Origin of the sequence: Jonquetella sp. BV3C21 (assembly GCF_000468895.1) — a bacterium.
GTDB lineage: Bacteria > Synergistota > Synergistia > Synergistales > Dethiosulfovibrionaceae > Jonquetella > Jonquetella anthropi.
In genome coordinates this window covers 111,007-154,634 of the sequence record NZ_AWWC01000018.1, presented here as the reverse complement: position 1 = coordinate 154,634, position 43,628 = coordinate 111,007, and the positions used below count along the sequence as shown (strand labels likewise).

32 protein-coding genes and 2 tRNA genes (1 of these 34 running past the window's edge) are annotated in these 43,628 nt (G+C 61.9%); 17 read left to right on the top strand and 17 right to left on the bottom strand.

The window, feature by feature from the left end:
- Positions 1–73 precede the first annotated feature (73 nt).
- The gene (locus tag HMPREF1249_RS04905; RefSeq protein WP_021775916.1) at positions 74–2,905 is read left to right on the top strand and encodes a PD-(D/E)XK nuclease family protein; all 2,832 of its coding nucleotides are present in this window, start codon (positions 74–76) and stop codon (positions 2,903–2,905) included.
- Positions 2,905–6,450, top strand: a complete 3,546-nt coding sequence (locus HMPREF1249_RS04900) for a UvrD-helicase domain-containing protein (protein WP_008522683.1) — start codon at positions 2,905–2,907, stop codon at positions 6,448–6,450. Before HMPREF1249_RS04905 ends, HMPREF1249_RS04900 begins: the two co-directional genes overlap by 1 nt.
- Before the next feature lie 61 nt (positions 6,451–6,511).
- Here HMPREF1249_RS04900 and HMPREF1249_RS04895 read toward each other — a convergent pair whose 3' ends face one another.
- The 8 genes from HMPREF1249_RS04895 to nifJ form a co-directional block, all read right to left on the bottom strand.
- Complete coding sequence (locus HMPREF1249_RS04895) at positions 6,512–7,291, bottom strand: pyrroline-5-carboxylate reductase family protein (protein ID WP_008520547.1); 780 nt, start codon at positions 7,289–7,291, stop codon at positions 6,512–6,514.
- 12 nt (positions 7,292–7,303) lie between these two features.
- Positions 7,304–8,140 (bottom strand): 23S rRNA (guanosine(2251)-2'-O)-methyltransferase RlmB, encoded by an 837-nt coding sequence (gene rlmB, locus HMPREF1249_RS04890; protein ID WP_008520545.1) that lies wholly within the window; start codon positions 8,138–8,140, stop codon positions 7,304–7,306.
- Positions 8,124–10,949, bottom strand: coding sequence for an excinuclease ABC subunit UvrA (gene uvrA, locus HMPREF1249_RS04885; RefSeq protein WP_021775882.1), 2,826 nt, complete (start codon positions 10,947–10,949; stop codon positions 8,124–8,126). The genes rlmB and uvrA overlap by 17 nt, the downstream gene beginning before the upstream one ends.
- Positions 10,918–12,963, bottom strand: a complete 2,046-nt coding sequence (uvrB, locus tag HMPREF1249_RS04880) for an excinuclease ABC subunit UvrB (protein ID WP_008522681.1) — start codon at positions 12,961–12,963, stop codon at positions 10,918–10,920. Before uvrB ends, uvrA begins: the two co-directional genes overlap by 32 nt.
- 67 nt (positions 12,964–13,030) lie before the next feature.
- The gene (gene ftsH, locus HMPREF1249_RS04875) at positions 13,031–14,968 is read right to left on the bottom strand and encodes an ATP-dependent zinc metalloprotease FtsH (RefSeq protein WP_008522680.1); all 1,938 of its coding nucleotides are present in this window, start codon (positions 14,966–14,968) and stop codon (positions 13,031–13,033) included.
- Between the two features lie 36 nt (positions 14,969–15,004).
- A complete protein-coding gene (gene hpt / locus HMPREF1249_RS04870) occupies positions 15,005–15,556 on the bottom strand; it encodes a hypoxanthine phosphoribosyltransferase (protein WP_008520537.1) in 552 nt (183 codons plus the stop codon).
- A complete protein-coding gene (gene tilS, locus HMPREF1249_RS04865) occupies positions 15,553–16,812 on the bottom strand; it encodes a tRNA lysidine(34) synthetase TilS (protein ID WP_008520535.1) in 1,260 nt (419 codons plus the stop codon). The genes hpt and tilS overlap by 4 nt, the downstream gene beginning before the upstream one ends.
- 85 nt (positions 16,813–16,897) lie before the next feature.
- On the bottom strand, positions 16,898–20,452 hold the full coding sequence (gene nifJ, locus HMPREF1249_RS04860) for a pyruvate:ferredoxin (flavodoxin) oxidoreductase (RefSeq protein ID WP_021775906.1): 3,555 nt from the start codon (positions 20,450–20,452) through the stop codon (positions 16,898–16,900).
- Between the two features lie 199 nt (positions 20,453–20,651).
- On the opposite strand from nifJ, the gene HMPREF1249_RS04855 reads away from it, so the two are divergent.
- The 5 genes from HMPREF1249_RS04855 to HMPREF1249_RS04835 all read left to right on the top strand — a co-directional run bounded on the left by HMPREF1249_RS04855 (position 20,652) and on the right by HMPREF1249_RS04835 (position 24,630).
- The gene (locus tag HMPREF1249_RS04855) at positions 20,652–22,244 is read left to right on the top strand and encodes a peptide ABC transporter substrate-binding protein (RefSeq protein ID WP_021775874.1); all 1,593 of its coding nucleotides are present in this window, start codon (positions 20,652–20,654) and stop codon (positions 22,242–22,244) included.
- Between the two features lie 198 nt (positions 22,245–22,442).
- Positions 22,443–22,901, top strand: coding sequence for an Hsp20/alpha crystallin family protein (locus HMPREF1249_RS04850; protein WP_021775891.1), 459 nt, complete (start codon positions 22,443–22,445; stop codon positions 22,899–22,901).
- Between the two features lie 102 nt (positions 22,902–23,003).
- A tRNA-Leu gene (locus HMPREF1249_RS04845) sits at positions 23,004–23,088 on the top strand.
- Positions 23,089–23,372: 284 nt separating this feature from the next.
- The gene (locus HMPREF1249_RS04840; protein WP_021775913.1) at positions 23,373–24,395 is read left to right on the top strand and encodes a YeeE/YedE family protein; all 1,023 of its coding nucleotides are present in this window, start codon (positions 23,373–23,375) and stop codon (positions 24,393–24,395) included.
- Positions 24,396–24,408: 13 nt separating this feature from the next.
- Positions 24,409–24,630: a sulfurtransferase TusA family protein gene (locus HMPREF1249_RS04835; RefSeq protein ID WP_008522671.1), complete on the top strand. Its 222-nt coding sequence runs from the start codon at positions 24,409–24,411 to the stop codon at positions 24,628–24,630.
- A gap of 83 nt (positions 24,631–24,713) precedes the next feature.
- Here HMPREF1249_RS04835 and HMPREF1249_RS04830 read toward each other — a convergent pair.
- Positions 24,714–24,787, bottom strand: a tRNA-Gln gene (locus HMPREF1249_RS04830).
- 108 nt (positions 24,788–24,895) lie between these two features.
- On the opposite strand from HMPREF1249_RS04830, the gene HMPREF1249_RS04825 reads away from it, so the two are divergent.
- Positions 24,896–25,960: an A/G-specific adenine glycosylase gene (locus HMPREF1249_RS04825; protein ID WP_008522669.1), complete on the top strand. Its 1,065-nt coding sequence runs from the start codon at positions 24,896–24,898 to the stop codon at positions 25,958–25,960.
- Between the two features lie 36 nt (positions 25,961–25,996).
- Here HMPREF1249_RS04825 and HMPREF1249_RS04820 read toward each other — a convergent pair whose 3' ends face one another.
- From HMPREF1249_RS04820 to HMPREF1249_RS04810, 3 genes are all read right to left on the bottom strand, one after another.
- Positions 25,997–26,470, bottom strand: coding sequence for a peroxiredoxin (locus HMPREF1249_RS04820; RefSeq protein ID WP_021775890.1), 474 nt, complete (start codon positions 26,468–26,470; stop codon positions 25,997–25,999).
- Complete coding sequence (locus tag HMPREF1249_RS04815; RefSeq protein WP_008520515.1) at positions 26,470–26,676, bottom strand: heavy-metal-associated domain-containing protein; 207 nt, start codon at positions 26,674–26,676, stop codon at positions 26,470–26,472. The genes HMPREF1249_RS04820 and HMPREF1249_RS04815 overlap by 1 nt, the downstream gene beginning before the upstream one ends.
- A gap of 128 nt (positions 26,677–26,804) precedes the next feature.
- Entirely contained in the window at positions 26,805–29,402 is a 2,598-nt protein-coding gene (locus HMPREF1249_RS04810) for an adenosylcobalamin-dependent ribonucleoside-diphosphate reductase (protein ID WP_021775888.1), read from the bottom strand.
- A 261-nt stretch (positions 29,403–29,663) separates the two neighbouring features.
- Between HMPREF1249_RS04810 and HMPREF1249_RS04805 the strand changes: the two genes are divergently transcribed.
- The 8 genes from HMPREF1249_RS04805 to HMPREF1249_RS04770 all read left to right on the top strand — a co-directional run bounded on the left by HMPREF1249_RS04805 (position 29,664) and on the right by HMPREF1249_RS04770 (position 37,803).
- Complete coding sequence (locus HMPREF1249_RS04805; RefSeq protein WP_008522665.1) at positions 29,664–30,200, top strand: DNA-deoxyinosine glycosylase; 537 nt, start codon at positions 29,664–29,666, stop codon at positions 30,198–30,200.
- Positions 30,197–31,504, top strand: coding sequence for a CCA tRNA nucleotidyltransferase (locus HMPREF1249_RS04800; RefSeq protein WP_008522664.1), 1,308 nt, complete (start codon positions 30,197–30,199; stop codon positions 31,502–31,504). Before HMPREF1249_RS04805 ends, HMPREF1249_RS04800 begins: the two co-directional genes overlap by 4 nt.
- A gap of 23 nt (positions 31,505–31,527) precedes the next feature.
- Positions 31,528–31,866, top strand: a complete 339-nt coding sequence (locus tag HMPREF1249_RS04795; protein ID WP_008520507.1) for a DUF3870 domain-containing protein — start codon at positions 31,528–31,530, stop codon at positions 31,864–31,866.
- A 190-nt stretch (positions 31,867–32,056) separates the two neighbouring features.
- Positions 32,057–33,253: a DUF819 family protein gene (locus tag HMPREF1249_RS04790; protein WP_008522663.1), complete on the top strand. Its 1,197-nt coding sequence runs from the start codon at positions 32,057–32,059 to the stop codon at positions 33,251–33,253.
- A gap of 1 nt (position 33,254) precedes the next feature.
- Positions 33,255–34,394 carry a dipeptide epimerase gene (locus tag HMPREF1249_RS04785; RefSeq protein ID WP_021775896.1) on the top strand — a complete coding sequence of 380 codons (1,140 nt, stop codon included), beginning with the start codon at positions 33,255–33,257 and terminating at the stop codon, positions 34,392–34,394.
- On the top strand, positions 34,391–35,674 hold the full coding sequence (locus HMPREF1249_RS04780) for a C40 family peptidase (protein WP_008520503.1): 1,284 nt from the start codon (positions 34,391–34,393) through the stop codon (positions 35,672–35,674). The genes HMPREF1249_RS04785 and HMPREF1249_RS04780 overlap by 4 nt, the downstream gene beginning before the upstream one ends.
- Position 35,675: 1 nt before the next feature.
- Positions 35,676–36,971 (top strand): GntT/GntP/DsdX family permease, encoded by a 1,296-nt coding sequence (locus tag HMPREF1249_RS04775; RefSeq protein ID WP_021775899.1) that lies wholly within the window; start codon positions 35,676–35,678, stop codon positions 36,969–36,971.
- 10 nt (positions 36,972–36,981) lie between these two features.
- Positions 36,982–37,803, top strand: a complete 822-nt coding sequence (locus tag HMPREF1249_RS04770; protein ID WP_021775898.1) for a serine hydrolase — start codon at positions 36,982–36,984, stop codon at positions 37,801–37,803.
- Positions 37,804–37,890: 87 nt separating this feature from the next.
- Here HMPREF1249_RS04770 and HMPREF1249_RS04765 read toward each other — a convergent pair whose 3' ends face one another.
- Entirely contained in the window at positions 37,891–38,418 is a 528-nt protein-coding gene (locus HMPREF1249_RS04765) for a flavin reductase family protein (protein WP_008522659.1), read from the bottom strand.
- 191 nt (positions 38,419–38,609) lie between these two features.
- Between HMPREF1249_RS04765 and HMPREF1249_RS04760 the strand changes: the two genes are divergently transcribed.
- A complete protein-coding gene (locus tag HMPREF1249_RS04760) occupies positions 38,610–39,611 on the top strand; it encodes a hypothetical protein (protein ID WP_008520499.1) in 1,002 nt (333 codons plus the stop codon).
- A 57-nt stretch (positions 39,612–39,668) separates the two neighbouring features.
- Here the strand turns inward: HMPREF1249_RS04760 and HMPREF1249_RS04755 are convergent, their stop codons facing one another.
- From HMPREF1249_RS04755 to HMPREF1249_RS04740, 4 genes are all read right to left on the bottom strand, one after another.
- On the bottom strand, positions 39,669–39,986 hold the full coding sequence (locus tag HMPREF1249_RS04755) for a hypothetical protein (protein WP_008520498.1): 318 nt from the start codon (positions 39,984–39,986) through the stop codon (positions 39,669–39,671).
- 4 nt (positions 39,987–39,990) lie between these two features.
- Complete coding sequence (locus HMPREF1249_RS04750; protein WP_008522657.1) at positions 39,991–42,096, bottom strand: heavy metal translocating P-type ATPase; 2,106 nt, start codon at positions 42,094–42,096, stop codon at positions 39,991–39,993.
- Positions 42,097–42,189: 93 nt separating this feature from the next.
- Entirely contained in the window at positions 42,190–42,420 is a 231-nt protein-coding gene (locus HMPREF1249_RS04745) for a hypothetical protein (protein ID WP_008522655.1), read from the bottom strand.
- A 194-nt stretch (positions 42,421–42,614) separates the two neighbouring features.
- Positions 42,615–43,628, bottom strand: the final stretch of a protein-coding gene (locus HMPREF1249_RS04740; protein ID WP_255348310.1) for an ATP-dependent Clp protease ATP-binding subunit. Its footprint extends 1,464 nt past the window's final position; the window shows 1,014 of its 2,478 coding nt (coding positions 1,465–2,478); its start codon lies beyond the right edge, outside the window; the stop codon is at positions 42,615–42,617.

The window sequence follows — 43,628 nt, the reverse complement described above, 5'->3', positions numbered from 1 at the left end:
AAAAGCGGTGCGGCCTTTTTTGTGCCCGGTCCCGTGGTAAGATTTCGATATACGCCTAGGGGGAGGAATCCGGATGGCCTTTTCGGCAACGCGCTATCGAAAAATCAGCGACTTGGAAGAACTCGTTCAGCGCCTGCCCGCGCGTCCTGCGGGCAAGCGGCTCGTTCTCGTCCCGTCAAGCGCTGATCGAGAGCTATTTGCCCAGCTCTGGCGGCGTCAGCGCGACGACGGCGTTCGGACGATCCTCTGGGACGACCTCTGCCGGCTTCTCGCGCTGGCGACAGGATCCGCCCAATCGGCTCAGATCGACCCGCCGGATCACTGGCTCCTGCTCCGCCAAGCGCTGACAAATTCGCCGGAGCCGTCGCCGCTGTCCGAGTGCCCCGGCATTCTCGGCCTGCTGGGCGATCAAATTCGCGAGCTCCGGGCCGAAGAGGTGCCGCCTCAGTCCGTCCCTCGAAACTCTGAGGCTTCACGCCTGCTGGCCGACTGTTTTCTCTCCTACGAAGGAACCCTTCGCGAGCTGAACCTTACCGACAGCGCCGCTCTGACAACCAAAGCCCGACTGGAAGTCGAGGCGGCCCAAAAATTCGACTGGCCGGATGAAGCTGAACTGATTCTCGCGGGCTTCTACAGCCTGACCCACTCCCAGCTGGAGCTGATTCGCCTTCTTCGCTCCAAAGGCGTGCCGATGAAGTGCTTCGTCCCAGACGACGGGACGAGCCACGCCGAGGCGTCCGACCTCATCGCCCAGCTGCTGCCCGGCGAAGCGCCCTGCCCGTCGCCGGGCGGGCCAGTCGACGTGCGGATCCTGCAGGCGGAAGACTGTCGAGGAGAATACGAGAAGATCGCCCGGTCGCTGATCTTGTGGGAAGCGACCGGCCATGACGGGCTGAAAATCGGCCATCCGTGGCCCGGCTGGGAGGCTTTGGCCCTCTGGGTTCCGGTGAACCGCGAGGGAACAGCGCTGGAAGTCATGAGGCGTTACGGCGTTCCGTGCCGCCGGGCCCGCACGCTCAAGATCACCGACACGCCGTTCTGGCGGCTATCCCAAACGGCCCGCGCGGCCGTCTCGCAGAACTGGGACGCGTTTTCAACGTCTGAACTGATGGCCCACCCAGCCATGGCGTCAGGACCGCTGCCGGACAAGTCGCCCTCGGGCCGGGACGCTTGGCGGGACGCGCTGCCCGAAAAAAGCAGAGACGCCTTTGACGACGCCTGCGCCTTTGCCCAAGAGATTCAGTCCGGCGGAACGCCCGAAACCCTGTTGGCCGCGCTGCTGCGCCTTGGGGAACGCCGCCTCCTGACGTTCTTCTCCAACGCGTCCAGCGGCACAGCTGGAACAGACGGGACGCTGGACGGCCAGATTGCCGAGTACAACGGAGCTCTTGACGAGCTGCGGCGAAAACTTCTCGCCATTCGGGAAACCCTTCGGGATCTAAAATCCGCCGGCAGCAGGAAGCTAGACGGCGGCGACGCGTGGGAGTACCTGACCGCTTGGGCTGACGGGTCGTCGATTCGCCCGCAGCAGCCGCTGGGCGACGCGCTGGAACTGTGGTCCGGCTCCCTGCCGGTGTTCTTTTCAAGGCCCTATCTGTTCGTCAGCGGCCTGAACGCCTCAGTATGGCCCGGAAGCCTCGCGGAGACGCCGCTTCTCAGCGACGCGGACCGCCAGACGATCAGTGGATCGCCGGACGCGGAAAACGCCGGACACCTGCCGCTGCTTTCGGAGCGGCGAAGCCAGCAGGAAGTCCTTTTCCGCCGCCTGATCGCCTCAGCCGGCCGACTGACGATCCTCTCTTGGACGACGACCGACGAGAAAAGCCGCCCCCTCGAGCCGACGCCGTTTCTCCCGTCCGCCTACAGCGACGGCTGGATTGCATCTGACCCGCCGACCGTGAGCCGCGGGCTTGACGAGCTTCTCGTTCCCCGTGACCAGCCGTTGATCGGCGGCGTCGAGGTCAGGTCCCCGCTCGAGTTTGCCCCTTGGCCGAAAGACCGGGTCTTCCCATCTCCGCTGCCGGGCGCCAAAGTTCCGTCTGCCCTGCCGATGAGCGCTATCGACGCCTTTGCCGACTGTCCGTACCGGTTCTACGTCCAAAACGTCCTGCGCCTAGCGCCTCAAGAGACTCGGCCGGCCTACGACCGGCTGCTCGTCGGAACGGCGACCCACAAGCTGTGGGAGATGGTTTGGAGCGCGAAAAACGCTGGAGAAAAAGAATCAATTCAGAACCTATCGGCCCGTTTTCTCGACGAGGCGCTTTTAGGCCCTAGCGGGTATCCCGAGCTGGGAACGCCTCAGCTCGCCCGACAGTTTGCCCTGCTGAAAAGTCAGATTCGCCACTGCGCCGCCCTGCAGGACAAAATCGACGAGCGGCTGGCTCCCCATCGAGTGAAGGTCATGATCGAGACGCCTTTGTCCCTGCAGCTGGACCACGCGTTCTTCCGCGGGCGGGCTGACCGAATCGACGTCTTAGACGACGGATCGTTCCTCGTCTGGGATTACAAGCTGGGCAAGAGCGAAAAGTACGCCAAGTCCTTTCAGCTTCCCCTGTACGCCCTCGCCTGCGAAAAATCGACCGGAAAGCGCCCGGCCGGCTGGGGCTTTCTAGGGCTGCGAGACGGAGGCTGTCAAGCAAGCCTCGTTCTCCCGAAGGAGCAGTCGGAGACCTGCCAAGCCGTTGCCGCCGCCTTGGCCGAACAAACGGACTGCAAGACGATCCCGCCGGCGGCAGAAGGGCCGTTGCCCGAGCTGGCCGAGCTTCTTTCAAGCCTCGACAGCTGTACGGCCGCAGGGCGCTGGAACCCCAATTGGGACAGCAAAGACGCGTGCCGAAACTGCCCGTACAAAGAGCTGTGCCGAAAAGAAGAGCTTCACGGAGAGTCAGGAAAGGAGGACGAGTGATGACCGCCGCTGTCCAGTCTGACGAGCAGGGCTTCGCCCTGCTGAAAGAGCTGCTTCAAAAAAGTGCCCTGCCCGAGCAGGCCGAAGCGGCCACCTCGTCCGAACGGCTGACCGTCGTGAGCGCCGGGGCCGGGACCGGCAAGACGTGGACTTTGGCTTGGCGTTTTCTCTGGTGCATGGCCCAAGGCGCGCCGGCCCCGTCGATTCTCACCCTCACGTTCACGGAAAAAGCCGCCGAGGAGATGAGAAGCCGCATCGCCGCGCTGACCGAGGGCGTCGCCCGTCAGGCGAAAGAGGCGGGCTGCGTCAGGCTGAGTGAGGTGCTGAACGAAGGCCGACGTTGTCTCGACAGCGCGTACATTTCCACCATTCACGGGTTCTGCCTGCGGGTCATCAAGGAGACGGGACTGAGCCTTCCTGTGTCGCCCAGCTGTCGGCTCGTTTCCGCGCCGGAGGAGGAGTTCTTCTGGCGTCAGGTCGCGGACGCGCTGGAAAAAAACGATGCCGGTTGGTTTGCGAACCGCCTGTCCTGCTCTCCGGGCCGGGCGAACTGGCCTTCCGTCCTGTCTTCGCCATGGACCGCCGACGTGCTGAACGGGCGGGAGCAGGCCAACGACATCGCCCAGTTTTCCCGGGCCGCCGAAAACCTTGAGACGGCCCGCGGAGGCGCGCCGGAAGACCTGTGGCGCTCGGAGGGGCGGGAAAAAGAAGTCATCGAAAGCCTGAGAGCCGCGTACGAGCCCGAGGCGCGGGCCCAAGTTTTCAGGCTGAGGAGGATCCTCCGCGACGCGGCGGTCAGGAACCTTTTAGAAAACGGCAAAGGCAAGTTCGCCTCCAAGATGAGGGCGCTGGCCGCGCCGTTTCCCCATCAAGAGAACGAGACCAAGCGCGGGTGCGATTTTCTCCTCGAGCTGGCGGACGCCCTGAACGAAACCGACGATAAGTCCTCCAAGTACCTGAAGGCCACCTTCGGGTGGAGCCGAAAGGACCTTAAAGAGCGGCTGAAGCACTTCCTGCCGCTCGTTCGAATCGTTCGGGACGGCTGGACCGACGACGAGTCGCAGCTGCGCGGCAGTCTCGCCAAGCTGGCGGCTCTCTGTTGGGCCGTCTGGGAAGAGCACAAGAAGGCGAACAACCTCATTTCCTACAGCGACATGATCGTGAAGGCCAAGCGGGTCATCGCCGCCGCGCCCGAATGGTCAAAACGGTTCCGCCACGTGCTGGTGGACGAATATCAGGACACGGACGTCCTGCAGGACCAGCTCGTCACGAGCTTGTCCCAGCAAAGCGGCGCGGCCCTCTTCCTCGTGGGCGACGTCAAGCAGTCCATCTATCGGTTCCGCCACGCCGACCCGTCGCTTCTGGACCGACGAAGCGAACAGGCCCGGTGGGACGGCAAGTTCATCGCGCTGAACGTCAACTTCCGAAGTTCGCCGGCGGTCATTGACGCCATCAACGGCCGGTTCTCGGTCGTCTACGAGCACGGGCTGGGACGGAACCTGACCACGCCTTACATGAATCTGCGCGCCCCTGAACGCGCCGACGGTACGCGCGAAGCGGCCGAAGCGGGGCCGGTCGGCGAACTGTTGGCCGTCGCCCCCGCCGAATGCACCGACGAGGTGCCGGCAGAACCGCAGCCTATCGCCCGCCAAAGGCTGGCCAAACGGCTGGCCGAACGGCTGGCCGAGCTGAAGGAAAACGGTCTCACGGTCCGCGACCGGGAGTCGGGCGAGCGGCGTCCCATCGACTGGAAGGACATGACGGTTCTGGTGCCGACTCGAACGCAGTACGCCCCTCTTCAGACCGGCTTCGAGCAGGCGGGCGTGCCGCTTCGGCTGGCCGGCAACGTGGACTATTACGCCAGGTACGACATCAGAGACCTGTCGGCTCTGCTTCGGTTCCTCACGTCCGGCAGCCCGTTTGACCTAGCGTCGTTCCTCTGCTCGCCCCTTTCGGGCGTTCCGCTGGCCGACGCCCAGCGGATAACTCAGCTGACCGCCTCTTCGCCGGATCCGCTCTCCCTTCTCGCCCAAGAGGCCCCCGCGCTGGCCCATGAGCTGGCAGATCTCAAAGGAGAGGCCGCGTTCTTCGGCGCTTCCCGAGTCGTCAGCTGGCTTTTAAGGCGCGATTTGTCGTCTGTGGCGCCTCACAAGCGTTGGGGCGTCGCGTCCGACCTGCGCCAAGCCTTGGGACAGTTTGAGGCCTTTGAAAGCGCGTTCGGCCCGTCCCTTCTGGCCGAGTCGCGGTTCTTCGACCAAGCGTGTCGGCAAAAGCTCCGACCGGAAGCCGAATCAGGCTTTTTCAGCGACTGCGCCGTCACGGCGACGACCGTCCACTCCGCCAAGGGGCTCGAGTTCCCTCTGGTCGCCGTCTTCGGCCTTGAGGCCGCGCCGTCCTCCCGCAGTTTTGGCCTTGACGAGTCGATTCACCTTGGCGCGGTGACGGGAAAATGGCCGGGAAACCTGACGGCCTCCCTGTCGCCGGTCCCGCCTGACGGGCCGCGCCTGAAAACGATTCACGACCTTGCCGAGGAAGAGCCGGAAGAAGACGAGTGGAAGCGGCTGTACTACGTGGCGTTGACCCGCGCCAGAGACTGGCTCATTCTCGCCGGACTGAAAACCGCCAAGGGAGACGCCAAGAAGAAATCTTGGATGGCCCTCGAAAAGTTCTGCATGCCCGAGGCGTTTGAGGCGGCTTCCGAGGCCTCGGCGACGGAAGAAAATCTGGAAGCCGCTCCACGGGAGCGTCCCAGCAGCGCGGCGCGGGTGGCTGACGGCCCAGTCGTCAGGCGCGCAGTCCACGCGCCGCACCTGACTTCCATCAGCGCGTCGTCGTTCGTCCTGTGGAACCGCTGTCCCGCCTGCTGGCGGGCCGTATTTCGCCAAGGTTTCCAGGACCGGCGGGAGAACTTTTCAGGCGAGGAGACTCCCGGAGGCCCGAGAACCGGCGAACTTCTCCACTGGGCGTTGGCCCTGTGGGACTACACGCCCCAGCAGTTGGAGCTGATTCTGCGCCCCGACGGCCCGTTGGTTCCGCCGCTTCACCTGAGAAGCCTCTGGCGGGAACCAAGGACCAAATCGTGGATTCGCCAGTTAATCGAAGGCTTCACGACCCTGCCGTCCTTCAAGATGGCCTGCCAGGCAAAACTGAGCGGGACGCTGGAGCGGGAAAAGCCACTCCGGCTCGACCGGCCTGATAACTTGGCCCTCACGGGTATCGCCGACATCACGTGGACCGATGGCGCCTGCCGGTTTATCCGGGACTACAAGACCGGAAACTTCCACGCGGCGGCCCAAGAAGACGCGGTCCAACAGCTGCGGTTCTACGGGACGATCCTGCGCCGCACGGCTCCACAGCGAACCGCCGAGCTTGACTTGGCCGTTGTCGTTTTGGACCCGAAGGGGCCGAGGGAAATTCCGGTGACGCCCCTGACCGATGAGCAGGAAAACGATCTTTTCTCCGCCGCGGCAGAACAGGCGTTCCAAGCCGTCTCCGGGCCGTGGGCCAGCCGCTGCCGAGGCGGCGTCTGCCGAAAAAAGTTCTAGCTGAGCTGAACAGAACAAGCGGGCCGGAGGGATTCCCCTCCGGCCCGCTCTTTTTGCGCCGTTAACCTGCGTTGTACGTGGCGATAAGCCCTTCGATGAGGGCGCTCTTGAACCCCTTCGCTTCCAGCGCCCGCAGCCCGGCGATCGTCGTTCCTCTGGGCGTGCAGACCGAGTCTTTCAGCGCCGCCGGGTGAAGTCCCGTCTCTCTGACGAGCTTGGCCGCGCCCTCGAACGTGGCGAGAGCCGCCTTCAGCGAGTCATCGCAGGACATTCCGACGCCCAGGCCTCCCTGAATGAACGCTTCCGCCGCCATGAGAACAAACGCGATGGCAGAGCCGGACAGGGTGCTCACCGCGTTCAAGTCCTTCTCGCCTACCCAAACAGCTTCGCCTTCGCGGCGGAACAGCCCAAGCATGGCGTTTCGTTCGTCCTCGTCCCAGTCGTCGGATGCGACGCCGGCAAAACCTGCCCCCACCGCCGCGGCGATATTAGGAATAGCCCGCCCCCACTTGGCCCCGGGGGCGCAACTTTTCAGCTCTTCCAAGCTGACGCGGGCTGCCATGGAACAGCAGACCCGGCCGGCCAACCGGTCGGCCAACGCGCGGACGACGTCCTTGACCAGCCACGGTTTGACGGCGAACAGCACAGGGCCGGCTGAGGCCTCGAGCGCCTGAACGTTGTCCCGTGTGAGCCTCAGCCCCAGCGCCTCGAGCTCCGCCAGCCGGGACTCCTTCGGATGGGACACGACCGGGCTGAGTCCCGATTTCGCCAAGCCGATGGCCACGGCGCCGCCGAGCGCTCCGCCGCCGATGATCACCGGAGAATCGTAACAGACCTTCATGGTTCTTCCTCCTTAGAAGTCTCCAGAAAAATGGAACCGCCTGGCCCACTCGTAAGCGCCCAGCGCCGCAGCCACGCCGGCGTTCAACGACTCAGCCTGCCCGCTCATGGGAATGCGGGCCAGAAAGTCGCAGCTTTTTCTCGTCAGCTCGGCCAAGCCGGTTCCTTCGGCGCCGACCGCTAAAACGGTTCTCTGGTCCCAAGCCAGTTTCCCGAGAGGCTCTGAGCTCTCGCCGGCGAGGCCGACGACCCAGAACCCCGCCTCTTTCAGGTCGTCCAGCGCCCGCTTCACGTTGACAACCGAGATGACAGGGAAACGGAGCGCCGCTCCGGCCGACGCCTTGACGACCGTCCCAGTCAGCCGTACCGAACGATCCTTGGGAACCAGCACCGCCGACGCGCCGGCCGCCTCGGCGGTCCGAATCACCGAGCCGAGGTTGTGCGGGTCTTGGCACCGATCCAGCAGAATGACAAGCGCCGGGCCGCCGGCCAGCTGGTCCAACAAATCGTCCAAGCTCACCTCGTCAGGCCGCCGCAGCGACAGGGCGATTCCCTGATGAACCGCCCCGCCGGTCATCTGATCCAACGCCAGCCGGTCGACCCGTTCCAGTGCCGTCCTGCCGGCAAGGCGAACGACCTGAGCTTCAAATTCCGCCTCGACACCCCGAGCCAGCCAAACCCGCTCGACGCTTTCGCCCGACCGTTCGAGCTGTTCAAGCGACGGGTTACGCCCCCAGCACAGCAGCAGGCCGTCGCTCTCATCGCGGCTGAGCTCGCGGCCGGGCCTTTCGTCCCGTCCTTTCCTTCCGCCGCCCGCTTTCCCGCGAAACGGCCTACGCTTTTCTTCCATTCGGCCAGCCTCCCAATTCCCGAACGTATTGAGCCATCGCCTCAGCAGTGCAGCCGACCGGATTTTCCGTCAGCTGTTTCGGCGTCCCGCAGCACACCAAACGCCCGCCGGCCGCCCCGCCGTCCGGCCCCAAGTCGATGACGTAATCGGACGAACAGATGATATCCATGTTGTGCTCGATGACCACCAAGCTGTTGCCGCCGGCCACCAGCTCGTGAAGGATTTTCAGCAGCTTAGCGACGTCGGTATAGTACAGGCCGGTCGACGGCTCGTCGAGCAGGTACAGCGTGCTGCCGGTGAACCGTTTGCTCAGCTCTTTGGAGAGCTTGACCCGCTGGGCCTCGCCGCCGGACAGTGTCAGCGCCGATTGCCCGAGCCGGATATACCCCAGCCCGGCTTTCTGCAGCAGGGCCAGCCGGCGGGCAATCGACGGAATATCCTCGAACAGCTTCGCCGCCTCGTCGACCGTCAGGTCGAGCACGTCGGCAATCGAGTGGCCCTTGAACCGAACCTCCAGCGTCTCCCTGTTGTACCGACGGCCGCCGCACACGTCGCACTGGACGTAGACGTCCGGCATGAAGAGCATTGAAACGCGCCGCTCTCCCGCGCCGCCGCAGGCCTCGCACCGGCCGCCCTTGACGTTGAAGCTGAACCGTCCCTGACCGAAACCGCGAAGCTTCGCCTCCGGCAGTTGGGCGAACAGCTCCCGAATGGCGCTGAACAGCCCGGTGTAGGTCGCCGGGTTTGACCGAGGCGTCCGGCCGATCGGGCTTTGGTCCACCAGAGCGACGTTTTTCAGGCCGTTCCAGCCCTTCATGCCCCGATGGGCGCCCGGCCGGTCCCGAAAGTCAGGGTTCATCCGGCGCTGAAGTCCCTTGTACAGCACGTCGTACATAAGAGTCGACTTGCCGCTGCCGGAAACGCCGGTCAGACAAACCAATCCGCCCAACGGGATCTTCACGTCCAAATCTTTCAGGTTGTGCTCGCTGGCCCCTTCGATCGTGAGCCAGCCGGACGGGGAAAATTTTCTGCCGGGCAAAAACAACCCGTTGGCCTGCCCCCGCAGGTACGGACCGGTCAGCCCGTCCGTGCTCCGAATGGCCTCCCGGTCGCCGGCGTGGGTTATTTGTCCGCCGAACTCGCCGCTGCCCGGGCCGACCTCCACGACGTAGTCAGCCGCCGCGATGGTGTCCCGGTCATGCTCCACCACGATAACCGTGTTGCCCAGGTCCCGAACCTTCTCGAGCGTTTTGATCAGCCGGCCGGTGTCCCGGCTGTGAAGGCCGATCGTTGGCTCGTCCAGCACGTACATGACCCCCGACAGCTTCGAGCCGATCTGAGTCGCCAGACGAATACGCTGGCTTTCGCCGCCCGAAAGGGTATCGGCCCGCCGGCTCAAGGTGAGGTAGCCGGCCCCGACGTCAACCAGAAAATCGAGCCGCTTGGACAGCTCGACCATCACCTGCCCGGCCAAAGAGGTCGAGTCGGCGGTGTGAGAGCTCACCCAGTCCCGCAGCTCCGTCAGGGGCATGGAAACGAGGTCGTCGATGTTCTTCCCGTCGTAGCGAACCGCCAAGGCCTCAGGCCTCAGCCGAGTGCCGCGACAAACGGCACATTCGTCTTCTACCCTGTACCTGGCAAGATCCTCGGTCACCTGCTCCGAGTCGGTCTGTTCCCACCGGCGCTGAAGCCAGTTCATCAGGCCTTCGTACCGACCGTTATAGCTCTCGTAGCTCCCGTTCATCCGAAACGCCAGCCGCAGCGCGACCGGCGAGCCGTTCATCAGGACGTTTCTCTGTCGCTCAGGCAGCTCGCGATACGGCGCGTCCAAGTCGAGCTTCTCCTTCGGCGCCAGCTTCTCCAACCGCTCGAGCATGTATGACTTTCCCCGGAACGGGAGAAGCGCGCCGCCCCGAACGGAGAGATCCGGGTTGACCGCCAACTCCTCGGAGAAATGGCTGTGACAACCCAGCCCAGAGCAAGCCGGGCAAGCGCCCTGAGGGCTGTTGAATGAGAACAGCGCCGGCTCAATGTCCGGCAGCGAAACGCCGCAGTCTGGGCAGGCGAATTTTTCGGTCATCAGCCGTTCGCCGTCGGGCGTCACCAAGAGGACAAAACCGTCGCTGGCCGCCAGCGCCGTCTGCACGGCTTCGGCGAGCCGCCCCCTCTTTTCCTCATCTACCCTGAGTCGGTCAACCACCACCTCGATGTCGTGCTTCTTCTGTTTGTCCAGCGGGATTTCCTCTTCAAGCCACAGCACGCTGCCGTCCACTCGGACCCGCATGAAGCCCTGCTTGCGAAGTCCCGAGAACAGGTTCTTAAACTCTCCCTTCTTCCCCCGGACGACCGGCGAGAGGATCTCGACTTTCTGCCCGTCCGACGAGCCGAGCACCGCATCGACAATTTCGTCCACCGAGTAGCGGTGAACCGGTTTGCCGCATTGAGGACAGAACGGTTCGCCGGCGCGGGCAAAAAGAAGGCGCAGGTAGTCGTACACTTCCGTCACGGTGCCCACGGTCGAACGCGGGTTGTGCGACGTCCCCTTCTGCTCAATCGAGATGGCCGGCGAAAGCCCTTCGATGTCGTCCACGTCCGGCTTTTTTTGAACGCCTAAGAACTGCCGGGCGTACGACGACAGCGAGTCCACGTAACGCCTCTGCCCTTCGGCGTACAGCGTGTCAAACGCTAGGGAACTCTTGCCGGACCCGGACGGCCCGGTGATGACGACCAGCTTCCCTCGGGGAATCGAGAGGGAAACGTTCTTTAAGTTATGTTCTTTAGCTCCTCGAATGACGATGTGATCCGTCACGGCGACTTGTTCCTCTTCCTTTCGGCGAGGCGACTCGGAGTTTTCCGGCCGCTTCGATTTCTTGATTGCGCAGTTCGGCCAGCCGGTCTCTCAGCATGGCGGCTTTTTCAAACTGCAGTTTTTTCACCGACTCCCACATGAGCTTTTCAATCGTCGCGCAGTCCATCTGCTCTTCTTCCGCCTTTGAGGCTGCCGCCTCAGGGGCCTCCTCAAATTCCAGCTCCGGTAGCAAGCGCGACACGCTCTTGGAGACCGTCCGAGGGACGATTCCATGGGCCTTGTTGAACTCCAATTGTTTCTGCCGGCGACGGGACGACTCGGCACAGGCCTGGCGAATGCTGTCGGTCTGAGTGTCGGCGTACAGTATGACCCGGCTTTCGGTGTTTCTGGCCGCCCGTCCCATGATCTGGATCAGCGACCGATATGACCGAAGGAACCCTTCCCGATCCGCGTCCAGTATCGCCACAAGGGTCACTTCCGGCATGTCGATACCCTCGCGGAGCAGGTTAATTCCAACCAGCACGTCCACCGAGCCTTCCCGAAGCTCCCTGATTAAGTCCGCCCGCTCGAACGCGTCCAGCTCGGAATGAATGTACTTGGCCTTGACGCCCAGTTTGCCGGCGTATTCGGCCAAGTCCTCGGCCATTTTTTTTGTGAGCGTGGTGACGAGGACGCGCCCGCCGGCCTCTGTGGCCCGGGCTATTTCGTCCAACAGGTCGTCCACCTGACCGCTCGCCGGACGGACAAAGACCTCGGGGTCCACCACGCCGGTGGGGCGTATCACCTGTTCGACCACCTGCGACGACCGCTGAATCTCCCAGTCGCCGGGCGTGGCAGAACAGCAGATGACCCGCTGCATGAAGTTCTCAAACTCGTTCCACTTGAGCGGCCGGTTGTCCAGACACGACGGCAGACGGAACCCGTGTTCGACCAGCACTTCTTTTCTGGCCCGGTCGCCGTTGAACATGCCGCGGACCTGCGGCAGGGTGATGTGCGACTCGTCCACCACCATCAGGAAGTCGGGCGGGAAAAAGTCCAAAAGCGTCCCCGGCTGTTCGCCGGCTTCCCGGCCGTCCAAGTACCGGGAGTAGTTTTCAATGCCCGAACAGTAGCCGGCCTCGGCCAGCATTTCCATGTCGTATTTGGTCCGGCTTTCGAGCCGCTGGGCCTCGAGAAAACTCTTCTGAGACCGAAAGAACTCGAGCCGTTCTTCCAGCTCGGCGCGAATCTTGACCATGGCCTCGGCCACCGCGTTGTCGCTGGTGACGTAGTGCTGAGCCGGGAAGACGGAAACCCGTTCCCGCCGAGCCACAGTCTTGCCGCTGATGGGCTCCACCTCGTCGATGGACTCGAGTTCCTCGTCGAAAAACGAGAAGCGAAGGCTCTTGTCGCTGTAGACCGGATAGAGCTCAACCACGTCGCCCCGGACGCGGAACTTGCCGGGCGACAGGTCCAAATCGTTCCGCTCGTAGTAGCTTTTCATCAGGCTTTCGAGGAACGCTCGGCGCTTCCACCGCTCGCCCACCGAGAAGGAGACGACCGCGTCCTCATAGTTCTCCCGCTTGCCCATGCCGTAGATGCACGACACGCTGGCCACCACGATGACGTCCCGACGCTCGATGAGCGACTTCGTCGTGGCGAGGCGCATTCGCTCGATCTGGTCGTTGATCGACGCGTCCTTTTCGATGTACACGTCTGAGCCGGGCAAGTAGGCTTCCGGCTGGTAGTAGTCGTAGTAGCTGACGAAGTAGTGAACCGCGTTGTCGGGGAAAAAACCCTTGAACTCGCTGTAGAGCTGGGCGGCCAAGGTCTTGTTGTGAGCCAGCACGAGCGTCGGCCTTTGAAAGTTCTGTATCACGCTCGCCACGGTGAACGTTTTGCCGCTTCCCGTCACGCCGAGCAGCGTCTGACACCGATCGCCCCTGAGGAGCCCTTCGGTCAGGCGAGAAATGGCCCCAGGCTGGTCGCCGGCCGGAGGCCAAGGAGCCTGAAGGCGGAACGCGTTCTCTTCCACGGCACGGCCTCCTTTCGCTCAATACGACGACAAGGGCGAGAATCCCCTCGCCCTTGTCGCGTTTTCTTCATTCGTCGCTGTCAGTTTTTCCGTCGGTTTCGGCTCCGGCTTCCTGTTCTGCCGCCGAGGGTTGGGGACGGCTTTCCGAATCCGCCGCCGGCTCGTCGGCAGAGGGCGCGGCTTCTGCTTCCTCCTTCGGAGTTTCGGGCTTTTCTCCCAGCAGAACCGCGAACTCGTCGGCGTCGATGATCTCCCGTTCCAGAAGCGTTTTGGAGACCAAGTCCAGCTGATCCCGATGTTCGGTCAGGATCTTCGTCACCTTGTCAAACGCTTCGGCCACGATTCGGCTGACGGTCCGGTCGATCTCCTGAGCCATGTGGTCGCTGTAGTTCCTGTCTTCGCCCAAGTCACGGCCTAAGAACACCTCATGTTTGGGCCGTCCGAGCACCACCAGCCCCAAGTCGCTCATGCCGTACTGGGTGACCATGTCGCGGGCTATCTTAGTGGCCCGCTGCAGGTCGTTGCTGGCGCCGGTCGTCACGTCGCCGAAGACGAGCCGTTCGGAGGCGCGGCCGGAGAGCAAAATACAGACCTCGTTCATCAGCTCGGACTGAGAGGCCAAGAAGCGGTCCTCCGTCGGCAGCTGGAGCGTGTAGCCCAGCGCGGCGGCGCCTCGCGGGATAATCGATATCTTGTGCACCGGGTCGCTTCCGGGCAGGTAATGTGCCACAAGCGCGTGGCCTGTCTCGTGGTAGGCGATGATCCGGCGCTCTTTGTCGTTGATGACCCGGCTCTTGCGCTCCGGCCCGGCGATCGACCGGTCGATGCCCTCTTCGAGCTCGGCCATGGATATCTCCGCCTTGCCTGCCCGAGCCGCCAGCAGCGCGGCCTCGTTGACCAAATTCGCCAAGTCCGCTCCGACAAATCCGGGCGTCCGCTTGGCCAGCGTCTCCAAGTTCACGTCGGCGCCCAGCTTCTTGTTCTTCACGTGGACCTTCAGGATCTCTTCCCGACCCTTCACGTCCGGCGCGTCGACGACGATATGCCGATCAAACCGCCCGGGACGAAGCAGCGCCGGATCGAGCACATCCGGCCGGTTCGTGGCGGCGATGAGAATGATGCCGCCCTTATCATCAAAGCCGTCCATCTCGACGAGCAGCTGGTTCAGCGTCTGCTCCCGCTCGTCGTGACCGCCGCCGAGACCGGCGCCGCGCTGACGTCCGACGGCGTCGATTTCGTCGATGAACACGATGCAGGGCTGGTGCTTCCGAGCCTGATCGAACAGGTCTCTGACCCGGGAGGCTCCGACGCCGACGAACATTTCGACAAAGTCAGAGCCGGTAGTACTGAAAAACGGCACGTCCGCCTCGCCGGCGCAGGCTCGGGCCAGAAGCGTTTTCCCCGTTCCCGGCTGGCCCAGAAGGAGCACGCCGCGGGGAACTTTTGCCCCCAGCGCGGTGAACCGGTCAGGCTGACGAAGGTAATCGACGACTTCCTTTAGCTCCTCTTTCGCCTCGTCGCAGCCGGCAACATCGACGAAAGAAACCTTCGGCCGGTTGTCGATGAACATCTTCGCCTTGTTCTTGGCGAAGTTCATCACCTTTCCGCCGCCCTGCATGCCCCGGAGAAAGAAAATCCACACGCCGATGAGCAGCAACGTCGGCAGCAGCGACGACGCGAGAGTCATCCACCACGGCGTCGGTTCGGGCAGCGCCACCTTCACGTCGGCGCCTTTTTCAAGCGCCCGGTTGGCTAAGTCCTTTTCCCCGACGATCGCCGAGGTGAAGGACGTCCCGTCCGACAGGGCCCCCTGCGCGGTCAGGTCTCCGACGGTCACGTTTTTCACGCGTCCCGCGTCGATGGCCGCGACCAGTTGGCTGTAGGAAAGCTCTTTAGCTTTCTGCCCGGCCAGATCGCCGGACGGCGTCATCAACGAACTGGCCAAGCTGACGACCAGAACGATGAGTATGAGATACAGGCCGAGGTTCTTAAATATCTTCCGCACAGATACGCCTCCTCAAGGAGCTTTCCCGCCGGCCGTCTATCGGCCGGGCGCCTCTTCCACCGGTTTGGCTATGTGAATCGCCGGCAGATGGCGCCACTGCTCCGCGTAGTCCAATCCGTACCCTATGACAAATTTATCGGGAATGACAAAGCCGCAGTAGTCCACGTCGACTTCCACCTGGCGCCGCTCGGGCTTGCTGAGCAGAACGCAGATCTCAAGAGACGCAGGCTCCCGCTGAAGAAGGTATTCCTTCAGCCGATGAAGCGTCCAGCCGCTGTCGAGAATATCTTCCACGACCAGAAGATTCCTGCCCTTCACCGGATTCTCGAGGTCTTGGAGAATTTTCACTTCCCCAGAGCTGTCCGTGCCGTTCCCATAGGACGACACCCGCATGAACTCCATGGCCACGTTCACCGATGGGTCAATCGCTCGGACGATATCGGACATGAAAATCGCCGCTCCACGCAGAATACCAATCACCGTGAGCCCTTTGCCACAGTACTTCCGACTAATTTCACGGCCCAGCTCGCTAACGCGCTTGCGTATCTGTTCCTCAGAAAAAAGAACCTCGCCTATCTGATACGTCATGATCGTCCTCCGACAGCCTCGTGCGGCGTAAAGTGCAACACTCTCAGATTTTTATATTCTACACCACTTGAGCGAACTTCCCACCCATATTCGGTGGATTGGGCAAAAACCGCCCCATTGACCAAGACAGCGGGCAGAAAGTCGGCCGTCCAGTCTCCGGGCTTCCGGGACAAGCAGATCCGTCCGACCGGCACGTTCAAGTCCCATGGCCCCATAGGCCCCGACACGAAGGAGACGTCCCAGCCGCCCCAATCTGCTCGCTCGCTGACCTCAACGGTCTGAATGACCCGTTCGGACGACGGCCCCCAAAAGAGATGCCCATCCCGGGCCGTCAGGTCGTGGTGCCGATCCCACTGAAAAGTCCACCGGCCGGACCGCCGGACCAGTCCTGTCAGGTCATCCATCCGTCGGCGGGATGGCGCCGCACCGCCGTTTTGGGCGGACAGATGGCGCAGCAGCCGGGCGATGAGCCCGTCGCTCAAAAGCCGGAGGCGTTTCAGCGATACCTTTTGAAACGGCTCAGGGGCCAATCGGCTCGCCCCTGCCAAAAGCGACGTCATCAGGACGTTCTCATCGCTTCGGGCTTCCCACGCCTCTTGGGCCAGGGCTGCCAAATGGACTGCCGCGCCCGCGCCGACCTGTCGCTCCAGTTCGGGCAGCAAATCGGCTCTGACCCTGTTGCGGGTATACCGACGGTCGCTGTTGCTCTCGTCCTCCACCCACGTCCACCCGGCGTCTTTCAGCAAGTCACGCAGCTCGTCACGGCGAAAGTCCAGCACAGGCCGGACCCACATGCCCCGTCGGCGGGGAATGCCCGCCAGCCCCCAAAGGCCGCAGCCCCGGCAGATGTTCATCAAGACGGTTTCAGCCTGATCGTCCGCCGTGTGAGCCAACGCGACGACGCTTGCTCCGGCCGACTGGGCGGCCTCCCTCAAAAAGGCGTACCGCTCCCGACGGCACGCCACCTCAACGCTCTCGCCCTGAAGCCGCCGGGACGCCGCGTCGATTCTCTTCCAAAAAAACGGCAGGCCAAGACGGCCGCAGGTTTCCTCAACGAACCGGCGCTCGTCCGCCGACGACGGCCTGAGCCCGTGATCGAGGTGAATGGCCGCGCACGGACGGAGCCCTGACGCGAGGCACAACCAGAGCAGCCCCATCGAGTCGCCGCCGCCGGAAACGGCAACAGCCAACGGCTGACCAAGCCAGCCGTCCCGACGGGCGGCGGCCCGAAATTTTTCGACCGCAGAGAGCGTCATATCGTATCAGTCCTTTCCGCCGACCGGCCTGGGACAGACGAAAAAAGGGAGCCGGCGCATGCCAGCTCCCTGAACGACGGTGAAACTACTCGGCTTCCGCCGGAATAGCCGGAGCTTCAGCCAGAGCCTTGTAAATCTGATAGCGGCGCTTGGCGTCCGCTTCTGCCCGGACGAAGAGCTCTTCGGCCATCGCCGGGTTGGTCTTCATCAGCGACGTGTAGCGAACTTCGCTCATCAGGAAGTCGCGGAACGACGCCTTGGGCTGCTTGGAATCGAGGATGAACGGATTCTTGCCCTGCTCCTCAAGCAGCGGGTTGTACCGGTACAGGTGCCAGTAGCCGGCCTCGACAGCCTTCTTGGTCTGGAGCTGGCTGTGGCCCATGCCGACCTTGATGCCGTGGTTGATGCAGGGGGCGTAGCAGATGATCAGGGACGGCCCGTGATATGCCTCAGCCTCGGTGACGGCCTTGATCAGCTGGTTCTTATCGGCTCCCATGGCCACCTGCGCCACGTACACGTACCCGTAGGTCATGGCGATGCGGCCCAGGTCCTTCTTGGTGATCCGCTTGCCGCCGGCGGCAAACTTTGCCACGGCCGCGGTGGGAGTCGACTTGGAGGACTGACCGCCGGTGTTGGAGTACACTTCCGTGTCGAACACCATCACGTTCACGTCGGCGCCGGACGCCAACACGTGGTCCAAACCACCGAAACCGATGTCGTATGCCCAGCCGTCGCCGCCGAAGATCCAGACGGACTTCTTGATCAAGTGCTCCTGAAGCTCAGCCACCCGGTCCATCAGGGCGTTGCCCTCGTCAGAGCCCATATCCCGGCCGATCACGGCAAAAACGCCCTCGGACGCTTCCTTGGAAGCGCTGCCGTCGTCTTTGACTTCCATCCAGTGGGCCAGAGCCGCCCGGACGTCTTCCGGCAGGTTCTCCAGCGCCAGCAGTTTTTCAACGTTGTCGATCAGGTCGTGACGAGCGTTTTCCAGCGACAGGCTCATGCCGTAGCCGTACTCGGCGTTATCCTCAAACAGGGAGTTCGCCCAAGCGGGGCCCTGTCCCATATCGTTGGTGCAGTACGGCGTGCTGGGCGCGGAACCGCCCCAAATGGACGAGCAGCCGGTCGCGTTGGCAATGATCATTCGATCGCCGAACAGCTGGGTGACCAGCTTGGCGTACGGCGTCTCGCCGCAGCCGGCGCAGGCGCCGGAGAACTCCAAGTAGGGCTTGGCGAACTGGCTGCCCTTCAGCGTCTTCACGTTCATCAGAGAGGACTTGTCGGACACGTCCACGCCGAAATTCCAGTTCGGCGCCTCGGTTTCCACCTGACTCGCCAACGGCGACATTTCAAGGGCCTTGACCGGGCAGATATCGGCGCAGTTGCCGCAGCCCATGCAATCCAGCGGGCTGACCTGCATGCGGAACTTGAGTCCGGCGAGCTCCTTGCCGCGGGCGTCGACGGTCTTAAAGGCGGCCGGAGCGTCCTTCATTTCCTCGTCGTCAGCCAATACCGGCCGAATCGCCGCGTGCGGGCAGACCATGGCGCACTGGTTACACTGAATGCACTTGTCGCTCAGCCACGCAGGCACGGTGACGGCCACGCCGCGCTTTTCGTAGGCGGACATGCCGTTGGGCATATGGCCGTCCTCGTAGCCAACGAACGAACTGACCGGCAGATCGTCGCCCGCCTGGGCGTTCATCGGAGCGCAGACCGCCTCGTAGAACGGATCCACGTCGTCGGAAGACTTCTTCTCCTCAATCGGAGCGGTTGCCCAGCTGGCCGGGATCTCGATCTTGCGAAGGGCTCCAATGCCCTTGTCCACCGCCGCGTTGTTCATGGCGACGATCTTCTCGCCCTTGCGGCCGTACGAATGGACGATCGCTTCCTTCATCAGCCGAACCGCTTCGTCCTCAGGGATGACCTTGGCGAGCTTGAAGAAGGCTGCCATGGTGATCATGTTGGTGCGGTTGCCCAGCCCAACCTCCTCGGCCAGGTCAACGCCGTTGATGGTGTAGAAGGAAATGTTGTTCTCGGCCAGATACCGCTTCACGCTGCCCGGGATATTGGCTTCGAGGGCTTCCATCGTCTCCCACTGGGTGTTCAGCAGGAAGGTGCCGCCCTTTTTCAGCCCGCGGAGAACCTGATACTGGTGCAGGTACTCCTGCTTGTGGCAGGCTACGAAGTCAGCGGCGCTGATGAGGTACGTGGAGCGGATCGGGTGGTGGCCGAACCGCAGGTGAGAAACGGTCACGCCGCCGGACTTCTTCGAGTCATAGGAGAAGTACCCCTGGGCGTACATGTCCGTGTTGTCGCCGATGATCTTGATGGCGTTCTTGTTGGCGCCGACGGTCCCGTCACTGCCGATACCCCAGAACTTGCAGCAGATGGTTCCCTCGTCCGAAGCGTCGATTTCCTCGTAAGGAAGCGAACGGAACGTCACGTCGTCGACGATGCCGAGCGTGAAGTGGTTCTTCGGCTCGAACGACGCCAAGTTGTCGAACGCGGCCTTGACCTGTCCCGGCGTGGTGTCCTTGGATCCCAATCCGTACCGGCCGCCGACGATCAGAGGCCGTTTGTCCGCCGGGCGCTCGCTGAACAGGGCGCACACGTCCTGATACAGCGGCTCGCCAAGGGCGCCGGGCTCCTTCGTCCGGTCAAGCACGGCGATGGAACGGACGGTTGCCGGCAGCACGGCGAAGAAATATTCGGGGCTGAAGGGACGGTACAGGTGGACTTCCACCAAGCCGACCTTCTCGCCTCTGGCCCGCAGGTAGTCGACCGTCTCGCGGGCGGCCTCGCAGATCGAGCCCATGGCGACAATGACACGGTCGGCAGCCGGGTCGCCGTAGTACACGAACGGCCGGTAGTCGCGGCCGGTGATCTTCTTCATCTCTTCCATGTAGCGGGCCACCACGTGGGGCAGACCGTCGTAGAACCGGTTGCAGGCCTCGCGGTTCTGGAAGAAGATATCCGGGTTCTGAGCCATACCTTTCTGGTAGGCCCGCTCCGGGTTCAGCGCGCTTTCCTTGTACTCGGCCAGAGCGTCCCAGTCGACCAGCTTTGCCAAGTCGTCGTAATCGATCAGCTCAATCTTCTGAACCTCATGGGACGTTCTGAAACCGTCGAAGAAGTTGACAAACGGAACGCGGGCCTCGATCGCCGACAGATGAGCCACGGCGGTCAGGTCCATAACCTCCTGAACGCTGGCAGACGCCAGCATGGCAAACCCGCTACTCCGGCAGGCCATCACGTCGCTGTGGTCGCCAAAGATCGAAAGAGCGTGGCTCGCCACCGCACGGGCGCTCACGTCAAACACGCCGGGAAGCCGCTCGCCCGCGATCTTGAACATGTTGGGAAGCATGAGCAGAAGTCCTTGAGAGGCGGTAAACGTCGTGGTCAGAGAGCCGGCAGTCAAAGAGCCGTGCACGGCCCCCGCCGCGCCGGCTTCGGACTGAAGCTCAGAGATCTGAGGAATGCGCCCGAAAATGTTCTTTTTCCCCTGCGTTGCCCACTCGTCGCAAGACTCAGCCATCGGCGAAGACGGCGTGATAGGATAGATAGCCGCCACCTCGGTAAAAGCGTAGCTCACGTACGCCGCAGCGGTGTTTCCATCCATGGTCTTCCATTTCTTTGCCATGAAACTCTACCCCCTTAGAGATGTGTTCCCCTGTTATGTATACCTCATACAAGATTGCTTTAATCATACAACCGCCGCACAAAATAATCAAAGGAAAACTATTGAGTTCACAAGGTCAATACATTACACCATTTAGATAATGTGATATCATTCAAGAAGCCCATTGGGTCGGATCAATTGCGAAGGAGGGAATTACATAATGAATGGGAAAAAGGTTTTGTCACTGCTGGCTGGAGCGATGCTCCTTGCGACGACCGCATGCGGGGCCGACAAGATGGTCACGTTCAACTTGGCCGTCGAGCCGCGCACGATTGACCCGGTGCTCAACAACGCCGTTGACGGGTCAATCGTCATCGTCAACATTTTTGAAGGGCTTGTCCGCATCGGCTTCAACGACGCTCCTGAACCGGGCTGCGCCGAGTCGTGGGACGTGTCTGACGACGGAATGACTTGGACGTTCCATCTGCGCGACGGCCTCAAGTGGTCGGACGGCAAGCCGCTCACTTCCGACGACTTCCGCTACGGCTTTGAGCGCCTGCTGGACAGCGCCAACGCGTCGCCCTACGCCTATTTGGGCTACTTCATCAAGAACGGCGAAAAGTTCTTCAAGGGCCAAGCCAAGGTTGAGGACCTGGGAATCGAAACGCCGGACGACCGCACCGTGATCCTTCACTTGGACTATCAGGCTCCGCTGCTGCTGGACTATCTGTCCTACCACGTGTTCTATCCGGCTCGCCGGGACGTCGTCTCCAAGGACCCGAGAGGCTGGACGCTCAACACTCAGCCGCTGGTCTGCAACGGGCCGTTCTTCGTCTCCGAGTGGAAGCACAACAGCGAGATGACGCTCCTGAAGAACCCGTACTACTGGGACGCCGACAACGTCAAAATCGACGCCGTCAAGATGGTCATGATCACCGACAGCAACACGGCCCTTGCCGCGTACAAGTCGGGCAACGTCGACCTGATCAATCAGCTGCCGCCTCTGATGACGCCTCAGCTTCTGGCAAGCGGCGAAGCGAAGGTCGCCCCGACGCTGGGCACCAGCTTCTCCGTCTTCAACACCACGAGAAAGCCCTTTGACGACGTTCGGGTCCGCAAGGCCTTCGCCCTCGCCGTCGACCGTCAGGTTCTGGTTGACAAGGTCACCATGGGCGGACAGAAGCCGGCTCAGGCTTTTATCCCGTTCATCATCCCGGGCGTTGATCCGGCCGGCAAGGACTTCCGCGCCGAAGATCCCACCGAGTACCTGCCCATCCATGCCGACGTAGCCGCAGCTCAGAAACTGCTGGAAGAAGCCGGCTACCCGGGCGGCAAAGGCTTCCCCACCGTGACCTACGTCTACAACGGCAACCCGACCAACAAGGCGATCGCCGAAGCGCTCCAGGCCATGTGGAAACAGAACCTGGGCGTCACCGTCGAGCTGTCCCAGCAGGAGTGGAAGGTGTTCATCGACACCCGGGTCCAGAAGAACTACGACATCGCCCGTCACGCTTACCTGGTCGACTTCTTCGACGCGGCCAGCCTGCTTGACCTGTGGATCTCCGACTCGTTCGAGAACGTCGTCGGCTTCAATAACGCCGAATATGACGCGCTGATGCGCGACTCGGCCCGCCAGATGGACCGGGCAAAACGCATCGACGACTTGCACAAGGCTGAGAAGATCCTGCTGGAGAACATGCCCGTTCTTCCCCTGTACTACTACTCCACGCCGTACCTGCTGAAAAGCCGGGTTGAAGGCGTCTACCTGTCGCCCCGCAACTGGGTATTCTTCCGCGGCGCCTCCGTCAAGTAAAGGCTCCTCCCCTGCCAGCCGGCTTCCGACCAAAGCCGGCTGGCTTTTTTGCGCCCGCGAAGACATAAAGGTTAATAAAGGTCAGTAAAATCATTTAGTCAGATATCGTCAAAACATATCTCTTAATTGACTAATACTGACCTATAATAGAGCCATCACGTCGAGAAGTGATATCCGGCGATAAGGAGGCTCATCATCATGACACCAATGATTAGAAGAAAGAATGTTCCGTACGTTACCCCGTGGGATTTGCTGGATCACGAATTTCAGAACCTGTTCGACGGCTTTCTCAGGCAGGAGGAACAAACGGCGGCCATGGACTTTTACCGTCAAGGCGACTCGTTTGTCGCCGAGATAGAGCTCTCCGGCTTCGAGCCCAAGGACGTGGACCTGCGGGTGTACAGGGACCACTTTGACGTGACGGCCAAGCGCCAGGCGTGCCAAGAGTCGAATGACCGGCAGCACTTCGTCAAGGAACGGACCGCGACGAGCTTCAGCCGGTCGGTCAGGTTCCCCGAGCCGGTCGACCCGGACCGCGTGACCGCGTCGTTCCAGAGCGGCCTGTTGAAGATTGCGGCTCCAGTCGCCGCGGCACAGCAGGCGCGAGTCATCAGCCTCTGCGACCCGGAAGAGCAAAAAACTGAACCGAAGGCGTAAAACGACCCGGCGGCGGCCCTAGGACCGCCGCCGGATCGCGTTTGTCCGAACGGCAAAAAGAGTTGACGGGCGGCAATCCAGCCGGTATAATCATTGCCGTTCGCGGGAGTGGCGGAATTGGTAGACGCGCAAGACTAAGGATCTTGTGGGGCAACCCGTGGGAGTTCAATTCTCCCCTTCCGCACCAGAACTTTCAGTGCGCTCATCGGTTGATGGGCGCACTTTTTTGTGCCAACTTGCGGCCGCCTTCGTTTGAAGGCGACCTTTTTATGCCCCAGTTAAGCTGCCCTTGCTGCTGCAGCCATACCCCTCAGCAGGCCGTTCTCTTCCAGAATTGTTCTGAGAGACTCGGCCACTAATTTTGTTTTATTTATGCACTTTATAAAATTATTGACCGTATTGCAAGTTACTGATATATTTAATTTTATCTTCAAATTCATCTTTTTTTATTTTCATACAGGAGGTTGGGACATGTTAAGCGGTTTGTTAATGGGGTTCGGGTTCGGATTCCTGCTCAAAAGGAGCCGAATCTGCATGGCCGGCGGGCTTCGGGACGTATACCTTGAAAAGCGTCTGACCGGATTGTGGGTCATGCTTTTGATGATTTTCGTTCACAGCGTTATCTACTTCTGGCTGGTTGAGCGCAGGCTCGTTCCGGCGCCGGAGTTTAAGGACTTTCCGTTAGTCGCCACGGTCATCGGCGGGCTGTTCTTCGGGTTCGGCGCGGTCATGTGCAACGGGTGCATTACCATGTCGCTGGTAAAGACAGGCGACGGCCGGCTCGCCGGCGTCATGTCACTGCTCTCGTTCATGCTGTTCGCCACGTCGTCCAAGCAGGGATTCTTGTTCCCGTTAGTCAAGCAGATCCAGTCTGTGGCCAACGTGCCGAACAATTTCGTCACGTCGCTCCCGTTCAACCCGCTGTACTTTTCAGCCGTCTGCCTCGCAGTCGTCGTCATCTTCGCGATCATTGACAAGAAAAAAGAGGCGGTCGGATTCGCCCTTCCGCCTTCCCGGACCGGGCTTAATCACCTGTTCTTCGAGCGGATCTGGGACCGCCGGTTCACCGCGGCGCTCATCGGCGTTCTGGCCGGCTTCAGTTTCTACTTCAGCTTCCTCACCGGGCGCAACGGCGGCTGGGGAATCACGACGCCGATCGTCTCATGGGTCAACGCCTTCTCGTTCGGCACGTACAAACTGAGCTGGGCGAGCTACTTCGTCCTTGGCATCATCATTGGTTCTTTTGTCTGCGCCGCGGGAAGCTGCGAGTTCAGTTTCAAGGGGACCGACGGCCCAACCCTCGTCCGCTCGTTTATCGGCGGCGCGTTCATGGCTTTCGGCGCCGTCCTCGGACAGGGCTGCCTCGTCGGCCACGGGATCACCGGGACCGCCCGGCTTTCCGTTCAGGCGTGGGTTGGCCTGCTCTCCATCGTCGGCGGGCTGTGGCTGGGAGCTTGGGTGTACTACGCCAGGCAGCTTTCAGCAAAAAAATAAAGGAGGTTACCTTATGAACATCAAGCTCGATACCATGGGAAAAGACTGCCCCATTCCGTTGATCGAACTGAAAAAGGCGGTTGCCGGCAGCAGCAAAGGAGACGTCATCGAGATCACCTTCACCTGCCCCGAAGCGGTGACAAATCTCCCCAGATACTGCAAGGAAGAAAACCACGAGGTCATCTCGTTCGAGTCCATCGGCCCGGGCGCTTGGAAGATGGTCATCAAGAACTAAGACGTTCCGCATCGCAAGAAGGGGTCCCGCCGAGGCGGGACCCCTTCTGTTATCTTTCAGCCGCCGGTCGGACGGTAAAAAAGTGGCTACCCCGCCTGGATTCGAACCAGGATCAAGGGAACCAAAATCCCTTGTGCTGCCGTTGCACCACGGGGTAGCAAACAGGGCTATTATACCAGTTCCTTTTCAAAGGTGAAGACGCCGGAAAAATAAAAACGTTGCCCGACCGAAGGGAGCTTTGTATCATATTTGACGCGGGGGGGTGATGACGCTGGAAGAATCAATTGACTGGGCTGGCGCGAGCCGTGCCTTGGCCGAATGGTACAGAGAAAACGGCCGGCATTTGCCCTGGCGGCTCACCGCCGACCCGTACGCAGTTTGGGTGTCCGAGACGATGCTCCAGCAGACCCAAGTGAGCCGCGTCGTCCCGCTCTATTTGGCTTGGCTCAGCGCCTTCCCGAACTGCCGAAGTCTGGCTGAGGCTGACGAGAGCGCTGTCCTGTCGCTGTGGCGCGGGCTTGGATACTACAGCCGAGCCAGAAACATGCTGGCGTCGGCCCGACTGATCGTCAGCGCCGGGTACGACGGGCCGCCCAACGACCAAGCGTTCCTCGCCGGGCTTCCCGGTTTTGGGCCTTATACCGCCGCCGCCGTCCGAGCTTTGGCGTACGACGAACCGACGGCCGCTCTGGACGGCAACCTGCGGCGGGTCTCCAGCAGGCTGACCGACTTAGACAAAGACCCCGCCTTGTCAGAGGGGAACAAAGTCTGCCAACGGGCGGTCGAGTCCCTCATGAAGTTTCAGTCGCCCCGACTGCTCACCAATGCCCTGATGGATCTCGGGAGCGGCCCCTGCGCGCCTCGCCCGCGGTGTCTTCTCTGCCCGTTGGAGCCGTACTGTCTGGCGCGAAAGCGCGGGACGACGGCCCTTCGGCCCGTCCGCCGAGCCGCTCGTCCGATCAGGCGCCGGTTCGGCGCCGCGTTGCTTTTCTCGACTCAGACCAAGCTGGCCGTCCGACAGCGTCCCAAGGGCGGCCTGTGGAGCGAGTTCTGGGAGATCCCGTGGGAGGTCGGCAGCGATGGCGAGGACTCGGGCGTGACGGCCCGCCGTCTGGCCGCGAGCTTGGGCGAAGAGTCGTTCCCCGAGCCACTGACGCCCTCCGTGACGATGAGATTCACCTCGTGGCAGGTGGAGACGAAGCTGTTCCGCGCGGCCAGCCAGCCTACCGGCACAGAGCTTCTTCCAGTTGACGACGCCCTGAGCCTGCCGATGCCGCTGGGCATTCTGCGCCTTCTGCGCGAAGCGCTCCAATCCGGCCTGATTCGCTGAAAAAAGGAGAGCTCCCTCGGGAGCTCTCCTTTTTTATTAACCGGCGTCTGTCAGCTCGCGAATTTTTTCGAGCACCTTGACGGCGTGCCCTTTGGCTCTTGCCGCTTTCCAGACCCACGCGACGGTTCCGTCAGGAGCGACGATGACCGTGCTGCGCTTGACGCCGACCGACCGCTTGCCATACAGGACTTTTTCGCCCCACGAGCCTACCCGCTCCATGAACTCGTGAGACGAGTCGCTCAGCAGGTTCACGGTCAGGTTCCGTTTCTCCTGAAACTGGGCGTGAGTCTCCGGGCTGTCCGGGCTGATCCCCCACAGGAGAACGCCCAACGCCTCAAACTGGGGAAGAAGCTCGGAGAACTCCTCCGCTTCGGTCGTGCAGCCCGGCGTCATGTCCTTCGGGTAGAAGTAAAGGACAGCCCAGTGCCCGGCCAGAGCCACCCCACTTACCGATGTCCCGGTCTGGTCCGGCAGGGAAAAAGGCGGCAGCGGACTTCCGATCTCAATCATCATGCCTGCCGAAGGGTCGCCGTGTAGCCCGCGTCGGCGAGCACTTTAGGGACGTCGATTTCGTCTTTGCTCACCGTCACGGTTCTCTCTTCCAAGCTCACCTTGCAGCCGAAAAATCCGGCCCCGGCAGCCTTGAGCGCCGCGGCGATTTTTTTCTTGCAGTGTTCGCAGTGCATGTCAGGAACGTCGTACACCCTTTTCCCCATGTCGAGCTCTCCTCTCTTTTCCTGTGTTTATTATATGTTAGCACTCTTAACAGGTTTGGAACTCGTCACGTTTTGACGAATCGAAAATCATTAAAGTTTTCTGTCGGCCTTTACTCAGTTCGCCATCGCTATTTGCACGGGCTGTAGCCGCAGCTGAAGCAGTACGCGCAGCCGCCGACCAATTCCATCGGCGCGCCGCACTCCGGGCAGGTGTGAGTTCCCTCAGCGGGCCGCTCGTCCTGCTCAATGAGCTTGCCCAACAGGATCGCCAGCGCGTCGGGAATGGACCGCACCACTAAGCTGTCGTCGCAGTCGAACGTCCAGTACTCCTTGCCCGACAGCCCCCTGAGGGTGGAGATGAAGTCTTCCAAGTGACCGCCGCTTCGCAGGCCAATGGAGATGACCCGAGAGAGAGCTTCCGTCATGGACTTGAGTTCTGAACCGCTCTTGCCGAGGGAGGCGAACACCTCGAACGGCTCCGAGCCATCGTAGTTGAGGGTGACGAACAGGCTTCCCCACGGCGTCACGTCTTTAATCGTCTTGCCCATCACGATCGGCGTACTCCGCTGCTTGACCCGGCCGGTGTGAGCCGTTTTGACAACCGGCGTCTGGCCGTCCGGCGCGGGAGCGGCCTTCTCGGCCGGTTTCGAGACCTCGATAGGCTGCTCGCTTCGCGATCCGTCCCGATAAATGGTAATGCCCTTGCAGCCCAAGTCGTAGCACCGCTCGTACACGGCCTTGACGTCGTCCACTGTGGCGCTCGACGGCAGGTTCACCGTCTTGCTGATGCCCGAGTCGACGTACCGGGCGAAAATCCCGGTCACTTCCACGTGTCCTTCCGGCGACAGGTCGTAGGCCGTCACGAACCGGGGATCTTCCAGCTTGCCGCCTGCCGACAGCTGACGCTTGCCCTCGTCAGTCACCAGCCGGTGGAAGTACTGCCGAGTCTCGTACCCGTTGCCGTCCGACTTCATGACCTTGCGGTTCCAGCTCCAGGCGAAGTTCGGCTCAATTCCCGCCGAGGCGTCTAGCAGCATGGAGATCGACCCGGTCGGGGCGATGCTGAGCCGACGGCTGTTTCTCATGCGCCCGCCGAGGACGGCGCCCAGAAGCCGCCGAAGCTCTTCCGGCGAGCCGCCTTCCAGCCGTTTTAAAACGCCCGGCGCAGCCTGCAGCGTGTTGCACAGCGTATACGGCAGCCCCAATTCCTTCATGCGGCCGACGACCCGGAGGAAGCCCTCTTCGTCCAGCGTCTCCATCGTCTGGGACATAAACAGATCGCCGCCCAGCTCGTCCCGAAGCGGGGCGAACAGCTTGACGACCGCCGAAGAAGCCGCGAACGGCCCCTTGCCCAGATGGTCGACCGAATCGACTGTGGCCAAAAGCGCGCAGACTGCCATGACCGACGCCAGCCGGTCGCAGAACCCGGAAAATTCGGGTGAGCCGTACACCAGCCCGGACGCGATGGCAGCGTCGGCCAGTCCCATCAAACCCAGCCCGACGGGCCGTATCTGGCGGGTTCTCCGGCCGATACGCTCCAGCGGGTACGAGCACGAGTCGATGACCAGATCAAGATAGACCATGGAACGGTAGACCTGATCGACGAACCGGGCCTCGTCGAATGCCAGCTGTCCCGACCCGTCGGGCGCGACGAACGCCGACAGGTTGATGGACCCTAAGTTACAGCTGGTGTAGTTGGGGAGCGGCTGTTCGCCGCACGGGTTGGTTGATTCGATGACGAACTCCGGGTCCTCGCGCAGCAGGTTGTCCGCCCCGGCCCGGTCGATGAAGAACACCCCCGGATCCCCGCGGCGCCAAGCGTTTGAGCACAGCTTGTCCCAGAGCTGAGCGGCCGGAACGGTCGCGGCGGTCTTGCCGTCCACACGCGAGACCAGCGGGAAGTCTCCCCCTTCTCTGGCAGCGTTCACCAGCCGGTCGGACACGCAGACGGAGATGTTGAAGTACGGTAGCCGGCCGTCCTCGGTCTTGGCGTCCATGAACCGTTCGATATCCGGGTGATTGTCCGGCAACATGCCCATCAGGGCAGCCCGCCGGCGTCCTCCTTGGACGACCACGCTGCCCATGGTGTTCCACGTCTCCATGAACGAGACTGGCCCGGACGCTTTGCCGCCCGTGCCGCCCTTGATCGGGGCGCCCGACTCCCGCAGATGGCCGAAGTTCGCCCCCACGCCGCCGCCGTACTTGCTGATGATGGCCGCGTCCTTCACCGCGTCGAATATGCCTTCGATGCTGTCCGGCACGCTCACCACGAAGCAGGCGAAAAGCTGCTGGTTCGCGGTCCTCCCCTCGGCCAACCGGCGGTAGTCCTCCCAAGAGAGCTCGTCAGGTGAACAGTAGATGATTCGGCTCCACTGGGGCTGGACCGTGAGGCCCGCGCCGCACCCGTAAAGGCACGGCGAGTTGAACAGGAACTGAAAGTTCAAGATGTCGGAGAACAGATTCTTCTCCAGCGTCCGTATCCAGCCGATCTCAGACTCGGGCGCGTAAGCAGTCTCAGAGGCGGCCAGCACACGGGACACTCGGCGGGCGACTTCCTCGATGCCGCGCTCGGGCCGGCAGGCTTTCAGTTCGTCGTCCCACCGGTCAAGGCAGTAGCGCTGAGCCAAAAGCCAACGGGCGTTCTCCGACCCGCGGGGTGACAGGGGATTTTCCAACAGTCCGACGTCGATGTCGGAACGAAATCGATTCTTCAGGAAAACGTGCATCTGCTTCTCTCCATTCTGAACGTAAGTGTGTTTCGAATACTGACTCATTGTAGCAGGAATCGTCCCCCTCGAACGGCTCAGAAAAGCGGGAAATTTTTTGGCCAAGCGACGGGGACTGCCGTGCTATACTCGAAGTGAAAATTTCGCCGAATCGCGTTTCATACCTCTTCCTGACAGTTTCGGCGTGAAGCGAGGCGAACTGCCACGTCCCAGCAAAACCATCGGCCCACCGACGAAAAAAAGACCCAAACGCCAGTCCGGCTGGTTCACCCTCTGGCGCCGGTCTGGGACGAGAGAAGCCGCGTCCTCGTGCTCGGCTCGTTCCCGTCGCCGAAGTCGCGGGAAGCCGGGTTCTACTACGCCCACCCGCGCAACAGGTTTTGGCCCCTCCTGTGCCGGCTTCTCGGCTGTCCGACGCCGCCCGATACGGCTGGAAGAAAGGCCCTGTGCCTGTCCGTCGGCCTTGCCCTCTGGGATGTCGTTGGCTCCTGCACGATCATCGGCGCGAGCGACAGCACGATTGAGGACGTGCGGGCCAATGACCTGTCCCCGCTGCTGAGCGGCGCGCCGATTCGAAAGATCTTCACCACCGGAGCGGCTGCCGCGCGGCTGTACCGCCAGTTCATCGAGCCGATTTCCGGACGGCCGGCAGAAAGTTTGCCGTCGACGAGCCCAGCCAACGCGGCGTGGACCTTTCCCCGGCTGCTTGAGGCCTACCGGCCTCTGGCCGACGCTCTTCAAACCGCTGACAGCGACGACAAAGAAGACGACAAAGAAAGCGAGGCATTCCCCGCATGATCTCCCTTCCCTCAAGCGCCCGCAAGGTGATGGACGCGCTGGAAAGAAACGGCTTCTCGGTTTTTCTGGTCGGCGGATACCTGCGCGACACTCTGATGGGCCGTAAGCCCGGCGATATCGACCTAGCCACCGACGCCAAACCGAAGGACGTCACTGCGCTGTTCGGCGCGAAGTACACCTTGGAAACCGGCGTCAAGCACGGCTCCGTGACGGTCATGTCCGACGGCCTGCCTATCGAGGTCACCACGTTTCGATCCGAGGGCGCGTACGCCGACAAACGCCACCCGAACAGCGTCAGTTTCCTGACGAACGTCACCGAGGACCTTCGTCGCCGGGACTTCACGGTCAACGCCATGGCATGGAACCCGGAACACGGGCTGATTGACCCGGTCGGCGGCAGGGAAGACCTTCAGCGCCGCAGGATCCGCTGCGTCGGCAACCCGGACGAGCGTTTCGCCGAGGACGGGCTGCGAATTTTGCGGGCGCTGCGCTTCGCCTCTCAGCTGAACTTTTCGATCGACCCGAGGGCCGATGAGGCGCTGAACCGATTCACCTCAAGCCTCGAAAACGTTTCGGTTCCCCGGGTATGGCACGAGCTTTCGCTGTTCTTTCAGGGCGTCCGGCCGGGAAGGCTGTTCGCCTCCCACCTGCCGGTGTTCGCCGCGGTCATCCCCGAGCTGGCGTTCCTCTGCGACAACTCCCCGCTGTCGTTTCAAGCGGCGACTGACGCGGCCCGCTGGCTTGACGCGGTGCCTCAGGACCTGCCCCTCCGTCTGGCCGCGCTCTTTTCTGCCGTCGCTCCGGACCAACAGGAGGCGGCTTTTCTGGCAAAAAGCGTCTTAGAAGACCGGCTCCAAACCGATCGAAACACCCGCCGGGCCGTTCAAAGCCTGCTCAAGTATCCCGCCATCGCGCTGAAAACCCCCGACGAGGCCAGAGCCCTGCTCAAGGCTGTGGGAAGGGAAACCGCCCTCGATTGGCTTGGGCTCGTCCTGCCTATTCTCTCCCAACAGGAGGGCGAGGGGACCAGTCGGATTCTGAGCGCAGTTCTGGAATGCAATCTCCCGTTGGACGTTTCCCAGCTGGCGGTGAAGGGAAGCGACCTCATCGACTTAGGGTGCCTTCCCGGACCTCTGATCGGGGAAATCCTCTCCACCCTGCTGGACGAGGTCTTCGCCGGACGGCTGCCCAACGAACGGCCTGCCCTGCTTCGCCGGGCCGTCCTGATGTTGGAGCGAACTTCAGCAATTCAAAGCGGCACTTCTTCATCAACAAGTTGCAGTCAAGGGAATTCATCAGTATAATCAAGGCAATCAGGAGGCGCGCTGTGAACCCAACTCCGGAGAAACTCTGCGTCATCGGCAACGCGAGGGTCAAAGAGGGCAATCCGATCACCCATCTGTACTCGTCGTTCTTCATCACTTTTATCGTGGACAGCGAGACGGGGACGATTCTTGACGCGGAGGCGTCCATGACGCTTGACCTGACCCGCCGGTTCGTGAGGGATCTTCTGTCCGGCAGAAGCTTGGCGGACGTCGATGAGAGCCTCATCCAGCTGATCAGCTGCTGTTACCTCGGCTCGTCACAGAAAGCCATGTGCGTTGCCTACCGGGACGCGGTGAAAAAATACCGGGCTTGGCGCCAGGGCCTGATCATCACCGAATAAAACAATCGCTGCCTTGTCTGTCAGCCTGCCCGCGTCGAGCGGTCAGCTGTGAGGAGAAGATCCAGCGGACACCATGGCCCTGTCGAGGGTCTGTGTGTCCGCTGTTTTTGTAGGGCTTTTCCCTTCCCATCAGGAGGGTTCAGCAGTTTTACAGCACGAAGCAACGCTTATATCACAAGGAGGAGACGCTATGTTGACATCAGGTTTTGCTTATCTCGCGTTTTTAACGTGCTTCGCCGGAGTCGTGTCCACGCTGGAACGTAAGTACAAGGACACGCTGTTTTTCAAGTACGTCCCCACGCCGGTCCTGCTGTACCTGCTCTGCATGATTTTCGCCACTTTCGACCTGTGGCAGAACACGCCGGAGATCAAAGAGACCTACAAGACCGTCAAAGGCCACATTATCCCCGCGATGATCTTCGTCATGCTCCTGCGGTGCGATATCCGAAAGATCATCAAGCTGGGGCCGCGGATGCTCCTCGGCTTCTTCTCCGCCACGATCACCATCATGATCGGCTTCATCGTCATGTTCGCGATGATGAAAGGCGGCTTCGGCCCGGAGAGCTGGAAGACTTGGGGCGCCCTAGCAGGAAGCTGGATCGGCGGGACGGCCAACATGGTGGCAGTCCAAGGAGCTCTGGGCATTTCAGACTCGTCGATGGGCTACACGCTGCTGGTCGATAACGTCAACTACTCCATCTGGGTCATCCTGCTCCTGGCGACCGTCCCGTTTGCCGGCAAGTTCAACAAGTGGACCAAGAGCGACACTTCGGTTATCGACGCCCTCGGCTCTCAGCTGAGCGGCGGCGAGCAGAAGAAACGCACTTCCATTGAAGTGAGCGACCTGTGCCTGCTGTTCGGCGCCGGACTTCTTGCCTCGGCCCTGTCCCAGTGGCTGGCCTCCTACGCCTCTCCCGCTCTGATCAACGTCTTCGGCAAGAGCGACTTCCTCTCGGTCTCAACTCTGACCATCGTCATCGCCACGATTTTCGGGCTGATCTGCGCCACCACCGCTCTGGGAGAAATTCCCGGCTCGTCGCCGGTCTCCATGACGCTGCTGTACTTAATGATCTGCCTTATCGCGTCGAGAGCCTCGTTCAAGGAACTGACCGACGCCCCGTACTACCTGCTGGCCGGCGCGGTTATTCTGGGCATTCACGCCCTGCTGATGGCCCTGTTGGCCAAGATCTTCAAGCTCGACCTGTTCACCTGCGCCACCGCCTCTCTGGCCAACATCGGAGCCGTTGCCGCCGCGCCGATCGTCGCCGCGGCCTACAAGGAAGCCCTCGTCCCGATCGGCGTTCTGATGGCGCTCATGGGATACGTGTGCGGGACCTTCGGCGGTCTCTTCGTCGCGAAAATCCTGTCCATGATGGCAGGCGCTTAACATGTCCCGCATTGTCGCTCTTCACTGGGGACGAATTGAAGCCCCCCTGCGGGTTCCGTTCAAAACGTCGGTTCGGCAGGTCAGCACGCTGGTTGATTTCCCGGTGATTATCGAGGCCAACGACGGCCGGCAGGGTCTGGGAAGCGCGCCGCCGACCGCAAAGGTCACAGGCCACACGGAAGGCGCGATTTTAGGAGCCTACGCGGAAATCGCCGCCGCGCTGATCGGCAGGGACGCGGACGACCTGGCCGAAAACCTTCGGGCCCTGAGCCATTCGATCGTCGCCAACAGCTCCGCGAAGGCGGCCGTGGACGGTGCCCTTCACGACCTGTGGGCGAAAGGCCTCGGCGTCCCGCTCTGGAAGGCGCTGGGCGGCTCAGGCGGCTCGGTGGAAACGAACGTCACGATCAGCGTCAACGCGCCGGACGTGATGGCTAAAGACAGCCTCGACGCGATCGGACGGGGCTTCCGCACCCTGAAGACGAAGGTCGGACTTGACCCCGAAGTTGACCTGCAGCGCCTGACGGCTATCCGTCAGGCGGTGGGAAAAGACGTGACGCTGCGAATCGACGCCAACCAGGGGTGGAACGCCCGTCAGGCCCTGCGGATGCTCGATGCGATGCAGGAAAAGGACCTGGATATCGAGCTGGTGGAACAGCCCGTCCCGGCTTGGGACCTGAAAGGTCTCGCCGAAGTGGCGCGCCAGTCCCCCGTCCCTGTCGTGGCGGATGAAAGCTGCTGGACGGCCGATCAGGCCCGCCGGCTGATGGACGACTCGCCCGTGTGGCCCAATATCAAGCTGATGAAGTGCGGCGGGCTGGCGGAAGCCAAGCGGATCGTCGCCTTGGCCGAAATTTACGGCCGGGAAGTGATGCTCGGGAGCATGCTGGAAGGGAAAATCAGCGTCTCCGTCGCCGTCGCTCTGGCGCTGTGCCGGGGCGTGGCGACCCGGCTCGACTTGGACGGCCCGGCTCTGGTCGTAAAAGACGACGTGGTCGGAGGGCCGGAGTTCAACGGCCCGAAGATCAGCGCGTGGGAAGGCCCCGGCCTGGGGCTGGCCGGCGTAACCAAATTCCAGCTTTTGGGCGGTTCAGGTGCCGGGAACTTTGACGCCAGCCGCTTCATCGTGAGGGAGGGATGACCGTGAAAAAGTTTTTAGCACTGGCCTGCTGCCTGCTTCTGGCGGCGCCCGCGTACGCGAGTTGGGGCGTGGTAAAAGCCGACTTGCTTTCCACCACCAACGATGACGGCACAGAGCGGGACGACGAGCTGCTGTGCGGCCAAATCGTCCAGATCCTGAGCGAGAAGAATAAGGCCGGGCTGGTCGATGTGAAGACCGAGGGGCGGTACGAGACCTTTCTCTCGCCGGAAGCTCTCGTGATCACCGAAGACGAACCGGCGTGGGCCAAAGAGCGGAACCGCCGGGTCGCGTCCATCCGCGCCGACGTGCTGCCCCAACCGGACACATCGTCATACCCGCCGCTGATTTCTCTGCCCCGGGCGTCTTGGGTCAAGGCCGAGCAGAGCAAAGAAAAAGAATGGGCTCAGGTCACCCTGCCCGACGGCCGAGTAGGTTTCATGAAGTGGGCGTCCCTGCGTCAGCCCCGCCAGTGGGGCGAGTTTGACGAAGCGGCGACCCGGGCGAACTTAGTCAAAGACGCCGTCTCGTACATGGGCACCGGGTACCGCTGGGGCGGCAAGTCGCCTGACGGCATTGACTGCTCCGGCCTGACGGCGATCGTTTACGACCTGAACGGTCTAGTGATCTACCGCAACTCTCGGCCTGAGGCGGGCTTCCCAATCGCCTGTATCGCGCCCGAAGCGGAGCCGGATGGGACCTTCACCCTTCAGGATCTGGACAAAATGGGCCTCAAGCCCGGCGATTTGCTCTTCTGGCCGGGCCACACCGGCATGTACCTCGGGAACGGCAAGTACATTCACTCGAACGGCCGGACGTTCGACACCTGCGTCAACTCTCTGCTCAAAGACGACCCGGACTACCGGAACGACTTGGCGACGACCCAAACTCTGGTCTCGTTCGGCACCGCGTTCCCGTCCGCGCCGGATCAGCTACTCGTCAAAGAGCTCTGGGCCGAGCCGGGCGAGCGGGACGGCAAGAAGGGCTGGTTCATCCGAGTCCGCGCCCAAGGCTACGCGCCCACGAAGGTTTTAATTTACCCGAAAGGCGCCGATAAGCCGGACGACTGCATCGTCGTTGACGCGCCCCGGCGGATGTGTTTGGAAAAGCGCGGCTCCACCCATAAAGCGCTTCCGTTCGTGACCTACGATGAGGAAGGCAGCTACCGCCCAGCGGTCAAGCTGATCAACGACGCCGGGTGGCTGCCCGGAGGCAAGCCGATCGAAAGCGACGTCGTCACCTTGGCCGAACCGCTCGTTTGGCCGATGAAGGAGACGAACTGACATGAACGGCCTGTGGGCGCTCGTTCCGCTGGTCCTGTACATCGTCCTGTGCTTCTGTCCGTTCGGGCAGATCTTCGCCGTCATCGCCGGAATTATCGTCGCGGCGGTTATGGGCGGACACGGCCTGATGGACGTGGCCGCCGGCATTCGGGCCGGCATGGGCTCGTTTCTGGGCTACATCGGCCTGATCATTTTGCTCGGCGGCGGGCTCGGCATGGTCCTCAAGCGCACTGGCGTGGTGAACTGCCTCGTCGCGTGGATCACCGGGAAAATGAAAGTCGACTCCCAGAGGAAGGCCTTCCTGCTCGTCATGATCTGCTCTGTGCTCATCGTCAGCGTTCTGGGCACCATGGCCGGCGGCAACGCCATTCTGGCCCCGGTGCTGATTCCTATCGCCGCGTCGGCGGGCGTCGTTCCCAACGCCATGGCGGTTCTGCTCCACGGCGCCGGCGCCACAGGGCTGTTCCTCGGCCCCTTCACCCCACCGGTCGTCGCGCTGATGGAGTTCACCGGCGTCAGCTATCCCCAGTACCTGCTCAACGCAGGCATTCCGATTTCCCTCATCATGTGGATCGTCACGTTCTTCTGGGCCGGCAGAGTGCAGAAGAAATATGCCGGCGTCACCTGCTACGCTGAACAGGCCGAAGAGGCCGCTTTGGACTTGGCCAACTATCGCCCGGACGGCCGAACCAAACTGGCCACGGCGACGTTCTTCGTCGTGCTGATCGGGCTGGTCGTCTGGGGCATTTCCATCGGCGGCGGCTCGACGTTCGTCCTCGGCCTGATGCTCGTCACGGCCGCCTTGACCGGCCTCGCCGGACGGCTCAAGGTCAAGGAGATCATCGACGCGGTATGCGACGGCGCCCGGCCGCTCGTTTGGCTTTTCTTCTTCTTCGTCCTGCTCGATCCGTTCATCAATTTCATCTCCGATGCCGGCGCGTTTCAGGCTCTGGCCGGCGTTCTGGCGCCTTACGTTGAGAAGAGCGGGCATGTGGCGTTCGTCGCCTTCACTACCCTGGTCGGTATCTTCGGCGTGCCCGGCGCGGCCGTCGCTCAGGCGGAAGTGCTCAATAAGATGTTCCTCGAACTGGCTCAGGCTCAGGGGATTCCGATGGTCCTGTGGGCCGCAGTTCTGTTGGTCGGCTCTCAGATGACATCGTTCGCTATGCCCGAAGGGGACATGCAGGGACAAATGGGGCTGGCCCGGTCGGATGACTTGAAGTCGGTTCTCTGCAACGGCTGGCTGATCTGCCTCTTCACGACCCTTTACGTCGTCGTTCGGGCTTTCTTCATCTGAGTGTGACGTCATGTTCTCCCGCGTCGCATCTCAAATTGCCAACAGAGTTTACGAGTCGGGCGTTCAAGCGTCGGTCGTCCTCGCCGATCCTGCGACGGGCGAGCAGTTCGACCTGCGGGGGCTTCAGCGCCTCAAGTCGGCCAGCCTGATCAAGCTGCCGATCCTCTGGGACCTGTTCGCCCGGGCCGAGGAAGGCTCGCTCAACCTAAGCGAGACGATCGTCGTCCCAAGCGAAAAACGGGTTGACGGCGGCCTGCTCCACAAGTTCTCCGCCAGCCCGACCTTGCGGCTCGAGGACTTGGCCGTTCTGGCCGGCACGGTAAGCGACAACACCGCCGCCAACCTGCTGATGGACCGGCTGGGACTCGACGGGATCAACGACCGCATTCGTTCGCTCGGCATGAAGTCCACCTCGCTGGAGCGCCGCATGCTGGACTCCGGAGCTGCCAAAGCAGGAAAAGACAACTGGACGACGACCTGCGACGTGGCGCTCTTTTTGAGCGCCCTGACGTCGCCGGGCAAAACGGCCGGCCTCTCCGAAGCCGGCAAGAGGCGAATCATCGACATTCTGTCCGCCCAGAAGCTCCAATCGAAGCTGGCCGGAGCGATTCCCTGCGACGACGTGGACGACTTGGAAAAAGTCCTCGCCCACAAGACCGGCGAACTTCCCGGCCACGAGCACGACGCGGGAATTTTCTTCCCCTTCGGCCCTCGGCCCGCCGTGCTAGTCGTCCTCACGACCGGCCTGACCGACCGGCTGGACGGGGTACGGTTCTGCAGCGCCTTGGGGCGGCTCGTTTATGACGAGTGGAAAGCCCTTCAACCCAGTTGACTAGTTAAGATAAAATGAGCCGGGGCGGTTATCCGCCCCGGCTCATTCGTTATCCCATCAAGTTTCGGCTATTCCAAACGCTTAAACTTATTTCTGGCCGCTCTCCGCTTCCAGCACTTTGACGATCTCGCCGATGTACATGACGTGAAAGTCCCGAAGCGGGTAGTTGTCCTCTATGATTTGAGCGTCGACGAACCCATCGGCGGTTATCTCGCCTCGATACAGCTTTCGACAGACCATGACCAGCGACGACTCGGCAAAGTAGGTGAACCCGTCGCCGAAGGCCGGCGTCAGCCCTGCTTTGGCGACTTTGTCCTCGTCGCGGCCAGAGTGGGAGCCCAAATATTGAAGCTGTTTTCTGTACGACCTTGGGAAAAACGAGAGCGAAAACAGCGGTTCCCGGTCGACGAACTCCCTCGTGTACCTCTGAGGGCGAATGTACACCACCGCGGTGGGGAGCCCCTTGCCGTGGCCCCAGATGGCTCCCAAATGGCCCCACGCGGCGGTCATCGTGTTGTAGCCGCGCTTCTCGTCGCCAGCCGTGATGAGCATCCATTCCTCGCTGATCAGCGACATCGGGTTCATTTGCAACGTTTCTACCGGAATCTCTCTCATGTCGGTCCTCCCCTTCAAAGGCATCTCCGCCCGTCCTGCGGCCAGCCGCCCGTCGGGACTGCCCGTCTCGTTTCCGCCCGAGCATATTAAGCATAACATCACGACGGAGAAAACGCCGGTTCTTTCTGCGCCGCTGGCCTGTAAAATAGAAAACACGGCCCGTCCCAGCGGCCTTAAGGAGGTCAGAGGACATGACGCTTCAAGAGAACGATACGGCGCTTCTTCTGCAGTTTTCCCAAGATCATCCCGTTTGGTCTCCCCGACTGCTTGAACTGGCCGGCGTCGATCCTGCGCCGCTCGAAAAACTTGTCGGCGCTGGGCTTTTGAACGGGGAAGACGGCCTTTTCTGGCTCACGGAGGAGGGACGAACGGCGTTTGACGAGGCGGCGCGGGAGTGCTTCTTAAACGAGCAAGTGGGCCTAGTACCGGGGAATCCGACGCGGCGGGCCGAGACGACCGAGCTGTGGCTGGCTCTTCAACGGGCCCACCGCCAGCGCTGGGGGATCAAAGATTATCGGTTTGCTCTTCAAATTCCCGTCCACCCCTGTTCAACCGGCCGGGCGTGGCGCCTTGAGGACGGCGTTTTCTCATGGCTCTGGCCGCAGAGCGCCGGCGCGAAGAAGGCGCTGTCCCTGTTCCCTCCGGTGCCGCTCCGCGAGCGGGCCCCGCGGGGAAGTCAATCGCTTCGCCGCTTTTCGTGGCGAGAAACGTTTCCGTCTTCCGAAGAGCTGAACGCCGATCTGCTGTACCTGTGCCGATACGATTACCAGTACTACGAGGACTTCCCCGGCTATCCGGGCGACGGCCTTCGGCTGGCCAACGCCGACCGGTTCTTCTTCTCCTTCGCGCAAACTCTGGAAGAACAGCTCGACCTTTTAGGGCTCTATCAATCCTGGCTGCTCCAGCTTCGACTGGCTGACCTGCCGGGGTATCTGGACTTTGACACCCAAGAGCAGGACAGCGTGAACTGGCTGCTCTTCGTGACCGCTGACGAGACAACCGCCGCGCTGAACGCCGATCGGCTTCGGGCTTTGGGAGACTTGGCCGAGCCGGCCAAGCCGATGGAAATATGGACGGTCTCCCTGCAGGCCCTCTGGGCAGCCAAGCCGGACCACGAAGTGATCTGGGAGGTTCTCCCGTTCGTCGTCCACCCGATCAGCCGAACGCCGACCTTGAGCTGCTGCAAGATGTAGCCGTCAAAAAAGCGCCCCGCCCCAGCAAATCTGGGATGAGGCGCTGCTTTTTATTCGTCAGGCGTCCGAGCCGAGCTCGCGAACGATCTGGCCGCAAAGAACCTTGACGGCTTCCAGGCGTTCAGGACCGGCCGGCTGGCCTTCGAGGGTCTGAAGCTCTTCCAACAGAGGGCGAACTTCCAGAAGCCTCGACAGAGGGAGAGCCGCCGCCCGATAGAGGATCAGCAGGCTGCCGGTCGACGGCGTGGGCGTCAGGCTGGTGACGAACGGCAGGGACAGGAGAGCTCGGATGATGACGTCCCGAGTCCCCGCGGAAGAGATCAGAGACGAGCGAAGCCGGAGCCGGCCGGGAATGAAACTGGCGATGACGGACATGGTATCACTCGCTCTCTTCCGAAACCGCCTGCAGGCTCGCAGGCAGTTTGTCAAGCAGAGGCCTGACGCTGGTCATGCTGGTGCCGATGGTCACCGAGTTGTGCAGCAGCGCGCCCACGGCCGGCGTGATAATGCCCAAAAGCCCCAAAAGCAAGAACGTCGTGTTCAGCCCGACGATGGTCAGGTAGCTGCGCTCGATACGCCGCATGACGAGCTCGCTGAGGCGCCTGGCGTCTGGCAAAGACGAGAGGTCTCCGGCAAGGACCACATCAGCGACCTGCTGGGCCACGTCGGCGGCGCCGCGAAGCGACACGCCCACGTTGGCCGCCGCCAAGGACGGCGCGTCGTTAATACCGTCGCCCACCATGATGACTTTTCGCCCCTGTTTTCGCAGGGACTGAACGAAGCGGGTTTTCTCGTCCGGAAGCATTTCGGCCCTGTAGTCGTCCAGCCCGAGCTGCTTAGCCACCCGAGCGGCGGTCTTGGGGTGATCCCCGGTCAGCATGACCACGTGCCGAATGCCTAAGCTCCGCAGCTGGGCCACGACGTCCGCCGCCTCTTCGCGAAGCGGGTCGTCGATGACCAGAAGGCCGATCAGCCGGCTGTCAAAGGCCAAGTACAGCAGCGAGCCGAGCTGTTCTTTTTCTTCGATGACCTTTTTCTGCTCTTCGTCGAAGACGACGCCCTCGTCCTCCGCCACGAAGTGACGGCTCCCGATAATCACCCGTTTGTCCAAGTACCGGCTCACGACGCCGTGAGCGACCACGTACTCCACCTTGGCGTGTTCTTCCCGGTGCGTCAGCCCTTCCAGCTCGGCCTGACGGACCACTGCGGTCGCTACCGAGTGGGGGAAGTGCTCTTCAAGGCAGGCGGACAGCCGAAGAATCTCGCTGCGCTGCCAGCCCTCGAACGGGACGACCTCGATGACCCGAGGCTGGGAGACCGTCAAGGTGCCCGTCTTGTCAAAGACTACCGTATCGGCTTCGCTGAGCGCTTCAAGGAACTTGCCGCCCTTGATGATGACGCCGCGTCTCACGCCCTCGCGCATAGCCGAGAGAATAGAAAGCGGCGTTGCCAGCTTAATGGCACACGAGTAATCGACCATCAGCGCGGCGGACGCCCTCGTGGCGTTGCCGGTCAGGGCGTACATCATGCCGGCCAAGCCAAAGCTCCACGGGACGAGGCCGTCGGCCATCCGCTCCGCCCGGCACTGAACCGATGCCTTGAGCTCTTCCGATTCCTCGATGAGCTTGGCAATTTGGCTGAGCCGGCTCTCGTCGGCAAGGGCCCGAACCTGGACCGTCAGCTCCCCGGCTTCTAGCGCCGTCCCGGCGTACACGGACGTTCCGGGCCAGCGGTGCACAGCCATGGACTCGCCGGTCATGGACGCCTGATTCACCAGCGCTTCTCCCGCCGTCACCACCCCATCGGCAGGGATTAAGCCGCCGGCACGCACGATAACGCGGTCGCCGACCGCGAGTTCGGACATGGAAATCTCGCGCTGAGAGCCGTCGTCGTTTTGGACCCATACGGAGTTGAGCCGAACGGCCAAGCTTTCTGCCAAGCTGGCTTGGGACCGCTTCTTAGTCCAGTCCTCAATCAGGTTTCCCAGAGCTAAAAGGGTCATCACCGTCGACGCGGTGTTGTAGTCCTGCCGGGCAAGCGAAACGCCAAGCGCCGCGGCGTCGAGCGTCTCAACACCCAGACGAAGGTGCAGAAGTTCTCTGATGCCTCGAAAAAAATACGCGCAGGCAAACGCAGTGGTGACGACGATCCGTATCGGCATGGGCAGCATTCGGCGGGTCATGGCGGCGCTCAGCAGCTTGGCAACCTGAACTTTGAGCGGCGGCTCGACAGGTTCAACCTGTATGTCCATTTCGTCCAGCTCCGAACGCTCGATCAGGCTGACGGCTTTCAGGATGCTGTCGCGGTGGCTGCCGTCGTGAAAGATCAGCAGACTGCCGGTTCTGCTCGACGCGGCGGCTCTTTTGACGCCGTCCTGCGTCTCCAGCACCGCGGCAAGCACCGGCCCGCGGCTGCCCCGAAGGTCTTGAGGCGCAAAGCGCAGGCGAATGCGGCAGGGCAACTCGTGTTCGATACGATAATCCATAGATATGTCTCGCTTTCGTTCTCTATCTGTTTCACGAAAACAGGCCCTTGAACGACGTTTCGCCGTCCTCAGGCCTTGTGCTGTCACAATCCGTTATTCAGCTTCTTCGCTCTGGGCCTGGGCCTTAGCCTCGGCAACGAAGTCCTCAGCCGCTTCCTTGCCCCGCTCAATGACGCTGGCAACCCGGTCTTTCAGCTCAATTCCCTTGCCGTAGACCGCAAGAGCCGCTTTCTTGGCCGTGCCGTTCTTTACCAGCACGCACGCGCCGACGCCAGCCGCAACGCCAAAGCAGAACCACATGAAGTTCCCCATCCGTGTAGTCACCTGAAATTCCCCCCTTCCTTTTGGTGTTCCTTCCGAAACATCAAATATTTTTATTTATTATATTGGAGCTCAATAGATCAGAAAGGTTCTTATTACTTAATTGAGAGACTAACTCTTTAATAACGGAGGACCAAGAGGGCGCGAAAAAAAGGCAGGCTCCTCTTTGAGGAACCTGCCGCAAAAAACTAAAGAAACTAATGTCCCTGCGTTTCCAAGGAAGAAAGCGCCGCTAAGACCGCCGGGCCCTCTTGGCAGCGGACGGCCGTCTCCCCGTCTTCAAGCGAGCAGACCAGTTCCCCGGACGCTCCCGGGTTGGCAATCAGCCATTCGGCCGTCGGGTCGGAAACTCTCTTTTCAACCAGCCGCCTGAGCGGCCGGGCGCCTGCACCTTGACGCGCCGCCTCGTCGAGAATCGCGAGCTTCAGCTGAGGCGAAACGGAAAAGTCAATTCCTCGCCGCTTGAGCCGCTGAACGGCCGGCGCTAAAAGCAGGTCAAAAATCTTCGACAGGTCCTCTGCGTTCAGCTGCCGGAAGTACACCACATCGTCCATTCGCCCGAGCAGTTCGGGCGGGAAGAACCGTTTCAGCTCGTCGGACATGACGCCCCGCGCGGCCTGGTCGCTCCGTCCCGCGTCGCTGAACCCGAAGGGGCTCTTGGCCGCCTCCCGGGACCCGAGGTTGCTGGTCATGATGATCAGCGCGTTGCGGAAGTCGACCGTGTCGCCGTGGCCGTCAGTCAGCCGTCCGTCCTCCATGATCTGGAGCAGGATCCGGTTCACCTGTGGGTCCGCCTTCTCTATTTCGTCCAACAGGACGACCGAATAGGGGTGACGTCTGACCGCCTCGGTCAGCTGCCCCCGATCCTCGTAGCCCACGTACCCCGGCCCGGTTCCGATGAGCCTTGAAACCGTGTAGCGGTCGTGAAATTCGCTCATATCCAAGGCGATCAGCGCCTTGTCGCTGCCGTACAGCTCTCTGGCCACAACCCGCGCCAGTTCGGTTTTGCCGACGCCGCTGGGTCCCAAGAACAAGAAACTTCCAATCGGACGCTTTTCGTCCTGCAGGCCGCTTCGGTTGCGGCGCAGGGCCCGGCAGACGCATGAAACCGCCTCGCTCTGGCCGATCAGGTGCTTTTCAACCCGACTCTCTAACGTCAGAAGCCGTTCCGCCTCCGACTGGGACATCTGGCCGACCGGCACGCCGCACCA

Bases quoted from the DNA above. Each gene is read 5' to 3' on its own strand.
- HMPREF1249_RS04905 (WP_021775916.1), top strand. From the start codon at position 74: ATGGCCTTTTCGGCAACGCGCTATCGAAAAATCAGCGACTTGGAAGAA.
- HMPREF1249_RS04900 (WP_008522683.1), top strand. From the start codon at position 2,905: ATGACCGCCGCTGTCCAGTCTGACGAGCAGGGCTTCGCCCTGCTGAAA.
- HMPREF1249_RS04895 (WP_008520547.1), bottom strand. From the start codon at position 7,291: ATGAAGGTCTGTTACGATTCTCCGGTGATCATCGGCGGCGGAGCGCTC.
- rlmB (WP_008520545.1), bottom strand. From the start codon at position 8,140: ATGGAAGAAAAGCGTAGGCCGTTTCGCGGGAAAGCGGGCGGCGGAAGG.
- hpt (WP_008520537.1), bottom strand. From the start codon at position 15,556: ATGACGTATCAGATAGGCGAGGTTCTTTTTTCTGAGGAACAGATACGC.
- tilS (WP_008520535.1), bottom strand. From the start codon at position 16,812: ATGACGCTCTCTGCGGTCGAAAAATTTCGGGCCGCCGCCCGTCGGGAC.
- nifJ (WP_021775906.1), bottom strand. From the start codon at position 20,452: ATGGCAAAGAAATGGAAGACCATGGATGGAAACACCGCTGCGGCGTAC.
- HMPREF1249_RS04855 (WP_021775874.1), top strand. From the start codon at position 20,652: ATGAATGGGAAAAAGGTTTTGTCACTGCTGGCTGGAGCGATGCTCCTT.
- HMPREF1249_RS04850 (WP_021775891.1), top strand. From the start codon at position 22,443: ATGACACCAATGATTAGAAGAAAGAATGTTCCGTACGTTACCCCGTGG.
- HMPREF1249_RS04840 (WP_021775913.1), top strand. From the start codon at position 23,373: ATGTTAAGCGGTTTGTTAATGGGGTTCGGGTTCGGATTCCTGCTCAAA.
- HMPREF1249_RS04835 (WP_008522671.1), top strand. From the start codon at position 24,409: ATGAACATCAAGCTCGATACCATGGGAAAAGACTGCCCCATTCCGTTG.
- HMPREF1249_RS04825 (WP_008522669.1), top strand. From the start codon at position 24,896: ATGACGCTGGAAGAATCAATTGACTGGGCTGGCGCGAGCCGTGCCTTG.
- HMPREF1249_RS04820 (WP_021775890.1), bottom strand. From the start codon at position 26,470: ATGATTGAGATCGGAAGTCCGCTGCCGCCTTTTTCCCTGCCGGACCAG.
- HMPREF1249_RS04815 (WP_008520515.1), bottom strand. From the start codon at position 26,676: ATGGGGAAAAGGGTGTACGACGTTCCTGACATGCACTGCGAACACTGC.
- HMPREF1249_RS04810 (WP_021775888.1), bottom strand. From the start codon at position 29,402: ATGCACGTTTTCCTGAAGAATCGATTTCGTTCCGACATCGACGTCGGA.
- HMPREF1249_RS04800 (WP_008522664.1), top strand. From the start codon at position 30,197: ATGATCTCCCTTCCCTCAAGCGCCCGCAAGGTGATGGACGCGCTGGAA.
- HMPREF1249_RS04790 (WP_008522663.1), top strand. From the start codon at position 32,057: ATGTTGACATCAGGTTTTGCTTATCTCGCGTTTTTAACGTGCTTCGCC.
- HMPREF1249_RS04785 (WP_021775896.1), top strand. From the start codon at position 33,255: ATGTCCCGCATTGTCGCTCTTCACTGGGGACGAATTGAAGCCCCCCTG.
- HMPREF1249_RS04780 (WP_008520503.1), top strand. From the start codon at position 34,391: ATGACCGTGAAAAAGTTTTTAGCACTGGCCTGCTGCCTGCTTCTGGCG.
- HMPREF1249_RS04775 (WP_021775899.1), top strand. From the start codon at position 35,676: ATGAACGGCCTGTGGGCGCTCGTTCCGCTGGTCCTGTACATCGTCCTG.
- HMPREF1249_RS04770 (WP_021775898.1), top strand. From the start codon at position 36,982: ATGTTCTCCCGCGTCGCATCTCAAATTGCCAACAGAGTTTACGAGTCG.
- HMPREF1249_RS04765 (WP_008522659.1), bottom strand. From the start codon at position 38,418: ATGAGAGAGATTCCGGTAGAAACGTTGCAAATGAACCCGATGTCGCTG.
- HMPREF1249_RS04760 (WP_008520499.1), top strand. From the start codon at position 38,610: ATGACGCTTCAAGAGAACGATACGGCGCTTCTTCTGCAGTTTTCCCAA.
- HMPREF1249_RS04755 (WP_008520498.1), bottom strand. From the start codon at position 39,986: ATGTCCGTCATCGCCAGTTTCATTCCCGGCCGGCTCCGGCTTCGCTCG.
- HMPREF1249_RS04750 (WP_008522657.1), bottom strand. From the start codon at position 42,096: ATGGATTATCGTATCGAACACGAGTTGCCCTGCCGCATTCGCCTGCGC.